52 protein-coding genes are annotated in these 55,530 nt (G+C 72.9%); 23 read left to right on the forward strand and 29 right to left on the reverse strand.

From position 1 onward, the window contains the following. The first annotated feature begins 391 nt into the window (after positions 1-391). A complete protein-coding gene (gene trpS / locus K7862_RS21345) occupies positions 392-1,390 on the forward strand; it encodes a tryptophan--tRNA ligase (RefSeq protein WP_222964914.1) in 999 nt (332 codons plus the stop codon). A 6-nt stretch (positions 1,391-1,396) separates the two neighbouring features. Here trpS and proC read toward each other — a convergent pair whose 3' ends face one another. The 3 genes from proC to K7862_RS21360 form a co-directional block, all read right to left on the reverse strand. Then, the gene (gene proC / locus K7862_RS21350; RefSeq protein ID WP_222964915.1) at positions 1,397-2,218 is read right to left on the reverse strand and encodes a pyrroline-5-carboxylate reductase; all 822 of its coding nucleotides are present in this window, start codon (positions 2,216-2,218) and stop codon (positions 1,397-1,399) included. 61 nt (positions 2,219-2,279) lie between these two features. Continuing rightward, a complete protein-coding gene (locus tag K7862_RS21355) occupies positions 2,280-3,017 on the reverse strand; it encodes an ABC transporter permease (RefSeq protein WP_222964916.1) in 738 nt (245 codons plus the stop codon). Then, complete coding sequence (locus K7862_RS21360) at positions 3,014-3,796, reverse strand: ABC transporter ATP-binding protein (protein ID WP_222964917.1); 783 nt, start codon at positions 3,794-3,796, stop codon at positions 3,014-3,016. The genes K7862_RS21355 and K7862_RS21360 overlap by 4 nt, the downstream gene beginning before the upstream one ends. A 169-nt stretch (positions 3,797-3,965) precedes the next feature. Between K7862_RS21360 and K7862_RS21365 the strand changes: the two genes are divergently transcribed. Further along, a complete protein-coding gene (locus K7862_RS21365) occupies positions 3,966-4,439 on the forward strand; it encodes a hypothetical protein (protein ID WP_222964918.1) in 474 nt (157 codons plus the stop codon). 206 nt (positions 4,440-4,645) lie between these two features. Here K7862_RS21365 and K7862_RS21370 read toward each other — a convergent pair whose 3' ends face one another. Continuing rightward, positions 4,646-5,146 (reverse strand): EamA/RhaT family transporter, encoded by a 501-nt coding sequence (locus K7862_RS21370; protein ID WP_222964919.1) that lies wholly within the window; start codon positions 5,144-5,146, stop codon positions 4,646-4,648. 300 nt (positions 5,147-5,446) lie between these two features. Here K7862_RS21370 and K7862_RS21375 point away from each other — a divergent pair, with 300 nt between their 5' ends. Beyond that, positions 5,447-6,112 carry a response regulator gene (locus tag K7862_RS21375; RefSeq protein WP_222964920.1) on the forward strand — a complete coding sequence of 222 codons (666 nt, stop codon included), beginning with the start codon at positions 5,447-5,449 and terminating at the stop codon, positions 6,110-6,112. Positions 6,113-6,573: 461 nt separating this feature from the next. Then, positions 6,574-7,446: an SGNH/GDSL hydrolase family protein gene (locus K7862_RS21380; RefSeq protein ID WP_222964921.1), complete on the forward strand. Its 873-nt coding sequence runs from the start codon at positions 6,574-6,576 to the stop codon at positions 7,444-7,446. A 76-nt stretch (positions 7,447-7,522) separates the two neighbouring features. Here the strand turns inward: K7862_RS21380 and ilvD are convergent, their stop codons facing one another. The 4 genes from ilvD to K7862_RS21400 form a co-directional block, all read right to left on the reverse strand. Next, positions 7,523-9,379 (reverse strand): dihydroxy-acid dehydratase, encoded by a 1,857-nt coding sequence (gene ilvD / locus K7862_RS21385; protein ID WP_222964923.1) that lies wholly within the window; start codon positions 9,377-9,379, stop codon positions 7,523-7,525. A 187-nt stretch (positions 9,380-9,566) separates the two neighbouring features. Next, positions 9,567-10,178 (reverse strand): TetR/AcrR family transcriptional regulator, encoded by a 612-nt coding sequence (locus K7862_RS21390; RefSeq protein ID WP_222964925.1) that lies wholly within the window; start codon positions 10,176-10,178, stop codon positions 9,567-9,569. Continuing rightward, positions 10,175-11,041 carry a sugar phosphate isomerase/epimerase family protein gene (locus K7862_RS21395; protein ID WP_372461612.1) on the reverse strand — a complete coding sequence of 289 codons (867 nt, stop codon included), beginning with the start codon at positions 11,039-11,041 and terminating at the stop codon, positions 10,175-10,177. Before K7862_RS21395 ends, K7862_RS21390 begins: the two co-directional genes overlap by 4 nt. Before the next feature lie 40 nt (positions 11,042-11,081). After that, positions 11,082-12,119: a Ppx/GppA family phosphatase gene (locus K7862_RS21400; RefSeq protein WP_222964927.1), complete on the reverse strand. Its 1,038-nt coding sequence runs from the start codon at positions 12,117-12,119 to the stop codon at positions 11,082-11,084. Between the two features lie 82 nt (positions 12,120-12,201). On the opposite strand from K7862_RS21400, the gene K7862_RS21405 reads away from it, so the two are divergent. Continuing rightward, complete coding sequence (locus K7862_RS21405; protein WP_222964929.1) at positions 12,202-12,984, forward strand: DUF3109 family protein; 783 nt, start codon at positions 12,202-12,204, stop codon at positions 12,982-12,984. An 82-nt stretch (positions 12,985-13,066) separates the two neighbouring features. On the opposite strand, the gene K7862_RS21410 is transcribed toward K7862_RS21405, so the two are convergent. Next, complete coding sequence (locus tag K7862_RS21410; protein WP_222964931.1) at positions 13,067-14,287, reverse strand: MFS transporter; 1,221 nt, start codon at positions 14,285-14,287, stop codon at positions 13,067-13,069. A 152-nt stretch (positions 14,288-14,439) separates the two neighbouring features. Continuing rightward, complete coding sequence (locus K7862_RS21415) at positions 14,440-16,116, reverse strand: BACON domain-containing protein (protein WP_262413560.1); 1,677 nt, start codon at positions 16,114-16,116, stop codon at positions 14,440-14,442. Positions 16,117-16,341: 225 nt separating this feature from the next. Between K7862_RS21415 and radA the strand changes: the two genes are divergently transcribed. Together radA and disA are read left to right on the forward strand one after the other, a co-directional pair. Further along, positions 16,342-17,736 (forward strand): DNA repair protein RadA, encoded by a 1,395-nt coding sequence (gene radA, locus K7862_RS21420; protein ID WP_222964935.1) that lies wholly within the window; start codon positions 16,342-16,344, stop codon positions 17,734-17,736. Positions 17,737-17,954: 218 nt separating this feature from the next. Then, the gene (gene disA / locus K7862_RS21425) at positions 17,955-19,013 is read left to right on the forward strand and encodes a DNA integrity scanning diadenylate cyclase DisA (RefSeq protein ID WP_222964937.1); all 1,059 of its coding nucleotides are present in this window, start codon (positions 17,955-17,957) and stop codon (positions 19,011-19,013) included. A 60-nt stretch (positions 19,014-19,073) separates the two neighbouring features. Here disA and K7862_RS21430 read toward each other — a convergent pair whose 3' ends face one another. Beyond that, positions 19,074-19,937, reverse strand: coding sequence for a hypothetical protein (locus tag K7862_RS21430; protein WP_308012107.1), 864 nt, complete (start codon positions 19,935-19,937; stop codon positions 19,074-19,076). A gap of 162 nt (positions 19,938-20,099) precedes the next feature. Between K7862_RS21430 and K7862_RS21435 the strand changes: the two genes are divergently transcribed. The 5 genes from K7862_RS21435 to K7862_RS21455 all read left to right on the forward strand — a co-directional run bounded on the left by K7862_RS21435 (position 20,100) and on the right by K7862_RS21455 (position 24,601). Continuing rightward, positions 20,100-21,176 (forward strand): iron-sulfur binding domain-containing protein, encoded by a 1,077-nt coding sequence (locus K7862_RS21435; RefSeq protein ID WP_262413562.1) that lies wholly within the window; start codon positions 20,100-20,102, stop codon positions 21,174-21,176. Between the two features lie 230 nt (positions 21,177-21,406). Beyond that, positions 21,407-21,937, forward strand: coding sequence for a SigE family RNA polymerase sigma factor (locus K7862_RS21440; RefSeq protein WP_222964941.1), 531 nt, complete (start codon positions 21,407-21,409; stop codon positions 21,935-21,937). Beyond that, the gene (locus K7862_RS21445) at positions 21,925-22,662 is read left to right on the forward strand and encodes a hypothetical protein (protein ID WP_222964943.1); all 738 of its coding nucleotides are present in this window, start codon (positions 21,925-21,927) and stop codon (positions 22,660-22,662) included. The genes K7862_RS21440 and K7862_RS21445 overlap by 13 nt, the downstream gene beginning before the upstream one ends. A 4-nt stretch (positions 22,663-22,666) precedes the next feature. Next, on the forward strand, positions 22,667-23,353 hold the full coding sequence (cseB, locus tag K7862_RS21450; protein WP_222964945.1) for a two-component system response regulator CseB: 687 nt from the start codon (positions 22,667-22,669) through the stop codon (positions 23,351-23,353). A 3-nt stretch (positions 23,354-23,356) separates the two neighbouring features. Then, the gene (locus K7862_RS21455) at positions 23,357-24,601 is read left to right on the forward strand and encodes a sensor histidine kinase (RefSeq protein WP_222964948.1); all 1,245 of its coding nucleotides are present in this window, start codon (positions 23,357-23,359) and stop codon (positions 24,599-24,601) included. A 69-nt stretch (positions 24,602-24,670) separates the two neighbouring features. Here the strand turns inward: K7862_RS21455 and K7862_RS21460 are convergent, their stop codons facing one another. Continuing rightward, on the reverse strand, positions 24,671-26,239 hold the full coding sequence (locus K7862_RS21460) for an MDR family MFS transporter (RefSeq protein ID WP_222964950.1): 1,569 nt from the start codon (positions 26,237-26,239) through the stop codon (positions 24,671-24,673). Between the two features lie 214 nt (positions 26,240-26,453). Here K7862_RS21460 and K7862_RS21465 point away from each other — a divergent pair, with 214 nt between their 5' ends. Continuing rightward, the gene (locus K7862_RS21465) at positions 26,454-27,038 is read left to right on the forward strand and encodes a TetR/AcrR family transcriptional regulator (RefSeq protein WP_222964953.1); all 585 of its coding nucleotides are present in this window, start codon (positions 26,454-26,456) and stop codon (positions 27,036-27,038) included. Positions 27,039-27,171: 133 nt separating this feature from the next. Here the strand turns inward: K7862_RS21465 and K7862_RS21470 are convergent, their stop codons facing one another. The 3 genes from K7862_RS21470 to K7862_RS21480 form a co-directional block, all read right to left on the reverse strand. Continuing rightward, on the reverse strand, positions 27,172-27,879 hold the full coding sequence (locus tag K7862_RS21470) for a M23 family metallopeptidase (RefSeq protein WP_222964955.1): 708 nt from the start codon (positions 27,877-27,879) through the stop codon (positions 27,172-27,174). Positions 27,880-28,365: 486 nt separating this feature from the next. Further along, entirely contained in the window at positions 28,366-28,914 is a 549-nt protein-coding gene (locus K7862_RS21475) for a Uma2 family endonuclease (protein WP_262413563.1), read from the reverse strand. Positions 28,915-29,060: 146 nt separating this feature from the next. Then, positions 29,061-31,583 (reverse strand): ATP-dependent Clp protease ATP-binding subunit, encoded by a 2,523-nt coding sequence (locus K7862_RS21480; RefSeq protein ID WP_222964957.1) that lies wholly within the window; start codon positions 31,581-31,583, stop codon positions 29,061-29,063. Between the two features lie 486 nt (positions 31,584-32,069). Between K7862_RS21480 and K7862_RS21485 the strand changes: the two genes are divergently transcribed. After that, positions 32,070-32,651 carry an SCO3374 family protein gene (locus K7862_RS21485; protein WP_222964959.1) on the forward strand — a complete coding sequence of 194 codons (582 nt, stop codon included), beginning with the start codon at positions 32,070-32,072 and terminating at the stop codon, positions 32,649-32,651. Here K7862_RS21485 and K7862_RS21490 read toward each other — a convergent pair. The 4 genes from K7862_RS21490 to K7862_RS21505 all read right to left on the reverse strand — a co-directional run bounded on the left by K7862_RS21490 (position 32,582) and on the right by K7862_RS21505 (position 34,309). After that, a complete protein-coding gene (locus K7862_RS21490; protein WP_222965062.1) occupies positions 32,582-32,923 on the reverse strand; it encodes a histone-like nucleoid-structuring protein Lsr2 in 342 nt (113 codons plus the stop codon). The genes K7862_RS21485 and K7862_RS21490 overlap by 70 nt on opposite strands. 121 nt (positions 32,924-33,044) lie before the next feature. Continuing rightward, positions 33,045-33,563, reverse strand: coding sequence for an amino-acid N-acetyltransferase (locus K7862_RS21495; RefSeq protein WP_222964961.1), 519 nt, complete (start codon positions 33,561-33,563; stop codon positions 33,045-33,047). Between the two features lie 9 nt (positions 33,564-33,572). Beyond that, entirely contained in the window at positions 33,573-33,968 is a 396-nt protein-coding gene (locus K7862_RS21500) for a BlaI/MecI/CopY family transcriptional regulator (RefSeq protein ID WP_222964963.1), read from the reverse strand. 167 nt (positions 33,969-34,135) lie between these two features. Further along, positions 34,136-34,309, reverse strand: a complete 174-nt coding sequence (locus K7862_RS21505; protein ID WP_222964965.1) for a hypothetical protein — start codon at positions 34,307-34,309, stop codon at positions 34,136-34,138. A 279-nt stretch (positions 34,310-34,588) separates the two neighbouring features. On the opposite strand from K7862_RS21505, the gene K7862_RS21510 reads away from it, so the two are divergent. Continuing rightward, entirely contained in the window at positions 34,589-35,410 is an 822-nt protein-coding gene (locus tag K7862_RS21510) for a hypothetical protein (RefSeq protein ID WP_222964967.1), read from the forward strand. A 389-nt stretch (positions 35,411-35,799) separates the two neighbouring features. Here the strand turns inward: K7862_RS21510 and K7862_RS21515 are convergent, their stop codons facing one another. From K7862_RS21515 to K7862_RS21545, 7 genes are all read right to left on the reverse strand, one after another. Beyond that, positions 35,800-36,483, reverse strand: coding sequence for a hypothetical protein (locus K7862_RS21515; RefSeq protein WP_262413564.1), 684 nt, complete (start codon positions 36,481-36,483; stop codon positions 35,800-35,802). A gap of 290 nt (positions 36,484-36,773) precedes the next feature. Next, positions 36,774-38,333, reverse strand: a complete 1,560-nt coding sequence (locus tag K7862_RS21520; protein WP_222964969.1) for a hypothetical protein — start codon at positions 38,331-38,333, stop codon at positions 36,774-36,776. 200 nt (positions 38,334-38,533) lie between these two features. After that, positions 38,534-39,328, reverse strand: a complete 795-nt coding sequence (locus K7862_RS21525; RefSeq protein ID WP_222964971.1) for a type III pantothenate kinase — start codon at positions 39,326-39,328, stop codon at positions 38,534-38,536. Positions 39,329-39,333: 5 nt separating this feature from the next. After that, the gene (nadC, locus tag K7862_RS21530) at positions 39,334-40,353 is read right to left on the reverse strand and encodes a carboxylating nicotinate-nucleotide diphosphorylase (protein ID WP_222964973.1); all 1,020 of its coding nucleotides are present in this window, start codon (positions 40,351-40,353) and stop codon (positions 39,334-39,336) included. Beyond that, the gene (locus tag K7862_RS21535; RefSeq protein ID WP_222964975.1) at positions 40,350-42,227 is read right to left on the reverse strand and encodes an L-aspartate oxidase; all 1,878 of its coding nucleotides are present in this window, start codon (positions 42,225-42,227) and stop codon (positions 40,350-40,352) included. The genes nadC and K7862_RS21535 overlap by 4 nt, the downstream gene beginning before the upstream one ends. Next, a complete protein-coding gene (panC, locus tag K7862_RS21540) occupies positions 42,224-43,069 on the reverse strand; it encodes a pantoate--beta-alanine ligase (protein ID WP_222964977.1) in 846 nt (281 codons plus the stop codon). Before panC ends, K7862_RS21535 begins: the two co-directional genes overlap by 4 nt. Then, complete coding sequence (locus K7862_RS21545) at positions 43,066-43,959, reverse strand: Rossmann-like and DUF2520 domain-containing protein (protein ID WP_222964980.1); 894 nt, start codon at positions 43,957-43,959, stop codon at positions 43,066-43,068. Before K7862_RS21545 ends, panC begins: the two co-directional genes overlap by 4 nt. Before the next feature lie 946 nt (positions 43,960-44,905). Between K7862_RS21545 and K7862_RS21550 the strand changes: the two genes are divergently transcribed. From K7862_RS21550 to K7862_RS21560, 3 genes are all read left to right on the forward strand, one after another. Further along, positions 44,906-46,108, forward strand: a complete 1,203-nt coding sequence (locus K7862_RS21550) for a sensor histidine kinase (protein ID WP_222965066.1) — start codon at positions 44,906-44,908, stop codon at positions 46,106-46,108. Between the two features lie 63 nt (positions 46,109-46,171). Further along, entirely contained in the window at positions 46,172-46,861 is a 690-nt protein-coding gene (locus tag K7862_RS21555) for a response regulator (RefSeq protein ID WP_222964982.1), read from the forward strand. Between the two features lie 68 nt (positions 46,862-46,929). Beyond that, complete coding sequence (locus K7862_RS21560; RefSeq protein ID WP_222964984.1) at positions 46,930-47,901, forward strand: quinone oxidoreductase family protein; 972 nt, start codon at positions 46,930-46,932, stop codon at positions 47,899-47,901. A 37-nt stretch (positions 47,902-47,938) separates the two neighbouring features. Here K7862_RS21560 and K7862_RS21565 read toward each other — a convergent pair whose 3' ends face one another. Both K7862_RS21565 and cdgB read right to left on the reverse strand, forming a co-directional pair. After that, entirely contained in the window at positions 47,939-49,108 is a 1,170-nt protein-coding gene (locus K7862_RS21565) for a threonine aldolase family protein (protein WP_372461615.1), read from the reverse strand. A 73-nt stretch (positions 49,109-49,181) separates the two neighbouring features. Continuing rightward, a complete protein-coding gene (gene cdgB, locus K7862_RS21570) occupies positions 49,182-50,840 on the reverse strand; it encodes a diguanylate cyclase CdgB (RefSeq protein WP_222964988.1) in 1,659 nt (552 codons plus the stop codon). A gap of 329 nt (positions 50,841-51,169) precedes the next feature. Between cdgB and K7862_RS21575 the strand changes: the two genes are divergently transcribed. Next, on the forward strand, positions 51,170-51,682 hold the full coding sequence (locus K7862_RS21575; protein ID WP_222964990.1) for a flavin reductase family protein: 513 nt from the start codon (positions 51,170-51,172) through the stop codon (positions 51,680-51,682). Positions 51,683-51,771: 89 nt separating this feature from the next. Here the strand turns inward: K7862_RS21575 and arfB are convergent, their stop codons facing one another. Further along, positions 51,772-52,197, reverse strand: a complete 426-nt coding sequence (gene arfB / locus K7862_RS21580) for an alternative ribosome rescue aminoacyl-tRNA hydrolase ArfB (protein ID WP_222964992.1) — start codon at positions 52,195-52,197, stop codon at positions 51,772-51,774. A gap of 138 nt (positions 52,198-52,335) precedes the next feature. Between arfB and K7862_RS21585 the strand changes: the two genes are divergently transcribed. The 4 genes from K7862_RS21585 to K7862_RS21600 all read left to right on the forward strand — a co-directional run bounded on the left by K7862_RS21585 (position 52,336) and on the right by K7862_RS21600 (position 55,289). Beyond that, complete coding sequence (locus K7862_RS21585; protein WP_222964994.1) at positions 52,336-52,911, forward strand: TerD family protein; 576 nt, start codon at positions 52,336-52,338, stop codon at positions 52,909-52,911. A 155-nt stretch (positions 52,912-53,066) separates the two neighbouring features. Beyond that, positions 53,067-53,555 (forward strand): hypothetical protein, encoded by a 489-nt coding sequence (locus K7862_RS21590; RefSeq protein ID WP_222964996.1) that lies wholly within the window; start codon positions 53,067-53,069, stop codon positions 53,553-53,555. A 209-nt stretch (positions 53,556-53,764) separates the two neighbouring features. Further along, positions 53,765-54,220 (forward strand): tellurite resistance TerB family protein, encoded by a 456-nt coding sequence (locus K7862_RS21595; RefSeq protein WP_222964998.1) that lies wholly within the window; start codon positions 53,765-53,767, stop codon positions 54,218-54,220. A 4-nt stretch (positions 54,221-54,224) separates the two neighbouring features. Beyond that, positions 54,225-55,289 carry a helix-turn-helix transcriptional regulator gene (locus K7862_RS21600; RefSeq protein ID WP_222965000.1) on the forward strand — a complete coding sequence of 355 codons (1,065 nt, stop codon included), beginning with the start codon at positions 54,225-54,227 and terminating at the stop codon, positions 55,287-55,289. Positions 55,290-55,530: the final 241 nt, after the last annotated feature.

Raw genomic sequence — 55,530 nt, forward strand, 5'->3', positions numbered from 1 at the left:
TGTTCACCGGCCGATCCAAATCGGCCGCTTTCCCTTCCGGTGCATTCCACGAACACGCATACGCATGCCACTGCCGGCCGAACTAGACCGTCATGGTGAATGCGATTACCTGCTGCGGGATGGCTGTCCGGGGACCGACCGGAGTCGGCGCTCACGTCGGACAACTCGGAGGACACTACGGAAGGGATCGGGTGATGTCAACTCTGACCCTGGAGTGCCCCCCTCGGCTAGGATGTGGTCCATGACCACGCATACGTGCAGCACCCAGTGGTGGGCCGCCTAGGGCGGCCCGGGACTCACGCATGCATCCGACGGCCGCCGCCTCAGGCGGCCGTTCTCGTTTCTCCCGGCCGTGAGCGGCGGTGGCCCCCGACAGGGAGAGAACGACGTCATGACACGCATCTTCAGCGGGATCAAGCCGACCGGCCACATGACGCTGGGCAACTACCTGGGCGCGCTGCGGCAGTGGGCGGAGAAGGACCAGCACCGCGCGGACTCCCTCTTCTGCGTGGTGGACCTGCACGCGCTGACCGTCGACCACGACCCGGCGCGCCTGCGCCGGCTCAGCCGGCAGGGCGCGACGCTGCTGCTCGCCGCGGGACTCGATCCCGAGGTCTGTTCGGTGTTCCTGCAGAGCCACGTGGACGAGCACGCGCGTCTGTCGTACGTGATGGAGTGCGTGGCCTCCGACGGCGAGATGCGGCGGATGATCCAGTACAAGGAGAAGTCCGTACGGGCGCAGGCGTCCGGGCAGAGCGTGCGGCTCTCCCTGCTGACGTACCCGGCGCTGATGGCCGCCGACATCCTCATCTACGGCGCCGACGAGGTGCCGGTGGGCGAGGATCAGGCACAGCACGTCGAGCTGACGCGTGACCTGGCCGAGCGCTTCAACCACCGGTACGGCCACACCTTCGTGGTGCCGCGGGCCGTGCTGCCGACCGTCGCCGCCCGGGTGATGGACCTTCAGGACCCCACCGCGAAGATGGGCAAGTCCCACGCGGCGACGGCCGGGATCATCTACCTGCTGGACGAGCCGGACGTGATGGCCAAGAAGATCCGGCGCGCGGTGACCGACAGCCGGGCCGACGTCACGTACGAGCCGGAGGAGCGGCCGGGCGTGGCGAACCTGCTGGAGATCCTGTCCGCCTGCACCGGCAAGGAGCCGGCGGCGCTGGCGGACGGGTACGAGGGCAGCGGTGCGCTCAAGGCCGATGTCGCGGAGGCCGTGGTCGAGCTGCTGCGGCCGCTGCAGGCCCGGCACTCGGAGCTGTGCGCCGACCCCGGGTACGTGGACGGCGTCCTGCGCGAGGGGGCGGCGAGAGCCCGGGCGATCGCCCGGCCGACCGTGGACGCGGCCTACCGGGCGATCGGCCTGCTGCCGCCGGCCTGACGGCGGTCAGGCGCCGGAGGCCAGCTCGCGGCTGCGGTCGCGGGCGGCCTCCAGCGCCGCCAGCAGCGCCGCGCGCACGCCGTGGTTCTCCAGTTCGCGGATGGCGTTGATGGTGGTGCCGGCCGGGGAGGTGACCGCCTCGCGCAGCTTGACGGGGTGCTCGCCGCTGTCCCGGAGCATGACGGCGGCGCCGATCGCGGACTGCACGATGAGGTCGTGGGCCTGAGCCCGGGGCAGTCCGAGCAGGATGCCGGCGTCGGTCATCGCTTCGACCAGGTAGTAGAAGTACGCGGGCCCCGAGCCGGACAGGGCGGTCGCCGCGTCCTGCTGCTTCTCCGGCACCCGCAGGGTCTTGCCGACGGGCTGGAAGATCGCCTCGGTGCGGACGAGGTGCGCCTCGGTGGCGTGGCGTCCAGCGGAGATGACGGACATGCCCTCGTCGACGAGGACCGGGGTGTTCGGCATGACCCGCACGACGGGCATGCCCTCGGCGAGCCGCTCCTCGAAGTAGCTCGTGGGGATGCCGGCGGCCGCGCTGATCACCAGCCGGTCGGCGGCGAGGTGCGGAGCCAGCTCGTCGAGCAGCGCGCCCATGTCCTGCGGCTTGGCGGCCAGGATCAGGGTGTCCGCGGCCTTGGCGGCCTCGGGGTTGCCGACCGCCTCGACGCCGTAGCGGTCGCGCAGTTCCCCGGCGCGTTCGGCACGGCGGGCGGTGACGAGCAGGTCGGCGGGGGCCCAGCCGGCCCGGATCATGCCGGAGAGCAAGGCCTCACCGATCTTGCCGGTGCCGAGGACGGCGACTTTCTGGCTGCGGGACAGGTCGGTCATGGCGGCGGCTCTCCTCGTCGCACCGGAGGGGCTTATTGCCGCCCATCCTTCCAGGTGGCGGTCACGCCGTGCGGCGGCGGAGCGTGGCGGCGCCGAGGGCGAGGGCGAGCAGGGCGCAGCCGGCGACGATCGCGAGGTCGCGGACGAACAGCCCGGTGACCCCGGTGTGGTGGACGACCTGGCTCATGCCGTCGACGGCGTAGGACATCGGCAGCACGTCGGACAGGCCGCCGAGCACCGGCTGCATGGCGCCGCGTGGGACGAACAGGCCGCACAGCAGCAGTTGGGGGAGCAGCACGGCGGGCATGAACTGCACGGCCTGGAACTCGCTGGCGGCGAAGGCGCTCACGAAGAGGCCGAGCGCCGTGCCGAGGAACGCGTCGGCGAGCGCGCCGACCAGCAGCAGCCAGGGCGAGCCGGTGACGTCGAGGCCGAGGAGCAGCACCGACAGGCCGGTGGCCAGCGCCGCCTGCACCACGGCCACCGCGCCGAACGCCAGCGCGTACCCGCCGAGCAGGTCGGCCTTGCCCAGCGGCATGGACATCAGGCGCTCCAGCGTGCCGGAGGTGCGTTCCCGCAGTGTGGCGATGGACGTCACGAGGAACATCGTGATCAGCGGGAAGATGCCGAGCAGGGCGGCGCCGGCGGAGTCGTACGTGCGGGGGCTCGCGTCGAAGACGTACTTGAGCAGCGTGAGCAGGACGCACGGCACGACGAGCATCAGCGCGATCGTGCGCGGGTCGTGGGCGAGCTGGCGCAGGACCCGGCGGGCGGTGGCGAGCTTGCGGGCGGCGTTCATGGCGTGGCCTTCGTACGGAGGGGGGTCACGGCGGCGCCGGCCGTCGCGCGGGCTTCGTCGACGAGGTGGAGGAAGGCGTCCTCGACGGTGGCGGTGCCGGTACGGCGGCGCAGGTCGTCGGGGGTGTCCTCGGCGAGCAGGCGGCCGTCGCGCAGGAGCAGCAGCCGGTGGCAGCGTTCGGCCTCGTCCATGACGTGCGACGAGACCAGGACGGTCACCCCGCGCTCCTCGGCGAGGCGGTGGAACAGCGCCCACAGGTCGCGGCGCAGGACGGGGTCCAGGCCGACGGTCGGCTCGTCCAGCACCAGCAGTTCGGGCTCCCCGAGCAGGGCCACGGCGAGCGAGATCCGGCCGCGCTGGCCCCCGGACAGGCTGCCGGTCAGCGCGTCGGCGTGCGACGTGAGGTCCACGTCGCGCAGCGCCTGCTCGACCGCGGCGGCGCGGGCGCGGGCCGGGGCGCCGAGGACGGCGGCGAAGTAGTCGAGGTTCTGACGTGCCGTCAGGTCGGCGTACACGGACGGCGCCTGCGTCACGTACCCCACGCGGGAGCGGAGTTCGCGGTGGCCCGCGGGGCGCCCGAGCACCGTCAGCTCCCCCGTGACGCGGGCCTGCGCACCGACGATCGCCCGCATCAGGGTGGACTTGCCGCAGCCGCTCGGCCCGAGCAGACCGGTGATGCGGCCGCGCGGCAGCGCGAAGGACAGGTCGTCCAGGACGGGGTGGCCGCCGCGGGTGACGCGCAGGCCTGCGGCCTGGACGGCGGAGGCATTATTCATCATGCGATGAATAAACACCGGCGGAGGCGTGGCGTCAAGGGTCGCGGGAGTGGGGCGGCCCGGGGTGCGACCGGGCGGGGCCCGTACCCGGATTCCACGCGGTGGCGGGTGGGGGGATCGTCAGGGTCATCCCCTATGGCCTTTCGTTCCCCCGCGACGGACCGTTGGCGGTATGAGGCGTTCATCCCGTGAAATCGCTGTGTCGGGCGCGGAGAAGCGGCAGTTGGCCGTGGCCTCGGCGACCCTCGGACCCTGGCGGCCGGCCGCCGTCGTCGGCGCGCTCGGCGGCGGGGTCTCGCTGGCCCTGCACCTGGTCACCGGGCATTTCGGGCTCGGCATCCTGAGCGGGGCGCTCTCGGTGGCCGCGCTGCTCTTCTTCTGCGTCGGCGGGGCGGGGGCGGTGCTGGGGTACTCGTCGCGTGGGCACGCGGGGCGCGACCGGCGGATTCTCCGCTGGGCGCGGGAGCATCCCTGGCGGGTCGCCGCGGTGCCGGCGGCGGGCATGTTCTTCTTCGACCTTGTCGTGCGGCAGGTGCTGACCAGTCAGGGCGTCTTCGGCTCGGTGTGGACAGGGTTGTGGCAGGGGGCGGTGGTGGCTGCGGTGGTGGGGGGCGTCGGCTCCGTTGCTGCGGGACGTCGCGGGTAGCCTCCGGCTCGGTGTCCGCCCGGGTACGCCCGGGTTCCCCGAGTGCCCTCACTTTCCGGGGTGCTCCTGGGCCGCCGTTCCCGTCCTCCGCCCGGTGGCTGTCCGCATCTCTCCCCCGCGCGACAAGCCACAGCGAACCGGAGGACGGGAACGGCGGCCCGGGGGCACCCCCGAAGCCGTACCGCATACCGGGCTGGAAGCCAGGCTCAGGGGGTGCGGCGCGCCCGGGCGGAGGGGGTGAGCTGGGCCTCGTACGCGGCGCGAGCCACCCCTTCCCCGGGCGCTTCCACCAAGCTCCGCAGGAAGTAGGCGAGCAACGCCCCGACGAACCCGACGGCGTACAGTCCGCGCGAGCTGTCCACGTCGCCGCGCGCCGCCCCCGTGAGGGACTGCCACGTCCGCTGGAACGCCAGCGCGCTGCACACCGCGAATCCGGCCACGGCCAGCACCATCACCAGGGTGTTCAGCTTGGCGTCGGCCAGCCCCTGGAAGCCGAAACGCAGGACGAACGCGCCGGCGAGCGCGGCGGCCAGCGATCCCGCGGCGACGGCGACGCGGCGCCCGCGGTACCCCGCGTCGTGCTCCACCCAGCTCGTGCCGAAGAACCTGATCGGGTCCGGCTGCGGCCCGGTGGTCCTGCGGTCGCCGCGCGGGGCGGACCCAGCGGCACGGGTGGCCTTGGCGGTGGGGGTGGTCGATTCGCTCACGCCATCGATTATGACGTAAGGCCCGGGAATGTCCTGGATCACCCGATCGCCCGTTCTGTGACGCTGATCGCAGCGCCCGGGAGCGCCACCCCTCGTCCTGTGGGTCGATGACCAGTGCGAAAACCGTGGCTACGCTCGGGTCATGTCCGCGCCGTACGCTCCGTGCCAGCGCCCCTCGCGGGTCAGGCACCAGCCGACGCACCTTCGGCCCACACCCGGCGGAGGCCCGCGCAACGGGTCCGGCAACGCTTCCGGACCGACGGCCCTGGTGGCCGGCACCCGGCGCCGCGAGCCGTCGCCGTGACGATCCGCGTCGTCCTCGCCGACGACCAGCCGCTGGTGCGAGCCGGGCTGCGTGCCCTCATCGCCGACGCACCCGGCATCGAGGTCGCCGGGGAGGCCGGTACCGGGCGCGAGGCGGTGACACTGACCCGTGAGACCCGCCCGGACGTGGTCCTGATGGATCTGCGTCTGCCCGACCTCGACGGCGTCGAGGCCACCCGCATCATCACCGGTGAACCGGGCGCCGACGGCGTGCGCGTCCTCGTGCTGAGCACGGTCGGCGACGGCCACCAGGTGTACGCGGCGCTGCGCGCGGGGGCGAGCGGCTTCGTGGTCACGAACGGGCCGGCCGACGACGTCCTGACCGCGATCCGTGTGGTCGCCGCGGGCGACGCCCTGGTCGCGCCCTCCGTCACCCGCCGCCTCGTCGCCGGCCTCGCCGTCCGCCTCGAACCGTCCCCCGCCGCCCGCGCGTCGACCGGCTCCCTCACCGAGCGGGAGCGCGCCGTCCTGATCCTCGTCGGCCACGGCCTGTCCGACGCCGAGATCGCCGCCGAGCTGAACATCAGCCTCTCCGCGACCCGGACCGAGGTGACCCGGCTGACCGTCCTGCTCGCCGCCCGCGACCGGGTCCACCTGCTGATCACCGCCCACGAAGCCGCCCTCGTCCCCCGCCCCGCCTAAGGCGTCCACACGGGCAGCCCGTTCTCTCGACCAGGTGACATCGCGAAGTCCTATGCGCTGAGGGGGACGCGCCACGACGTGCACCCGGTGGCGGCGCGGGGCCGACACACCCGGACGGGGGAGGGTCACGTTCATTCGTCGTCGTTGGCGATCTTCTGGGCGGCATGCCCACCCGACCCGCTCCCCCTTCCTCGCCTTCTCGGCCCTCACGGTCTCACCGCGCGCTCCGCCACCGTGCCAGTGGACCTCACGATCTCCTCCGCCCCCGCCCTGGGCCCCCGGGCCCGACCCCCACCACCAGTTGTCCGCCCAACGGCGGGCCCACCTGGAAGCCGACCTTCCGTGCACGACGTATTGACGACCTACTGACCGGTCAGTAAGTTCCGCGCAGCGTCGAGGCCCTCCTCCGCGCGGCATCGCGCGGACGACGCCCCCCACGTCTGACGTCAAGGGAGATTCAGATGTCGATGCGCGTTCTCGTCCGCGGTCTGGCGGCCATCGCCGCCGCCGCGGGCACCGCCGCTCTCGGGCTCACCGCGCCCCCCGCCCACGCCGCGAGTCCCGTGCCGTACGTCGCCCTCGGCGACAGCTACAGCGCGGGCTCGGGCATCCTGCCGCTGGACCCCGACGCGTCGCCGCTGTGCGCGCGTTCGACGGCCGACTACCCGCATGTGATCGCCGCGCGCACCGGCGCGCAGCTCACCGACGTCACCTGCGGCGGCGCGGAGACCAAGGACTTCACCGGTTCGCAGTACCCCGGAGTCGGGCCGCAGATCGACGCGTTGAGCGGCAGCACCAAGCTCGTGACGATGACCATCGGCGGCAACGACAACAACACCTTCATCGACGCGATCCTGGCGTGCGGTTCCGCCGGCGCCGCCACGCTCGGCCTCGGCCACCCGTGCGCGTCCCTGTACGGCAGCAGCTTCGACGACACCATCGACTCCAGCACGTACCCGGCTCTGGTCGGCGCGCTCGCCGCGGTGCGCGCCAAGGCGCCCAACGCCCGTGTGGCGATCCTCGGTTACCCGTGGATCCTGCCGGCCACCGCCGACCCGTCGTGCTTCGCGAAGATGCCGATCGCGTCCGGCGACGTGCCGTACCTGCGGGACCTGCAGACGCACCTCAACTCCGCGGTGCGCAGGGCCGCCGCGGCGACGGGCGCCACGTACGTCGACCTGTCCGCGGCCTCCGAGGGCCACGACGCGTGCCAGGCCGTCGGCACCCGGTGGATCGAACCGGTGCTGTTCGGCACCAACTTCGTGCCCGTGCACCCCAACGCGATGGGCGAGTCGCAGATGGCCGGCCGGGCGATCGCGGCGCTCGGTCTCTGACCAGAGCGACGAGGGTGCCCCGCCGTTCCCGTGGGACGGCGGGGCACCCTCGTGGAGCTCCGGGGCGTTCGCGGAGTCAGCCGCCGAGCTTGCTCACGTCGCGCACCGCGCCCTTGTCCGCGCTGGTGGCCATCGCCGCGTACGCGCGAAGCGCCGTGGAGACCTTGCGGTCGCGGGGCGCCTTCGGCGCGTAGACGCCGCCGAGCTCCTCACGGCGGGCGGCCAGTTCCTCGTCGGAGACCAGGAGGTCCATCGAGCGCGCCGGGATGTCGATGCGGATCCGGTCGCCGTCCCGCACCAGGGCGATGGTGCCGCCGGACGCCGCCTCGGGTGAGGCGTGGCCGATCGACAGGCCCGACGTGCCGCCGGAGAAGCGGCCGTCGGTGATCAGCGCGCAGGACTTCCCGAGGCCGCGGCCCTTGAGGTACGAGGTCGGGTAGAGCATCTCCTGCATACCCGGGCCGCCGCGCGGGCCCTCGTAGCGGATGACGACGACGTCGCCGGGGGTGATCTCCTTGCGGAGGATCTTCTCGACGGCCTCCTCCTGGGACTCGCAGACCACCGCCGGGCCCTCGAACGTCCAGATGGACTCGTCGACGCCCGCGGTCTTCACGACCGCGCCGTCCACCGCGAGGTTGCCGCGCAGCACCGCGAGGCCGCCGTCCTGGGAGTAGGCGTGCTCGACGTCGCGGATGCAGCCGCCCGCCGCGTCGGTGTCCAGCGTCTCCCACCGCTCGGACTGCGAGAACGCCTCGGCCGAGCGGACGCAGCCGGGGGCGGCGTGCCACAGCTCGACGGCCTCGGGCGTCGGGGTGCCGCCGCGCACGTCCCAGGTCTCCAGCCACTCCTTGATCGAGCGGGAGTGGACGGTGTGCACGTCCTCGTTGAGCAGGCCGCCGCGGTAGAGCTCACCGAGGATCGCCGGGATGCCGCCGGCCCGGTGCACGTCCTCCATGTAGTAGGTGCCGCCGGGCGCGACGTTCGGCGCGACCTTGGCCAGGCACGGCACCCGGCGCGAGACCGCGTCGATGTCGGACAGGCCGTAGTCCAGCTCGGCCTCCTGGGCTGCGGCGAGCAGGTGCAGGATCGTGTTGGTCGAGCCGCCCATGGCGATGTCGAGGGCCATGGCGTTCTCGAAGGCCGCCGGGGTGGCGATGGCGCGCGGCAGCACGGACGCGTCGTCCTGCTCGTAGTAGCGCCGGGTCAGCTCGACGACGGTCCGGCCGGCGTTCTCGTACAGCGCCTTGCGGGCGGTGTGGGTGGCCAGCACCGAGCCGTTGCCGGGCAGGGACAGGCCGATCGCCTCGGTCAGGCAGTTCATCGAGTTGGCGGTGAACATGCCGGAACACGAGCCGCAGGTCGGGCAGGCGTTCTCCTCGATGCGCAGGATGTCCTCGTCCGAGACACTCTCGTTGACCGCGTCGGAGATCGCGTTGATCAGGTCGAGCTTGCGGACGGTGCCGTCCACGAGGGTCGCCCGGCCGGCCTCCATCGGGCCGCCGGAGACGAAGACCGTGGGGATGTTCAGCCGCAGCGCGGCCATCAGCATGCCCGGGGTGATCTTGTCGCAGTTGGAGATGCAGATCAGCGCGTCCGCGCAGTGCGCCTCGACCATGTACTCGACGGAGTCGGCGATCAGGTCGCGGGAGGGCAGCGAGTAGAGCATGCCGCCGTGGCCCATGGCGATGCCGTCGTCGACCGCGATGGTGTTGAACTCGCGCGGCACGGCGCCGGCCGCCTTGATGGCCTCGGACACGATGCGGCCGACGGGCTGGAGGTGGGTGTGGCCGGGTACGAACTCGGTGAAACTGTTGGCGACCGCGACGATCGGCTTGCCGATGTCGGCGTTGGCGACGCCGGAGGCGCGCATCAGCGCGCGGGCGCCCGCCATGTTGCGGCCGTGGGTGACCGTACGTGACCTCAGCTCGGGCACGGTGTCCACTCCTTGGTTCACTCGAGCGCGTACGAGAAGGCGATGGTGCTCACGCCTGGGCTCCGAGCGTACGCCCGTCGCCCAGGATCCGGACAACCCGTCCGGATCGCGGGATCCGTGTCCCGCCGCGCGCTGCCGCGCGGCGCGAGGTGAGCGCCCGGGGGCGGCGCCGGCGGGCCGACCGCCGTCAGGGCCCGACGTCGGGATCGGTGAGGTAGCGCTGCAGCGTCGGCGCGACCATCGCCACCAGCCGCTCGGGGTCCGCCGAGGCGATCGGCTCCACCTTGACCACGTGCCGCAGCATGATGATGCCGACGAGCTGGGCCGCCGCGAGCTGCGCCCGGTACTCCGGGTCCGGCACGTCCAGCTCGCCCGCGACCCGGGCCAGCAGCGTGCGGCTGACCAGACCGCGCAGCACCGCCGCGGCCGTGTCGTTCGTCACCGCCGACCGCACGACCGCCAGCAGCGGCTCGCGGGTCGCCGGGTTCTCCCAGATCCGCAGCATGAAGCGGGCCGCCCGCTCGCCCATGCCCCCGGCGTCGCCGCCCGCCATCGCCTGCGGCATGTCCTGGGCCGGCGCGAACGAGATCTCGATCGCGGCCGCGAAGACCTGCTCCTTGGTCCCGAAGTAGTGGTGCACCAGCGCCGCGTCCACCCCGGCGGCCTTGCCGATGGACCGGACCGAGGTGCGGTCGTAGCCGCGCGCCGAGAACTCCTCGCGGGCCGCGGCCAGGATCCGCTCCCGGGTGTCGCCCGACGCCGGGCCCGCCGGACGGCCGCGGCGCCGCGTGGGCGTCACCGCCGGCCCACGCCCGCGGCCGCCGCCAGGTGCAGCCGCGTGAAGGCCAGCGCCTCGGCCAGGTCGGCCTCCCGTTCGGCCGCCGACATCGCCCGGCGGGTGTTGACCTCGATCACCACGTGACCCGAGAAACCGGTGACCGCCAGGGACTCCAGCAGTTCCGCGCACGGCTGGCCACCGCGTCCCGGCACCAGGTGCTCGTCCTTGGCCGAGCCGCTGCCGTCGGCCAGGTGCACGTGCGCCAGCCGGTCGCCCATCCGCCGCACCATGTCCATCGCGGCGACCCGCGAGGTGGCCGCGTGCGACAGGTCCACGGTGAAGTGGCGGTAGTCCTCCTTGCTGACGTCCCAGTCCGGCGCGTAGGCGAGCATCTCGCGGTCCCGGTAGCGCCACGGGTACATGTTCTCCACCGCGAACCGCACGTCGGTCTCGCCCGCCATCCGCCAGATCCCGCGGACGAAGTCACGGGCGTAGGAGCGCTGCCAGCGGAACGGCGGGTGCACCACCACGGTCGTCGCACCGAGCCGCTCGGCCGCCCGCCGGGCGCGCTGCAGCTTCGCCCAGGGGTCGGTCGACCACACCCGCTGCGTGATGAGCAGGCAGGGCGCGTGCACAGCGAGCACCGGGATGCCGTGGTACTCCGACAGCCGGCGCAGCGCGTCCACGTCCTGGCTGACCGGGTCGGTCCACACCATCACCTCGACGCCGTCGTACCCCAGGCGCGCGGCGATCTCGAAGGCGGTGGCCGTGGACTCCGGATAGACCGACGCCGTGGACAGCGCGACCCGCGCACCGGGCACCGCCACGGGCCGTCCTGCACGGCTCGCGGCGTGATGCGCCTGGGGTCCCTCGGGTTCAGCCACGGGAGCTAGCGTACGGCGACCACCGAGCGTGGCCGGAACGTCACCCGCGCCACGGCGCGAGGGTCGAGCCCGCGCCGCCGTTCCGCGCCGGGGTTCCGGGCGCCTGGACGGGGGTTCCGGGGGCGGACGTGACCGGGCCGGCGGCCGTGTCGGCGACCATCACGTCGAGCTTGCGCAGGATCACGCCCTCGCGCAGCGCCCACGGGCACATGTCCAGCTCGTCGACGCCGAACAGGTCCATCGCGCCCTCGGCGACCAGTGCGCCGGCCAGCAACTGACGGGCCCGGCCCGCCGAGACGCCCGGCAGCTCGGCCCGCTTCTGCGCGCTCATCGCGGCCAGCTTCGGCACCCACGCCTCCAGCGCGGACCTGCGCAGCGTGCGCTGCACGTACAGGCCCTCCGCGCTGCGCGCCGCCCCGGCGATCCGGGCGAGCTGCCGGAACGTCTTGGAGGTGCCCACCGCCAGGTCCGGGGTGCCCAGGCGGGCGAACTCCGCGACGGTACGGGCGATTTCGGCCCGCACCCGGCGGCGCAGGGCCCGCACGTCGTCGGCCGTCGGCGGATCGGCGCGCAGTCCGGTGCTGGTCAGCCGGCCCGCGCCCAGCGGCAGCGACACCGCCGCGTCCGGGTACTCGTCCATGCCGAAGCCGATCTCCAGCGAGCCGCCGCCGATGTCCAGCACCAGCAGCCGGCCGGCCGACCAGCCGAACCAGCGGCGCACCGCGAGGAAGGTGAGCCGCGCCTCGTCCTCACCGGACAGCACGGTCAGCCCGACCCCGGTCTCCTGCTCGACCCGGGCGAGGACCGCCTCGCCGTTGGCCGCCTCGCGGACCGCCGACGTCGCGAACGGCAGCACGTCCTCCACGCCCTTGTCCTCGGCGACGCGCATCGCGTCCGCGACGGTGGCCACCAGCCGGTCCACGCCGGCCTCGCTGATCGCGCCCTGCTCGTCCAGCAGCTCCGCGAGCCGCAGTTCCGCCTTGTGGGAGTAGGCCGGCAACGGGCGCGCGCCGGGGTGCGCGTCCACCACCAGCAGGTGGACGGTGTTGGATCCCACATCGAGCACTCCGAGTCGCATGAGGTGACGCTAGCGCCCCGGACCGCGATCGTGCGCGGGCGGGTTGCGGCATTACACGCATTACGGTCTTACGCTTGGGCGCGTGGCGAAGGTGAAGGGCCGCACGGACGGCCGAGACGAGACAGCGCTGGACTTCCCGCGGGCCTGGGTGGAGTTCGCCGACCCTGCCGACGAGGAACAGGTCTTCCGCTGCGACCTGACCTGGCTCACCTCCCGGTGGACCTGTGTCTTCGGCCACGGCTGCCAGGGGATCGTGGCAGGGCGGGCCGCCGACGGCTGCTGCTCGCTGGGCGCGCACTTCTCCGACGACGACGACGAGAAGCGGGTGGCCGGCCATGTGGCACGGCTCACCCCGGAGACCTGGCAGTTGCACTCCCTGGGCACCGGACGCGACGGCTTCTGGGCCGAGGAGAACGAGGACGGCGAACGGCAGACGCGCGTCGTGGACGGCGCGTGCATCTTCTCCAACCGTCCCGGTTTCGCCGGCGGCCAGGGCTGCGCCCTGCACGCGCTCGCCCTCCGCGAGGGCCGCGAGCCGCTGGAGACCAAGCCCGACGTGTGCTGGCAGCTCCCCATCCGCCGCACCTTCGACTGGGTCGACCGGCCCGACGACACCCGGGTCCTGGTCGTCTCCATCGGTGAGTACGACCGCCGCGGATGGGGGCCGGGCGGGCACGACCTGCACTGGTGGTGCACGTCGGCGGTGTCCGCGCACGGCGGGGGCGAGCCGGTCTACGCCTCGTACCGGGCCGAACTCACCGAACTGATGGGGGCGGCGGCCTACGAGGTGCTGGCCGGCATGTGCGAGGCCCGCCTGGCGGCGGCCCTTCCCCTGGTCGCCCCGCACCCGGCGGACCCGGCGTAGGACCTCGCTCCGGGGCGCCCGGAGGCGGAGGGGCGGGCGGGCGCGGCCCGCCCGCGTTGACGCGCTCTCGTCGACGGCGCCCTCATCGAGGGGCGGCGGCGGGGCTGGGAGTGCGGACGGGCGTGAGGAGCGCCAGGGCGGCGACGAGAAGGCAGCAGATCCCCGCGATCAGGCAGGCCCAGGCGGTGCCGTAGTGCTGGGCGGCCCAGGTGAGGACGGCCGCGCCGACCGGGGCCGCGGAGTAGTGCAGGGTCCAGTGCGCCGAGGTCACCCGCCCGAGGAGATGCTCGGGGGTCACCTCCTGGCGCAGGGACATCGAGCACGTGCCCGCGACGGCCACGCACCCGAGGAACACCGCCGCCAGCGTCGCCGTCGACGTGACGCTGCCCGCCGAACCGACGGCGGCGAGCGCCACTCCGCAGACGGCGACACCGCCGATCCACGCCACGCCGAAGCCCAGCGCGCGGCGGATCATGGCCACCGACAGCGCCCCGGCGACCGTCCCCAGGGCCCCGACGGCGAAGACCGTGCCGACCGCGCCGTCACCCTGACCCAGATCGTGCTTCACGTGGTAGACGATCAGGTCGTTCAGGCCGAGGGTCAGGAAGCTGAAGACCGACAGCAGCGCGGTCAGGGTGCGCAGCACGGGGTGCCGGCCCAGGAAAGCCGCGCCGGCCGCCAACTCCCTCCAGACGCCGGTGCGTTCCGCGCCCTTCTCCGGGCGCGTGGAGCCCCGGAACCGTACGAGGAGCATGCACGCGGCCGAGACCCCGTAGCTCGCCGCGTCCACGCCGACCGCGGCCGCCGCCCCGAACCAGGCCACGACGAAGCCCGCGCACAGCGGCCCGACCACCCCGGCCGCGGCGGCCGTCGCGTTCAGCCGGCCGTTGACCTCGGTGATGCGCTCGGCGGGAACCAGCGACCGCACGGCGGTGACATAGGTGACGGCGAACAGCATCCCGACCGCCTCCGCCAGCGGCAGGACCACGTAGAGCAGCCACAGTTGCGGGCCGACGGCCCACGCCAGGGGGATGAGCGCGTACAGCACCATGCGGACGAGGTCGCTGGCGATGAGCAGCTTCCTACGGTCCAGCCGGTCCACCACGACGCCCGCGAACACCCCGGCCAGCACGGACGCCGCCCCCGCCACAGCCGTCAACAGGCCCATCCGCGCGACGGATCCGGTCGCGTGCAGGACCAGCAGCGGCAACGCGATCAGGGCGAAGGAGTCCCCCACCACCGACAGGGTCTGCGCGACCCAGAAAGCGGCGAAGTCCCGCCCCCACCGTTCACCCTCACCCATCCCACGACACTAACCACACCGCTCATGCCCCCGCGCCCCGTTATTTCCGGCCACCAAGCACCGGCCACTGGCCGCAGACCGCGGACCGCAGCAGACCGCGGACCGCGGGCGGGAGCGGGAGCGGGAGCGGGACGGCACAGGGAGGACGAGCGCTACGACGCCCCGGACGTGCCCGAGTCCGTCGTCGACGCCCCGCCGGAGGGGGTCGCCTCCGTGGGTGAGGACGACGGCTCGCCCGACGTCGGCGGCGGCTCCGACGTCGGCGGCGCGGAGGTCGGGGGGGCCGAGGACGACGGAGGAGCCGACGTCGGGGACGAGGAGACCGGCGGCGGCACCGACCGGGTCGAGGAGCCGTGCAACCGCACCACGGCCCCACCCGGCTGGAAGGAGATCGCCGCGCTCCACGCCCCCGTGGGCTCCAGCGCCCGGTCCACGCGCACGGTGAGAGTGATCGATTCTCCAGGCCGCAGCACCCCGCCGCGTGCCGACAGCTCCAGCCAGTACGCGGACGTCGACGCCGTCCACCGCACCGGCGCGCCCCCGCTCGCGGTGAGGGTGATGTCCGTGCTGCCGGGCGCCGGGCGGGCGGTGACCAGCAGATACGAGGACCCGTCCGTGGGCGCGTTGGAGGAGACGGAGACCGTGGGGGACGCCGGATCCCCGGCGGACGCGGACGGGGAGGCGCCGGAGGCGCTGGGCGCGGGCGCCCCGCCGCGGGAGGTCGGCACGGAGCTGCCGGCCTTCTCGTAGGGGACGCCGTCGAGCCCGTCGCGTTCGCTGACCGCCGACCGCCCGCGGTTCCCGGGCGCCTCGTCGCCGAGCGGGGCGGCCCGGTAGGCGGCCCACAGCGCCAGCACGGGCGCGGCCACCACCGCGGCGACGACGGTCGTGGTGACCGCGCGGTGCCGCAACTGCGCGCGGCGGGCCGCACGGTCCTTGAGGTCGAGCGGGAAGCCGCGCCGGTCGAACCGCGGCGTGCCCTCGCGGGTCCGCCCGATCCCGGCGTCCATGGCGTGCAGCAGCGCCGCGTAGGCGGCCGAGCGCGGCGCCTCCACGAGTCCGAGGACCGCGGACGCTCCGGGCGCCGTCGCACCCGGCCACGGCTCCTGCGCCACGACGCGTTCCGCGGTGCGGCGGCAGACAGCGCACTCGTCGACATGGCGGACGAGTTCGGTGCGCAGCGCCGTGCCGAGCAGCACCCGCGTCTCACCGGCCAGTTGGGCGACCAGCGCGCAGCGCCCGGTGTCGACGACGGCCAGGGCGGTCCTGGTCCGCTCCACCTCGCAGGCCGCGCGCGCCAGCCGGGAACGCGCCGCGTCCGCGTCCAGCCCCAGCACGTGGCCGATCTCGGCGGGCGTGAGCTGGTGGCGGACGGCGAGTTCGAGGGCCTCGCGCTGCTCGGGTGTGGTGCCGGCCGCCTCGGGCCAGGCGAGGGCGGCGAGTTGGGCGCGGCGCTGCTCGGCGACGGTCTCCGAGGCGCGCGGCTGCGGCAGCGCTCCCGCGGCGAGCCTGCGCAGGCAGGCCCAGCGGGCGAGCGCGTACAGCCAGGCCCGTCGCAGCGCCGCGTCGTGCAGACGGGCCCGCTGCCGTTCGGCCAGGGCGAGGGTCTCGCCGACGGCCGCGGAGGCGGCGTCGTGCTCGCACAGGATGGACAGGCAGTACGTGAACAGGCCGTCGAGATACGGCTCGTAGTGCCCGGGCGGCTGCATCGGCAGCGTGCCCTGCGGGCGCCGCTCGCGGTCCCGTTCCGCCGTCCTGGGCCGTCCGGCCGGGGCCCGGTGCCGGCGGTGGGCGCCGGTGGTCTGGGTGGGGGTCTCCTGCCTGCTCATCACCGGCTGACGGTAGGCCCGTCAGGGGCCCGAGTTCAGCAGTCCCGCCTGACGTTAACCCTTATGGGTAATGATCCGGGCCGAATTCGGACAGAACGGTCACGCTCCCGGGTGACGGTACGTTCACGCGCTCGAACGCCGTGGCGTACGCCCTCGGGCGCGCCCCCGCGCCTCCGGAACGGCGATCGGGACCCGTTGTCGGACCCGCCCGCTACCGTGAACCGCATGGCCACCCGCAAACCCGCCGCCAAGGACCGCCCCTCGTACCGCTGCACCGAGTGCGGCTGGACGACCGTGAAGTGGCTCGGCCGCTGCGGCGAGTGCCAGGCCTGGGGCACGATCGAGGAGTACGGCGGCGCGCCCGCGGTGCGCACCACCGCGCCCGGCCGGGTCTCGGCGCCGGCCCGGCCGATCGGCCAGGTGGACGGCCGGCAGGCCACCGCGCGCTCCACGGGCGTGCCCGAGCTGGACCGCGTGCTGGGCGGCGGCCTCATCCCGGGCGCCGTCGTGCTGCTCGCGGGCGAGCCGGGCGTCGGCAAGTCCACCCTGCTGCTGGACGTCGCGGCCAAGGCGTCCAACGCCCAGGCGCCGACGCTGTACGTCACGGGCGAGGAGTCCGCGTCGCAGGTGCGGCTGCGGGCCGACCGGATCGGCGCGCTCGCCGACCACCTCTACCTGGCGGCCGAGACCGACCTGGCCGCGGTGCTCGGTCACCTCGACGACGTCAAGCCGGGGCTGCTGATCCTGGACTCGGTGCAGACGGTGGCGTCCGCGGAGATCGACGGCGCACCCGGTGGCATGGCGCAGGTGCGCGAGGTCGCCGGCGCGCTGATCCGCGCCTCCAAGGAACGCGGCATGTCCACGCTGCTGGTGGGCCACGTCACCAAGGACGGCGCGATCGCGGGCCCGCGGCTGCTGGAGCACCTGGTGGACGTGGTGCTCAGCTTCGAGGGCGACCGGCACGCGCGGCTGCGGCTGATCCGCGGGGTCAAGAACCGGTTCGGGGCCACCGACGAGGTCGGCTGCTTCGAGCTGCACGACGAGGGCATCACGGGCCTGGCCGACCCGTCGGGGCTGTTCCTGACCCGGCGTGACGAGCCGGTGCCGGGGACGTGCCTGACAGTGACGCTCGAGGGCCGCCGCCCGCTGGTCGCCGAGGTGCAGGCGCTGACCGTCGACACCCAGATCCCCTCACCGCGGCGGACCACGTCGGGCCTGGAGACGTCGCGGGTGTCGATGATGCTGGCCGTGCTGGAGCAGCGCGGCCGGATCCGCTCGATCGGCAAGCAGGACATCTACACCGCGACCGTGGGCGGGGTGAAGCTGTCGGAGCCGGCCGCGGACTTGGCGGTGGCCCTGGCGCTGGCCAGCGCGGCCATCGACACCCCGCTGCCGAAGAACCTGGTGGCGGTCGGCGAGGTGGGGCTGGCAGGGGAGGTGCGGCGGGTCACCGGTGTGCAGCGGCGCTTGTCGGAGGCGCACCGGCTGGGCTTCACGCACGCCCTCGTGCCCCCGGACCCGGGCAAGATCCCGCCGGGCATGAAGGTGATCGAAGTCGCGGACATAGGCGATGCGCTGCGTGCGCTCCCCCAGCGCAGGCCGCGTCCCACCACCGGCTGAGCGCCCTCCTCCCGGCGGCTGCCCGCCCCCTCCTGCACGGAAGACGTAAACTTTGCCCTGGTCTCGCCTCTCGCCGAGTCGGCAGTGGGCATCCGTAGCTACCGGAGGATTGCAGAGTGGCAGCCAAGGACGGAGCAGGGGGCACCGCCCCGGCCCGTAGGGCGGCAGGGGACTCTGCCGGCAGGTCCGGCGCAGGTCCTGGCGCCGACGGTGGGCTGATGCGCGCCCCGCTGAGCGCGGTCGCACCCGGAACGCAGCTGCGTGACGGCCTGGAGCGCATCGTCCGGGGCAACACCGGCGGCCTGATCGTGCTGGGCATGGACAAGACCGTCGAGTCCCTGTGCACCGGCGGTTTCGTGCTGGACGTGGAGTTCACCGCGACGCGGCTGCGCGAGCTGTGCAAGCTGGACGGCGCGATGATCCTCGACAAGGACATCACCAAGATCCTGCGGGCCGGTGTGCAGCTCGTGCCGGACCCGGCCATCCCCACCGAGGAGACCGGCACCCGGCACCGCACCGCGGACCGCGTCAGCCAGCAGGTCAACTTCCCGGTGATCTCGGTCAGCCAGTCGATGCGGGTGATCGCCCTGTACGTGGACGGGCAGCGCCGGGTCCTGGAGGACTCCGCGGCGATCCTGTCGCGTGCCAACCAGGCGCTGGCCACCCTGGAGCGGTACAAGCTGCGGCTCGACGAGGTCGCCGGCACCCTGTCCGCGCTGGAGATCGAGGACCTGGTGACGGTCCGGGACGTCACGGCCGTCGCGCAGCGGCTGGAGATGGTGCGCCGGATCGCGACCGAGATCGCCGAGTACGTCGTGGAGTTGGGCACCGACGGCCGGCTGCTGGCGCTGCAGCTCGACGAGCTGATCGCGGGCGTGGAGCCCGAACGCGAGCTGGTGGCCCGGGACTACGTGCCCGAGCCGACCGCCAAGCGCAGCCGCACGGTCACCGAGGCGATGGCCGAACTGGACGCGCTGCCGCAGAGCGAGTTGATCGAACTCGTCTCCGTGGCCCGCGCGTTGGGTTACACCGGCTCACCGGAGTCGCTGGACTCCGCGGTCTCGCCGCGCGGTTACCGCCTCCTGGCGAAGGTGCCGCGGCTGCCGAACACGGTCATCGAGCGTCTGGTGGAGCACTTCGGCGGGCTGCAGAAGCTGCTGGCCGCCAGCGTGGACGACCTGCAGCGGGTGGACGGCGTCGGCGAGGCCCGGGCGCGCTCGGTGCGCGAGGGCCTGTCGCGGCTGGCGGAGTCCTCGATCCTCGAACGCTACGTCTGATCGCCGGGGGCTTCGGCCCGTACGTCTGATCGCCGGGGGCTTCGGCCGCCCTGCGTCCGGTCAGTCGGACGAGAGCACGAACGACACCTGCTTCGACCCGTAGCCGGACATCTGCGCCGACACCAGGTACGTGGTGCCCAGCGCCGCCTGCTGCCCCTTCGGGCTCGCGCACTTCGCCGAGCTGTTCTTCTCGTTCCAGTGCACGGTGTACGTCGTCGAGCCGTGCGCCGGCACCTGCATCAGGTACGCGCCGGTCTTGGGGCAGTCGTCGCTGGCCCACACATGGCTGTTGTCGGTGGCCTTGGTGACGGTGAACACCGCCTTGGCCGGGCCGAAGTCCACCTTGCAGGTGACCTCGGAGGTGTTGGTGGCGGTCAGCCGGAACGCCGGTGTCTCACCGGGCCCGTAGGAGTTCTGCGCGCTGGCGAGCGCCAACTGCACGGAACCGGGGGCGCAGTCGGGCAGCGTGGAGCCGACGGGCAGTTCCCCGCCGCTCGTCGCGTCCGACGCGGATCCGCCGGAGCCGCCGCCGTCGCTCGTGCCGCCCGACGAGCCCGCGGTGCCGCCGCCCGTGCCGTCCGAGCCGGCGGTGCCGGAGCCCGCCGTGTCCGAGCCGGCCGAGCCGGCCGTGCCGCCGCTGCCCGCGCCGTCCGAACTGCCGCTGCCCGCACCGCCGTCGGTGGAGCCGTCACTGGGCGCGGTGTCGCGTCCGCCGGGGCGGCCGCTGATGTGGGTGCCGGTGGGCGCCGGGCCCGCGGTGATCGTGGCGACCGGTGTGTGGGAGCCGGTTGGCCCGCCGGAGCCCTTGCCACCGCCGCCGCCACCGGAGTTGACCGCCCACACCACGAGAACGACCGCCAGCGCGAGCAGGCACAGCACAACGGCCCGCCGCCGCCAGTAAATCGAGGACGGAAGAGGTCCCACGGGATTGCGCATCGAGCCCACAGACGCACTCTAGGGGAGATCAGTCGTGCGCCGTCGCCACACGCGCCGCTGGGCGCCCGCTCTTTGCGGATGATCACGTTTAACCGCCAGACCGGTCACCGAGCGTGCCCTGACGGTGGCATGTGCGAGGATCGGAGTGCCATGAGCACAGACCCCCACACTTCCCCCCGCACCGGCTCCGCGGGCTCCGGAGCCGTCACCCCGCCGTCCGCGGTGCCGGCTTCGCCGACCGCCCCCGCCGCCCTGATCACCGCGGCCGCCAACCGGCCGTCGACGGCCCGGCCGCCGTCCGTCGCCGCGGCCGTGCGGCCGACCGCCGCGTCCTCGGTGCCGCCGCACCCCCAGGCCGTGGCCGAGCTGCACGACCTGGTGATCGACTGGTTCGACGACAACGCCCGGGATCTGCCGTGGCGCCGGCCGGACGCGGGCGCGTGGTCGGTGATGGTCAGTGAGTTCATGCTGCAGCAGACGCCGGTCAGCCGGGTGCTGCCGGTGCACCAGGAGTGGCTGGCCCGCTGGCCGCGTCCGGCCGACCTCGCCGAGGAGCCGCCGGGCGAGGCGGTACGCGCCTGGGGCCGGCTCGGCTATCCGCGCCGGGCGCTGCGGCTGCACGCGGCGGCGACCGCCATAGCGCAGCGGCACGGCGGTGAAGTCCCGCACGAGCACGACGCGTTGCTGGCGCTGCCGGGCGTCGGCGAGTACACCGCGGCGGCCGTCGCCTCGTTCGCCTACGGGCGGCGGCACGTGGTGCTGGACACCAATGTGCGGCGGGTGTTCGCCCGGCTGGTGTCGGGCACGGCCTACCCGCCCAACGCGACGACGGCGGCCGAGCGCCGCACGGCCGGCGGTCTGCTGCCCGCCGACGAGGCGACCGCCGCGCGCTGGGCGGCGGCCACGATGGAGCTGGGCGCGCTGGTGTGCTCCGCCCGCTCCCCGGAGTGCGGGCGCTGCCCGGTGGCGTCGCGCTGCGCCTGGCGGCTGGCGGGTTCGCCGGCGCACGACGGACCGCCGCGCAAGGGCCAGTCCTACGCGGGCACGGACCGCCAGGTGCGCGGCCGGCTGCTGGCGGTGCTGCGGGCGTCGCGGGAACCGGTGGCGCAGTCGGCGCTGGACGCGGTCTGGCACGAGCCGGTCCAGCGCGCCCGGGCTTTGGACGGTCTGGTCGAGGACGGCCTGGTCGAGCCGCTGGCCGGCGGGACGTACCGGCTGCCTCTCTGAGCCGCTCCACCGCTTTGTCCGGTTTATCGGCTTACTTATGCGCTCTGAATAAACGGACAATACGCCACTTGTCGCGATCTGTGCCACGGTCGTTACACAACCGATGGGTTGCTGTGCGTCCGCTGTGCGCTCGTGGTCGCGAAAGCCCAACATCCGCTCCGTAGCGTCACTCTCGGTCGGCGGGAGTCCTCCCCCGGCCGGGACATCAGACAGACGGGGCGGAGGCACCAATGACGGCGGACGGCGCGGTACTGGAGTTCGAGGATTACGTTCGGACGCGACAGGACGCCCTGCTGCGCAGCGCCCGCCGGCTGGTCCCCGACCCCATCGACGCACAGGACCTCGTCCAGACCGCACTGGTGCGCACCTACCCCCGCTGGGAGGGCATCGCGGACAAGGCCCTGGCTGACGCGTACATGCGGCGTGTGATGATCAACACCCGCACGGAGTGGTGGCGCAACCGCAAACTGGAGGAAGTGCCCTCCGCCGAACTTCCCGAGGCCAGCATCGACGACGGCGCCGAGCAGCGGGCCGACCGCGAGATGCTGCGGGACGCGATGCGGGTGCTCGCGCCCAAGCAGCGCCAGGTCGTGATCATGCGCCACTACGGCCAGCTCTCCACCGAGGAGACGGCCCGCGCCCTGGGGATGTCCACGGGTACGGTGAAGAGCACCCTGCACCGCGCGCTGGCCCGCCTGCGGTACGAACTGGAGCACGGCACCTACGGCTATTCGCGAAGGGAGAGCGTGTGCGCCGCATAGCCTCCCTCGCCACGGCGGGCGCGCTGGTCTGCGTGTGCGCCGTGGTTGCCGGCTGCGGCACCTCCGTGACCGGAGTCCGCAGGGAGGGGCCCGCGCCGACCGAGACCGTCAAGCCGCGTTCCACCACCGCGCCCGCCATCGCCGGAAACCCGGCGGCGCTGGCCACCATGATCCGCAAGGACGACAGCGTCAGTGCCGACGTGCGCGAGGACCTCACCCCGTGCAAGAACGACGACTACCCGATGGACACCGACTCCGGGAACCTCACCTCCGGTGACGGACCCGACCTCGTGGTGAACATCATGACCTGCGGCGACGGCCTGGGGGTGGCCTCGTACGTGTACCGGATGGTCGGCGGCAAGTACCGATGCGTCTTCGCCGACGAGCACTCCGGCGTGTACGGGACGGTCGACAGCGGCCGGCTCCAGGTGATCCACGAGGTCTACCGCTCCGACGACCCGGTCGCCTACCCGACCGGGGAGGAGTCGTCGATCTACGTGTGGCGCGCTGACCAGTTCGTGCAGATCGCCCGCACCTACCAGGACTACGGGGCCAAGACGCCGACCGCGTCGCCCGAGCCGCTGGCCACCGACCCCGTGCCGGTGCCCGACTCCGACCCCGTCGACCCGGGGCTGCCCTCGGCCAAGGCGTCGGGCGCGCCGGCCGGCGAACCGTCGCCCCAGGCATCGGGTGGTACGGCTCGTGCGCCGTCTGGGGGACGATAGGCGCATGACGGCCACCCACGTTCTGTTCGTCGAGGACGACGACGTCATCCGCGAGGCGACCACGCTCGCCCTCGAACGCGACGGCTTCCAGGTCACCGCGGCCCCTGACGGGCTCACCGGCCTGGACGCCTTCCGCACCAAGCAGCCCGACCTCGCGCTGCTCGACGTCATGGTGCCCGGCCTGGACGGGGTGAGCCTGTGCCGCCGGATCCGGGACGAGTCCACCGTCCCGGTCATCATGGTGTCGGCGCGCGCCGACGCCATCGACGTCGTGCTCGGCCTGGAGGCCGGCGCCGACGACTATGTCACCAAGCCCTTCGACGGCGCGGTGCTGGTGGCCCGCATCCGGGCCGTACTGCGCCGCTTCCGCACCGCCTCGGCCGGGGACCCGGACGACGAGGGCGGCGCGCTGCTGGCCTTCGGCGACATCGCGATCGACCCCGAGGGCATGGAGGTCACCCGGGCCGGCGAGCGCCTCGCGCTCACCCCGACCGAGATGCGGCTGCTGCTGGAGTTCGCCCAGGCGCCCGGCACCGTGCTGTCCCGGGACCGCCTGCTGGAGCGGGTGTGGGACTACGAGTGGGGCGGCGACACCCGCGTGGTCGACGTCCACGTCCAGCGGCTGCGCGCCAAGATCGGCCAGGACCGGATCGACACGGTGCGCGGCTTCGGCTACAAGCTGCGGGCCTGAGCCGTGCGCACGTTCTTCCGCAGCGGTCTGCGCTGGAAGCTGAGCGCGGCCATCGCCGTGGTCTCGGCGCTGGTCGCCGTCGCGCTGAGCGTGTGGGTGCACAACGCCGCCCGGGTCAGCATGATCAACAGCACCCGGGACGTGCAGGACGAGAAGGTGCAGTCCGCGCTGCGGATCTACGAGCTCACCGGACATCCGGCGTTCTTCGCCAAGATCGACGACCCGGCCCTGCCGCAGCCGCTGAAGGACTACGCCGCCAAGAACCAGCGGGCCACGTTCGTCCAGGAGAACAAGCACGGCGCCCCCACGGTGTGGGCGGAGACGCCGCTGAGCGACGGCCGGGTGCTGTCGCTCAAGGGCGCGTTCACCGACCGCTACTCGGTGCTGGTGGACCTCGACCAGGCGCTGGTGGTCGGCTCGATCGCGGTGGTCGGCGGCGGCACCGCGATCGGCGTGCTGATCGGCGGCCGCATGTCGCGGCGGCTGCGCAAGGCGGCGACCGCGGCCCGCCGGGTCGCCGACGGCGACAACCAGGTGCGGGTCCGCGAGGCGATCGGCGGCCGCCGGGTCCGGGACGAGACCGACGAGCTGGCCAGAGCCGTCGACGCCATGGCCGACGCCCTGCAGCTGCGGCTGGAGGCCGAACGGCGGGTGACCGCCGACATCGCGCACGAGCTGCGCACCCCGGTCACCGGCCTGGTCACCGCGACCGAGCTGCTGCCGCCCGGACGTCCGTCCGAGCTGGTCAGGGACCGGGTGCACGCCCTGCGCACGCTGGTCGAGGACGTCCTGGAGGTGGCCCGGCTGGACGGCGCGGCCGAGCAGGCCGACCTGGCGGAGGTGCCGCTCGGCGAGTTCGTCAAACGCCGCGTCCCGGTGCTGGCGCCCGAAGCGGAGGTCCGCATCGACGAGGACGCGGTGGTGCAGACCGACCCGCGCCGTCTGGAGCGGATCCTCGGCAACCTGCTGGCCAACGCGGCCCGCCACGGCCGTCCGCTCATCGAGGTGGTCGTCGACGGCCCCTTCCTGCGGGTGCGCGACCACGGCCCGGGCTTCCCCGAGGACCTGCTGCGGGAGGGGCCGAGCCGGTTCCGCACCGGCAGCAGCGACCGGTCCGGCAGCGGGCACGGCCTCGGCCTGACCATCGCCACCGGTCAGGCCCGGGTGTTGGGGGCCCGTCTCACCTTCCGCAACGCCCCTCCCGAGGACGGCGGCGGCGCGGTCGCCCAGTTGCTGCTGCCGCGCTGACGCCCGGGGGCGGCAGCGCGGCTGGCGGCGGGACGGGGCCGCCGGCGCGGGCCCCTGACGGCGGTCGGCTCAGAGAGCGTCGGCCAGGACCGGCTGGTCCTCGGCGGCCGGGGCCGCCTTGGCGGCGGCGCCGCGCAGCGGGGTCTCCACCAGGAACCAGGCGGCGATGAAGCCCGCGATGCTGACCAGCGCACCCCACAGGAACACCGTGTGCGTGCCCGAGGCCACCGCGTGGAAGTAGGCGTCCTTCATGGCGGGCGGGAACTTGGCGATGGTCGCCGGGTCGAGCTGGGCGCCGCTCTTGGTCGCCGCGGCGCCCTGACCGCCGGCGCCGCTCTGCATGGCGTGCTGCACCTTGTGGGTGAAGAGCGCGCCGAAGAGCGAGACGCCGAAGGAGCCGCCGATCGTCCGGAACAGGGTGGCCGACGAGGAGCCGACGCCGATGTCCTTCAGGTCCACGCTGTTCTGGGCGATCAGCATGGTGATCTGCATGATGAAGCCCATGCCCGCGCCCAGGACGGCCATGAACAGCCCGGAGGTCAGGCGGGTGGTGTGCACGCCCATCGTGGACAGCAGGTAGAGGCCGACGATGATCAGCGCGCCGCCGGTGACCGGGAAGATCTTGTACTTGCCGGTGGAGGTGGTGACCCGGCCGGCGACCATCGACACGGCCATCATCGACAGCAGCATCGGCAGCAGGAGCAGGCCGGAGTTGGTGGCCGACGCGCCCTGCACGGTCTGCTGGAACAGCGGCAGGAACGTCATCGAGCCGAACATCGTGAAGCCGACCAGGAAGCCGATCAGCGAGATCAGCGTGAAGTTCCCGCTGCGGAAGATGCGCAGCGGCAGGATCGGTTCCGCGGCCCGGGTCTCGGCGTAGAGGAAGCCGGCCAGTGCGGCCAGGCCCAGCACCAGCAGGCCGATGATCATGCCGGAGCCCCAGGCGTACTGCGTGCCGCCCCAGGTGGTGAGCAGCACCAGGGAGGTGATGGCCACGGTGAGCAGGACGGCGCCGAGGTAGTCGATGCGGCTCTGCGTGCGCTTCTTCGGCAGGTGCAGCACGATCGTGATCATCGCCAGTGCGGCCGCGCCGATCGGCAGGTTGATGTAGAAGCTCCAGCGCCATCCCCAGTTGTCGGTGATGGAGCCGCCGACCAGCGGGCCGCCGATCATGGCGATCGCCATGACACCGGCCGTCATGCCCTGGTACTTGCCGCGCTCACGGGGCGGGATGAGCTCGCCGATGATCGACATCACGCCGACGATCAGACCGCCGGCGCCCAGGCCCTGCAGGGCGCGGAAGGTGATCAGCTGGTCCATGGACTGCGAGGCGCCGGACAGCGCCGAACCGGCCAGGAACATCACGATCGAGGTCAGGAAGATGTTCTTGCGGCCGTACATGTCGCCGAGCTTGCCCCAGATGGGCGTCGAGGTGGCGGTGGCCAGGGTGTAGGCGGTGACCACCCAGGACAGGTGGTTGAGGCCGCCGAGTTCGCCGACGATCGTCGGCATCGCGGTACCGATGATCATGTTGTCGAGCATCGCGAGCAGCATCGCGATCATCAGGCCGCCCATGACCACGCGCACACTGCGCTGACGTGGCTCCTTGGCGACGGCGGGCTGTTCGGTCCGGGACATGACCGTGCGTCCTCCCCCGTGCGAGGGCGGTCTCTTCAGTGGTACTTACTTGCCGCCCGGCTAGTCTGTTGTCGACAGCAAGTTACGACCTCTACTAGCCGGGCGTCAAGTAAGTGCGTAGTCTCGCGGTGAGGCCCTACCGTGGGGGGTCATCGGGCCCGTCACGGCCGACCGACACGGCGTGACGCGTAGTGCAGCAGGAGAGCGACAGCCAATGGCCACACCGCACCATCCGCGCAGGGGCGACACTCGCCGCCGGATCCAGCAGGTCGCCCTGCAGTTGTTCGCCGAGCACGGCTACGAGAAGACCTCGCTGCGGGAGATCGCCGAGCGGCTGGAGGTCACCAAGGCCGCGCTGTACTACCACTTCAAGACCAAGGAGGACATCCTCAGCAGCATCGCCGAGGACCTCACGCGGCCCATCCACGAGCTGATCGACTGGGCCGAGAGCCAGCCGCGCACCCTGGAGGTCAAGCAGGAGGTGCTGCGCCGCTACAGCGACATCCTGTGGAACTCCGCGGACCTCTTCCGCTTCATCCAGGAGAACCAGGCCACCGTCCGCGACCTCACCGTCGGTGAGACCTTCCGCAACTCCATGATGGCGCTGGGCAACCTGCTGAAGGACCCGGAGGCGCCGATGGCCGCGCAGGTACGCAGCGTCACGGCGCTGTTCGCGATGCACGCCGGGATGTTCGTGACGCAGAACGTCGAGGGCGACCCGGAGGAGAAGCGCGCGGCCATCCTCGAGGTCGCCCTCGATCTCGTCGCCCAGGCGGAGACGAACGTCGCCGCAGGCTGACACACCGGAAGGCCCGAGCGGAATCCGCTCAGGCCTTCTCTCAGGTGTCACACGCAGGTGTCACGCGCAGGGGTCACCGGCGGTGTCACGCAACCGGTTCTGCCGGGTCACCCCGAAGCGCCGGTTCCTGGGATCAGGCGTTGACGCCGTGGACCTTCAGGAAGTGCAGCGGCTCGACCGAGGAGCCGTAGTACGGCGTGGTCCGGACCTCGAAGTGCAGGTGCGGGCCGGTCGAGTTGCCGGTGGAGCCGGACTTGCCGATCTCCTCGCCGGTGGTGACCTTCTCGCCCAGGTGGACCTCGATCTTCGAGAGGTGGCCGTACTGGGTGTACAGGTGCGAGCCGTGCTTGATCACGATGTTGTTGCCGTAGGCGCCGCCCCAGCCGGCGGTGACGACGGTGCCGGTGTGGGCGGCACGCACGGTGCTGCCGCTCGGCACGACGAAGTCCTGACCGGAGTGCTTGTGGATCCAGTGCGGGCCCGCCTGCGCGTAGCCCGCGCCCAGCACGTAGTGCGTGGTCGGGGTCACCCAGCCGTTGACCCGGGCCTTCGCCTCGGCGGCCTTCTTCGCCTCGTTGGCCTTCTTGGCCTCGGCGGCAGCCTTGGCGTCGGCGGCCTTCTTCACCGCGGCGGCCTTCTGGTCCGCGGCCTGCTTCTGCACGGCCTGGACGGCGCTGCTCGCCACCGGGGCGGTCGCGCCCTCGTGGTGCGCGGGGGCCGCGGCCATGGCTGCGGTCGAACCCAGCGCGATCGCCGCGACCAGTCCGCCGGTCACCACGGCGACCCGGCCGCCGGTGACGGACTTCAGGGTGCGGTTCTTCATCGTCGAGATCTTGCGCATGGAGAAATAACCTCACTGAATCGGGAGAGCAGCAGATTCCGTCTGCGGCCCGCTGCGAATCATTGGTAACCCGGCATTCAGCGAGGGGGCAAGGGCCCCCATTACTACCCGAAGTCGTAGAAAAGGCCCCGCTCGTATCCCTGACTCACCGGGTGGTTTTGCTCCGTTTGCGCCCGAATTGCCCGGTCGCCCGCCGTGCGGGCCTTCGGCTGCCCTGTCCCCACCCTGTGGACGGACCGCCCCGCCCCGGCCCCCGACTATTTCCCTTAGTAAGTGGCGTGCCTCACGTGCGGCACATCACCCGGGACCCCCATTTCCCCCGAATTCACCCCTCATCTCCCGTGTGGCCCGGACCACAATTCCACCCCCGAATTCCCCCCGCAGCGTGGCCGCGCTCACGCCCTCTCCCCCGCATTCGCCCACGAAAAAGGCCCTGGCCCCGGACCGGGGTGATGGTCCGGGGCCGGGGGCCTCCCGCGCGGCTCCCTACGTCGACTTCGACGGGAAGGTGCCGGTGTCCACGGTGAACGCCTCCCCGGTACTCAGCCGTACATCGAAGGACTCCCCGTAGCGGACCTCCGTCCGTTCTCCGTACCCGGTGCCCTGAGGCTGCTCGAACACCGTGCAGATCCGCGTGAAGGGGTCGGCGACGACGTACACCCCTACTCCGTAGCGCCCGTACTTCTCGACCTTCAGCACGTAGTCGTTCGGGTCGCCCGGGCGGGAGACGACCTCGAAGGCGGCTAGCAGGTCCACGCAGGTGAAGCGGTTCTGGGTCCGGTGCGCACCGTTGTCGAGGATCGCCACGTCCGGGGCGGACGACGTCTCATCGGGAAAGTCGATGGCGACGTCGCTCACCAGTCGCTCCCGGGTGAGGCCGGTCCGTCGGGCGGCCGACTTGATCTCGTCGATCGTCCAGTCCTGCTCCGGGGTCCGTGGGGTCATCACGACCTTCCCGTCGAGAATCTCGATCTTGAAACCCTCGGTGCTCATGGTGGCGTCGATCTCCCGCCACAGCTCGTCGAGAACGGTCATCGGCCAACCCCCTCACTGGCGGCGCACGCGGCGCACACAGGTGCTTCCCGTGCCTGTGGAGCCAAAAATAAGGCCCCGGCCCCGGACCAGGGTGATGGTCCGGGGCCGGGGCCCGTGGGAAGGGTGGCGCTACCGCGCCGGAGGCGTCACGCCTCCTTGGAGAGGTTCGGCGGACCGCTCGCCGTCTCGACGGGCGGAGCGTCGGCCACGGTGACCTTCTCCTCGCCGCGGAAGGTGAACTTCGCAGTCTCGCCCTCGCCCTCGACGTCCACGACGACGATGTGGCCGGGGCGCAGCTCGCCGAAGAGGATCTTCTCGGACAGCGAGTCCTCGATCTCCCGCTGGATCGTGCGGCGCAGCGGCCGGGCGCCGAGCACCGGGTCGTAGCCCCGCTTGGACAGCAGGACCTTGGCCTCGGTGGACAGCTCGATGCCCATGTCGCGGTCGCGCAGCCGCTCGTCCACCCGGCCGATCATCAGGTCGACGATCTGCAGGATGTCGTCCTGGCTGAGCTGCGGGAAGACGATCACGTCGTCCACACGGTTCAGGAACTCCGGCCGGAAGTGCTGCTTCAGCTCGTCGCTGACCTTCGCCTTCATCCGGTCGTACCCGGACTTCGTGTCGCCCTGGGCGGCGAAGCCCAGGTTGAAGCCCTTGGAGATGTCCCGGGTGCCGAGGTTGGTCGTCATGATGATGACCGTGTTCTTGAAGTCCACGACCCGGCCCTGGGAGTCGGTCAGGCGACCGTCCTCCAGGATCTGCAGCAGGCTGTTGAAGATGTCCGGGTGGGCCTTCTCGACCTCGTCGAAGAGGACGACGGAGAACGGCTTGCGGCGCACCTTCTCGGTGAGCTGGCCGCCCTCCTCGTACCCGACGTAGCCGGGAGGCGAGCCGAACAGCCGCGAGACGGTGTGCTTCTCGCTGAACTCCGACATGTCCAGGGAGATCAGGGCGTCCTCGTCGCCGAAGAGGAACTCGGCGAGCGCCTTGGACAGCTCGGTCTTACCCACGCCGGACGGGCCGGCGAAGATGAACGAGCCACCGGGGCGCTTCGGGTCCTTCAGACCGGCGCGGGTACGGCGGATCGCCTTGGACAGGGCCTGGACGGCGTCCTTCTGGCCGATGACGCGCTTGTGGAGCTCGTCCTCCATGCGCAGCAGCCGGGAGGACTCCTCCTCGGTGAGCTTGAAGACCGGGATGCCGGTGGCGGTGGCGAGGACCTCGGCGATCAGCTCGCCGTCGACCTCGGCGACGACGTCCATGTCGCCGGCCTTCCACTCCTTCTCCCGCTTGGCCTTCGCGGCGAGGAGCTGCTTCTCGTTGTCCCGCAGGGCGGCGGCCTTCTCGAAGTCCTGCGAGTCGATCGCGGACTCCTTCTCCCGGCGCACGTCGGCGATCTTCTCGTCGAACTCGCGCAGGTCCGGCGGCGCGGTCATCCGGCGGATCCGCATCCGGGAGCCGGCCTCGTCGATCAGGTCGATCGCCTTGTCCGGCAGGAAGCGGTCCGAGATGTAGCGGTCGGCCAGGGTGGCCGCCTGCACCAGGGCCTCGTCCGTGATGGATACCCGGTGGTGCGCCTCGTAGCGGTCGCGCAGACCCTTGAGGATCTCGATGGTGTGCGGGAGCGACGGCTCCGCGACCTGGATGGGCTGGAAGCGGCGCTCCAGGGCCGCGTCCTTCTCCAGGTACTTGCGGTACTCGTCCAGGGTGGTGGCGCCGATGGTCTGCAGCTCGCCGCGGGCCAGCATCGGCTTCAGGATCGAGGCCGCGTCGATCGCGCCCTCGGCCGCGCCGGCGCCGACCAGGGTGTGCAGCTCGTCGATGAACAGGATGATGTCGCCGCGGGTGCGGATCTCCTTGAGCACCTTCTTCAGGCGCTCCTCGAAGTCACCGCGGTAACGGGAGCCCGCCACCAGAGCGCCCAGGTCCAGCGTGTAGAGCTGCTTGTCCTTGAGCGTCTCGGGCACCTCGCCCTTGACGATCGCCTGGGCCAGGCCCTCGACGACGGCGGTCTTGCCGACGCCGGGCTCGCCGATCAGGACGGGGTTGTTCTTGGTACGGCGGGACAGCACCTGCATGACCCGCTCGATCTCCTTCTCGCGCCCGATCACCGGGTCGAGCTTGGTCTCACGAGCGGCCTGGGTCAGGTTGCGGCCGAACTGGTCCAGCACGAGCGAGGTCGAGGGGGTGCCCTCGGCCGGCCCGCCGGCCGTGGCCGACTCCTTCCCGCCGGAGTAGCCGGACAGCAGCTGGATGACCTGCTGCCGCACCCGGTTGAGGTCGGCGCCCAGCTTCACCAGGACCTGGGCGGCGACGCCCTCGCCCTCGCGAATCAGGCCGAGCAGGATGTGCTCGGTGCCGATGTAGTTGTGACCGAGCTGAAGGGCCTCGCGGAGCGACAGCTCCAGGACCTTCTTCGCCCGGGGCGTGAAGGGGATGTGCCCGGACGGGGCCTGCTGGCCCTGGCCGATGATCTCCTCCACCTGCTGGCGGACCGCCTCGAGCGAAATCCCGAGGCTCTCCAGGGCCTTAGCGGCGACACCCTCACCCTCATGGATCAGGCCCAGAAGGATGTGCTCGGTGCCGATGTAGTTGTGGTTGAGCATCCGGGCTTCTTCCTGAGCCAGGACGACAACCCGCCGCGCGCGGTCGGTGAACCTCTCGAACATCGTTAATCGCTCCTCAGAGCGGTCGGGCAGTGAGGGGTCGGTCCCCTCCCTGTCCTTCCGCATGCTAGTCCCGCACAGCGGCGCCGCTCACGTATCACCCCCGCATCCCACAGGGAAACACAGGGCAAGCCGCGCTACCGGCTGACGTCACTCCCACAACCTCGATGGTGCGAGACGATGTTCCCGCAGGCCAGGCGAATACCCCGTTATCAAGTACGCCCGTGGCGAACGCCCGTCCCGCCTGCTCGAACACCAGCCCTTCTCACTAGGTACTTCTTACCCTCCGCTGCCGGTAATCCACACGGCGCGGCCGTTTCGAGTGCGCTACGGGCGAACACGGTCGCGGGGCCCAGAGGGGTTTCCGGCGCCTGCGGGCGCCGGCGGGCGATCCCCCGGGCCACTGCCGGGCGTCCAGCAGGGAATCACCGCCCGCATCCGGGCGAAGACGATGCGTAACTCCCGCTCCGGGGGGCAGTTGCTCTCGGTATGGGCTGGTACGAGCACGAGCTGGGGTGGCCGGTGGCCGGGACGCCGCCCGGTCTGGTCACGGGCGAGCGGTTCGACGCGCTGGACGTGCCGGCCGAGGCGGGCTTCGCCATGCTGAGCCGCTTCTCGCGGCCCGAGCAACTGGGGCCCGTCGCGCTCGACGGGCACCGGATCCGGCTGCTGGTGGCCGCGGGATCGGCCGAGGAGCTGCCGGGGCTCCTGGAGTGGCTGGAGTGGGGCGGCGTCGCCCTGGACCTGGCCGCCCTGGGGTCAGGCCGGCTGATGCGCGCGCCGGCCCATCCCGAGTGGGTCCGCCGGGAGGCCGCGTACGACCGGTCGGCACCGGTGTGGCTGCGGCCTCCTCGGCCGGGGATCGACGTGGAATCCGCCGTGCCCACGCTGCGTGTCTGCGACCGCGCCGATGGATCGGGGGTGCCCATCGGGCTGACGGCCCTGGTGGCCGCGCTGGCGACCGCCTGTCACCGGATCACGCTGCGGACCCGCGTCCGGGATCAGCTGTGGGCCGTCTCGTACGCCTCGCGGATGGCCGCGGGGACGCGCCCGCGGTCGTTGACCTCGTAGCCCTTCTCCTTCGCCCAGGCGCGGATCTTGGCGGTGTCGGGACCGGACGCGCCACCACCGCTGCGAGCCGCCTTGGTGCGCCCCCGCCCGGCCCGTCCACCGGTACGGCGGCCACGGTCCGTGTACGGGTTCAGCAGACCGCGCAACTTGTCGGCATTCTCAGTGGTGAGGTCGATCTCGTACGTCACACCGTCGAGAGCGAACGTGACTGTCTCGTCCGCCTCTCCTCCGTCGAGGTCGTCAACAAGAAGGACCTGAACCTTCTGTGCCACCGGCTTCCCTTTCATCGAAAACGGATTAACGGTAAAAGCAAAGCGCCTTTCCGCGGAAAACTCAAACCCCTTGCGCGAAGAGGTTCGCCCGAGGTAGCGCGATCCGGACAAACCGGGTCCCTCACAGTTGCAGCAGCATGCGACTGTTGCCCAAGGTGTTCGGTTTCACTCGCTCCAGGTCCAGGAACTCCGCGACACCCTCGTCATTGGAACGGAGCAGCTCGCCGAAGACATCGCCGTCCACCGGGGTCTCGCCGATCTCCACGAAGCCGTGCTTGGCGAAGAAGTCCACTTCGAAGGTCAGGCAGAAAATGCGCCGGACTCCCAGCCACCGGGCGGTGTCCAGCAACTTGGCCAGCACGTGGTGGCCGACGCCCTTGCCGCGCAGGTCCGTGTGCACGGCCAGCGTCCTGACCTCGGCCAGGTCCTCCCACATCACGTGCAGCGCGCCGCACGCCACGACCGAGGCGTCCTCGTCCCGTTCGGCCACCCAGAACTCCTGGATGTCCTCATAAAGGGTCACGGTGGCCTTGTCGAGCAGGATGCCGTCACGGACATAGGAGTCCAGCAGGCCGCGTACGGCCGGGACATCGGCGGTGCGGGCACGGCGGATCGTGACGTCATTCGACATGAGGGCCATGGACGGACGCTATCGTCCTTCGTGATCGGCCGGGCCGGAGGGGTCGCCGGACTCGATGATGCGCATTGCGTCCCGCAACGCCTCGCGCTGTTCCGGCGACATCATGCCGAAGAAGTGGACCAGTGCGGCCGCCGGGTTGTCACTCGCCGCCCACGCTTCGTTCATCAGTGCGGCCGAGTATGCCGCTCTCGTCGAAACCGCCTCATAGCGATAAGCGCGGCCTTCCTGGGTGCGGCGCAGCCACCCCTTCTGGCGCAGGTTGTCCATTACGGTCATCACCGTTGTGTAGGCGATGGAACGGTCCCGCGTCAGGTCTTCGAGTACCTCACGAACCGTGACCGGGCGGTTCCACTCCCACACCCTGGTCATCACGGTGTCTTCGAGCTCTCCCAGCGGACGGGGCACACTCGGAATCCTACGGGCCGATAACCGGACATGCCCGAATTGCTACTCCGGCGCGGGCCGGCCGGGCGCCCGGGGGGCGGCTTCCAGGCGGCCGGGAGGAACGCGCGGCCCCACGGGCCGCGACGACGCCGGACGACGCTGCGCGCGCCGTGCTCCCGTGCGGCGCCCTACTCGGCGTCGCCGGTGCGCTGGGCGGCCTCGGCCCGGGCGAACGCGGCGTCGACCGCGGCGTCCTCCTTGGCCTTGTTGGCACCGCCCTGGTTCTTGATGATCGTCACGACCAGCACGGTGAAGAACACGGCCATCACCAGGGGCGGCACGATCGCGGAGAGGTAGTCCATGCCCTCAAGCGTAGCCACGCCCCCCGGGCCGCCCCGCCCCGCCCTCCGTCCCCGGCGAGTGGCGGGTCCGCGGGCGGCCCCGCGCCGGCGCGAACGGCCGCTCGGCGGGCTCGTGATGTCCCCCTTCTGCGAACGGCGCCGGACTCCTCTAGAAAGGGGGCACGGGACTTCCCGCCAGGGACCGGCGGGGGCCGGCCGGGAACGGCCTCCCGGGCGCCTGAGGAGCGGCGGCGCGGCGGCGGCACAGCGGTGACGGAGCGGCGGAAGGGCAGCGCGACGGTGGCAGAGTCAGAGGGCGACCCGCCGATCGGGGTGTTCCTGGACGGGCTGTCGCCGTCCGAGCGCCGCACGCTCGCCGCGGCCGGGTTCGACATGACGCGGCTGCGCGAGCTGGCCGCCACCGAGGCCGGCGCCCGGCAGGTCCGGCACATCGTCAACGAGTTCGCCCTCGCCCCCGTCGACGAGCCCGCGGCGCGCCGCTTCGCGCACGCCGATCCGCCCGGGCTCGCCGACCCACCGGGCCGGGTCGGCGCCTTCTGGGCGCTGTACCTGGGCGGCTCGGCGGCCGTGCTGGTGCTCCTGGGGGTCTGCGTGGTGATGGTCGCGCAGCTCCTGGGGCTGGTGGTGGGCATCGTCGCCTTCACCGGGCTGTTCCTGGTGGGCACGACCGTGCCGCGCTCGCCGTGGAGCCGTCCCGCGTACCTGGCCTCGGTGCCGGCGATGGTCGTCCTGCTGGCCACCACCCTGCTCTACTCCCCCGACTGGTACCTGGCGAGCCGCGGGAGGGACACCGTCGCGACCGTCGAGACCCCGTCCTACCAGTGGGAGCACGGCGCCCGCGTGGCCACCTGCCGGGTGCGGCTGCCGGACGGCTCGGTGCACAGCGTCCGCGGCGGCGGCTCCTGCGCGGACGCGGTGGGACGGCGGCGCCCGGTGGTCTACGACCCGCACGGCCTGGTGGGGCCGGCGTTCGGGCGACGCACCACGCTGGGGTCGAAGAGCCGTGCCGTGGCGGCCGTGGCGGCGGGCATCGCGGCACTGGCTGGTGCGGCGGGGCTGGCGGACGCGGCCCGCCTCCGCGGCGCGCGACGCAGGCGCTGAGGGCCGCGGGGGACGGGGGCCGCCGGAGCCAGGCGGTGGCGCGGCGGGCGCCAGGGCCAGGCGGAGGCGCGGGGACGCCAGAGCCGGGCGCAAGCGCGGGGGACGACGCGGGGGCGCCAGGGCCAGGCGGAGGCGCGGGGGACGACGCGGGGGCGCCAGGGCCGGGCGGTGGCGCGGAGGGCGCGTGGCGGGCCGCTCACGGACGTCCCAGGGGGCGCGGGGCGTCCCCGCCCCGGCGGCTCACGGCGGCCCCTTCATGTCTCCGCGAATTCACGCCTCAGGGGACGGCCCCACAGGACGAAGGGGCCGGGACGGCCGCCGCGGGTGCGGTGGCCGTCCCGGCCCCTCGGAGGCGGCGCCTCGGCGCCGTCCGGGCCCTCGGCGGGGCGTCAGGCGCTGCGGGCCGTCTGGTCGGGTTTGCCGGTGCGGCGGTGCGGGGGCCAGATCTCCGCGGGCGTGGGAGTGCGCGGCTTGTCCGGCGCGGCCGGCTTCGGCTTCTCCTCCGGGGCATGCGCGGGCGCGGGCCCCGGCTTGGGGGCGGGCTTGGGCGCCGGTTCGTCGGCGAGCCCGGGCAGGGTGAGCAGTCGGCGCGGGGCGTGCATATGGGCCTCCAGACGCAGTCGGACATCGTTCTCCGCGAGGGTTTCGCAGCGCCGCAGCAGTGCGGTCCGCCGCCGGCTCTCGGCGGGACCGCAGGGCAGGGCGCGCAGCCGCCGCAGGGCGGCCAGATCGTCGGCGCCGGGCACGTAGCCGGCCGCGAGCGCGGTGATCAGGCGGTCGAGGTAACCGCCGGCGCTGCCCGGGAGTGCCTGCCGGTAGCGGAACAGCTCGTCCAGCAGGAAGGCACGCAGGCGTCCTGACTCGTGCACCGCCTCGTCGAGGGCCTCGGCGAGCCGCAGGCAGTCCTGGACGTACTCGGCCGGGCTGGGGACGGCGGCGGGGGCCGGGGCGGGGGCCGCCGGCGCCGCCGCCCTGCGGCTGGGGTGCAGCACCTCCGCCAGCGCGCGCCGCAGCACGCGCAGTTCGTCCGCGCTGAACGCCATTCCGCCTCGGGTTCCGTGTGGCGTGGGCATGAATGGACTTTAAGTGCTAAGAGGACAAACTTCGCGCAATACGGTATACGCGGTGCGTCGCCGGGATGGGTGTGCCGGAGCGGCGGCCCACCCGGCCCGGCGAGCGCTTGCTTCCGAGGTGAGAGGCCGGTTTCCCCGGCTCCGGCGCCCCTGGTCCCGCGCCGTCCGGCGGCCGGATCCGCGGCCGGCCGAGGCCCGTTCCCGCGCCGGCGGCTGCCCGGTGCCGCACCGGCCGGCGTCCTGTTCGGACACCGGCCGGTGAGCGGGCCGCGGGCCGTACTCGCCCCCGTTCACGCCGAGCGGCGCCGCCGCATCACGAGAGTGCTCCCGGCCACGAGGGCGATGACGGCGCCGCTGGTGATCAGCGCGATCCCGGCCGTCCCGGTCGCGGCGAGCCCGCCGTGCTCCGGCGTGCCGCCGGTGCTCCCCGAGGTGCCGGACGTGCCCGAGGCGCCGCCGGACGAGCTCCCGCCGGAGCTGCCGCCGGAAGAGGACGTACCGCCGGAAGCGGTGGCGCTTCCGGACGACCCGCCGGCGGTCGTCCCGCCGGACGTGCCGGTGCCGGTTCCGGTGACCACCAGGGTGACGACGGCCGTGTTGTCGGCGGGGTTGTCGTCCACCCCGGCGGGCGGCACGACCTCGATGGTGCCGGACGCGCCGGGCACCTTCCTGTCGATGTGCACGCGCAGGATCTGGCCGAAGCCGTCGGGGCCGAACGGGCAGGTCACGGTCCGCCCGGACGTCGGGGCGCAGTACAGCGCCTCGCTCTCCTCGTCCGGTCCCGGCACGAGGGCGTGGGTGCCCTCCGGCAGCGTCACGATCTGCGGGTCCTTGACCGTCACCGGCCCGTTGTCCCGGTTGTCCGTCGGGTAGGGCACCTGGACGTCGAGGGTCTGGCCGACCGCGCCCCTGATGGTGAACGGCGTGGCCGCGTAGTCGGTCTTGTCGCCGCCCGGCGCGGTGTACTGCGCGGTGTAGTCGGTGCCCGCGGTGAGCGCGCTCTCGTCGGTGGGCTTGAGGGCCAGCGGCCCGGCGGTGCCGTGGGGCGCGTCGGCCGGCAGTTCGGTGGCCCACTCGGGCGGGTTGCCGGTGGGCCACACGTCGTAGCCCACGGTCAGTCCGGTGGCGCCGGACGGCGCGGTGAACGTGAACTGCCCGTCGGTGGTGAACGCCTGGCCGGGCCGCAGCGTCACCGTGAAGTCGCACTCCGCCGCGGTGGGCTGATCCGCCTTGTTGTAGCGGCAGTTGCTGAACTCGCGCGTGGTGGGCGCCGATCCGTGGACCCACACGGTCATGCCCTGGGCGACGGCGACGTCACCGCGGTTGCCGAACGCCGGCGCCACACCGGCCGATCCGCCGGTCAGCGGCCCCGAGGCGCCCGGCAGGACGCTGAACCCCGGCCGGCCCACGATCACCTGCGTGCTGCGCGTGACCGTGGCCGCGTTGCCGGCGGTGACCGTCATGGTGAGCGCCCCCGCGTCGCCGACCGGCGTCCCGGCCCGGGCGGTCAGGGTGACCGGCGCCAGTTCGGTGCGCTGGTAGAAGTCGCCCAGCGGGCAGGTGACCACCAGGTCCTTCAGCGCGCAGCTCCCGGCGCCGGAGGCGAGGGACACGTCCACGCCCTTCAGCGCCGACAGGTCGAAGGCGGCCGTGGCGCCCTTGATGTCCAGCTCGTCACCCGTGCTGTCGGTGCTCCCCGACGCGAGGGCCACCCCGAACGCCGGGGTGTGGCCGGTGTCGCCGTCGCTCGGCACGAAGTACGTCTGCGGGTCCGCCATGACCCGGATCGTCACCTGGCCCGCGCCGTCCGCCCAGGCGCCCCCGGCGGTCCCGAGGGCGACGAGCCCCATCGCGGCGGCCACCGCCGCGGCCCTGCCCGAAAACCCGCTGCGGGAAAGGCTCTTGAGACCCCCGCCGGGGATCCCTCTGCCGGAAAAACCCATCGCCCCCACTCCTGCTGTCGTCCGTCTGCCGGACAAGACACGGACGCGGGGGCTTTGGTTGTACGCCCGCGGGCACCCCGAACGGGGCGTCCGGCGCCGCCACGGGTTCAGGTGGTGGACACGTTCCGTTCGTAGACCAGGCGCAGGCCGATCAGCGTGAGCCACGGCTCGTGCGCGTCGATGATCGACGCCTCGCCGAGCACCAGCGGCGCCAGCCCGCCGGTGGCGATGACCGTCACGTCGTCGGGGTCGTCGGCGAGTTCGCGGGCCATCCGCTCGGCGATCCCGTCGGCCTGCCCGGCGAAGCCGTAGAGGATGCCGGACTGCATGGCCTCGATGGTGTTCTTGCCGATGACGCTGCGCGGCCGGGCGAGTTCGATCTTCCGCAGCTGCGCGCCGCGCATCCCCAGCGCGTCCACCGAGATCTCGATGCCGGGGGCGATCGCGCCGCCCACGTACTCCCCGCGCGCGGACACCGCGTCGAACGTGGTGGCCGTGCCGAAGTCGACGACGATGCACGGGCCGCCGTAGAGGTGCACGGCGGCCAGCGAGTTGATGATCCGGTCGGAGCCGACCTCCTTGGGGTGGTCGACCAGGATCGGCACCCCGGTCTTGATGCCCGGCTCGACCAGGATCGACGGGACGTCGCCGTAGTAGCGGCGGGTCACCTCGCGCAGCTCGTGCAGCACCGACGGCACGGTCGAGCAGATCGCGATGCCGTCGATGCCGTCCCCGAGGTCGCCGAGCAGCGGGTGCATGCCCATCAACCCCTGCAGCAGGACCGCGAGTTCGTCCGCGGTCCGCCGTGAGTCGGTGGAGATCCGCCAGTGCTCGACGATCTCCTCGCCGTCGAACAGCCCCAGGACGGTGTGCGTGTTGCCGACGTCGATGGTGAGCAGCATCCGCCTTACGCTTCCGCTCGCAGGTCCAGGCCGATGTCCAGGATCGGGGAGGAGTGCGTGAGCGCGCCCACCGCGAGGAAGTTGACGCCGGTGTCCGCGTAGGCGCGGGCGTTGTCCAGCGTCAGCCGACCGGAGGACTCCAGGAACGCCTGGCCGCCGACGATCGCGACGGCCTCGGCGGTCTCCGCGGGCGTGAAGTTGTCCAGCAGGATCAGGTCGGCGCCGGCGTCCAGCACCTCCCGCACCTGGTGCAGGGTGTCCACCTCGACCTCGATGGCGACGCCCGGGAACTCCTCGCGGACCAGCTTGAACGCCGCGGCGACGCCGCCCGCCGCGACCACGTGGTTGTCCTTGACCAGGGCCGCGTCCGACAGCGACATGCGGTGGTTGACCCCGCCGCCGCAGCGCACCGCGTACTTCTCCAGGGCCCGCAGCCCCGGCGTGGTCTTGCGGGTGTCGCGCACCTGCGTCGTGGTGCCCTCCAGCGCGTCCACCCAGCGGGCGGTGGTGGTGGCGATCCCGGACAGCCGGCACAGCAGGTTCAGCGCGCTGCGCTCGGCGGTGAGCAGGTCGCGGGTGCGGGTGCGCACGGTCAGCAGCTTCTGCCCGGCCTCGACGCGGTCGCCGTCCTCGACGTGCCGCTCGACCTCGAACTCGTCGGTGCACACCACCGACAGCACGGCCTCGGCGATGTGCAGCCCGGCGACCGTGCCGGCCTCACGGGCGGTGAAGTCGCCGGCCGACCGGGAGTCCTCGGCGACGGTCGCCACCGTGGTGATGTCCACGCCCTGGTCGAGGTCCTCCTCGATCGCCATGTGCGCGATGTCCTCGACCTGGACGGGGTCGAGCCCGGCCTCGGCGAGGAGCTGCGCCAGGTCCGGGTCCAGGCCGCACTCCAGCGGGTCGAGGTCGAAGTCCTCGCCGGCGCCGCAGCCGCAGCCGTCGCCGCAGCCGCCGGCCTCCGCCGGGGGGCCGAGGGTCGGCAGCGGGAGCGAGACGGGCTGGGGACGGTCGGGGGTGCTCACGAGAACTCCTTCGGTGCGGCATGCGGCCGGGCGGGTGCCTGGGCCGGGCCTGAGGTCGGTGCCGGCGCGACCGCGGTTCCCGGCGCCGGGTGCGGGGCGGCCGCCCCATCATCCCCGATCCCGGGAGGGCGTGTGCCCTCGAAGTCGGGGCCCGCGGTGGTCCGCACCTCCAGTGTGCGGTGCGGGGTCAGCCGGATCACCAGATGCCGGCTCCACCGGTCGTCGTCGCGCTCGGGGCGGTCCTCCCGCCAGTGGCAGCCGCGGGTCTCCTCGCGGCGCCGGGCGGCGGCGACAAGCACCCGCGCCACCAGGCTCAGGTTCGTCGCCTCCCAGGTCTCCACGCACGGCTCGGCCGTCTTGCCGTCCCGGTCGTACGCCTCCACGGCGGCGGTCTGCAGGCGCTCCAGCGCGCCCGCGGCCACCGTCAGGCTCTCGGCGCTCCGCAGCACCCCGGCGCCCGCGCTCATGATCCGCTGGACCTCGAACCGCGCCTCGGACGCGAGCAGCGGGTCGCCGTGGACGCCCTGGGTGCCCTGGGCGCCGCCGGACGTCCCCGGCACCACCGGGTCCCCGGCGGCGGCCGGGTGGGCGGCGATGTCGGCGGCGATCCGCTCGGCGAACACCAGGCCCTCCAACAGCGAGTTCGACGCCAGCCGGTTCGCGCCGTGCACGCCGGTGCAGGCGACCTCACCGCACGCGTACAGGCCCGGCACCGTGGTGCGGCCCCGCAGGTCGGTGCGCACCCCGCCGGAGGCGTAGTGCGCGGCGGGCGCCACCGGGATGGGCTGCGTGACCGGGTCGATGCCGTGCGCCCGGCAGGCGGCCAGGATCGTCGGGAAGCGCTGCTCCCACATCGCGGCGCCGAAGTGCCGGGCGTCGAGGAACATGTGCTCGGCGCCGGTCTCCTGCATCCGGCGCATGATGCCCTTGGCGACGATGTCACGCGGCGCCAGCTCGGCCAGCTCGTGCTGCCCGACCATGAAGCGCACGCCCTCGGCGTCCACCAGGTGCGCGCCCTCGCCGCGGACCGCCTCCGAGACCAGCGGCTGCTGGCCCTCGGCGTCCGGCCCCAGCCACAGCACCGTCGGGTGGAACTGCACGAACTCCAGGTCGCTGACCTCGGCGCCCGCGCGCAGCGCCAGCGCCACCCCGTCGCCGGTGGACACCGCCGGGTTGGTGGTGGCGGAGAAGACCTGGCCCATGCCGCCGGTCGCCAGCACCACCGCGGGCGCGCGCACCGCGCCCACGCCGTCGCGGGCGCCGGCGCCCATGACGTGCAGGGTCACACCGGCGGTCCGGCCCTCGGCATCGGTGAGCAGGTCCAGGACCAGGGCGTTCTCGACGAACTCGATGCCGGCGTCGCGGACGGCGGCGATCAGCGCGCGGGAGACCTCGGCGCCGGTGGCGTCACCGCCGGCGTGCGTGATGCGGCGCCTGCGGTGGCCGCCCTCGCGGGTCAGCAGCAGTTCGCCGCTCCCCGTGTCGGTGTCGAAGTGCGCGCCGGTGGCGATCAGCCGGCGCACCGCGTCCGGGCCCTCGGTCACCAGGGTCCGCACCGCCGGCTCGTCGCACAGGCCGGCGCCGGCCACCAGGGTGTCCTCCAGGTGCTGGTCCGGGGTGTCGCCGTCGCCCAGCGCGGCCGCGATGCCGCCCTGCGCCCAGCGGGTCGAACCGTCGTCGAGGTGGGCCTTGGTCACCACGGTCACCTTGGCGCCCGAGGCGGCGCACCGCAGCGCCACCGTGAGCCCGGCGACGCCGGAGCCGACCACGACCACGTCCGCATCGACGGACCAGCCGGGCGGCGGGGCGGTCAGGCGTATGCCGGTGCTGCTGCCGGCGCCCTCGGGGCGTCCGGAGGTCCAGGTGGCGGTCATTCGGGGGCTCCGAACTCCAGGGGGATGTTGTCGATCAGCCGCGTCGTGCCGACCCTCGCGGCGACGGCGAGCACCGCCGGTCCGGTGTGGCCGGGCGCGGCGTCGGTGAAGTCGGCGGGGTCGACGAGCGCGGCGTAGTCCAGCCGGACCGGCGGCTCCATCGACGCGGCGTGCTCCAGCACCGCCCGCGCCGCGCCCAGGGCCGCGACCGGGCCCTGGGGCGACGCCTCCAGGCCGGCGAACAGCGCCCGGGACAGCTCGCGGGCCGAGACCCGCTCGGCCTCGGACAGGTAGCGGTTGCGGCTGGACAGCGCGACGCCGTCGGGCTCGCGGACGGTCGGGACGCCGACGACGTCCACGGGGAAGTTCAGGTCGGTGACCATCCGGCGGATCAGCGCGAGCTGCTGGGCGTCCTTCTGGCCGAAGAACGCGGCCTGCGGACGGGTCAGGTGCAGCAGCTTGGCGACGACGGTGAGCATGCCGTCGAAGTGGCCGGGCCGGGAGGCGCCCTCGAACCGCTCACCCATCGGGCCGGCCGAGATCCGCACCTGCGGCTCGCCGCCCGGGTACACCTCGTCGGCGTCCGGGGCGAAGACCACGTCCGCGCCGGCCTGCTCGGCCAGCTTCACGTCCGCATCCAGGGTGCGCGGATAGCGGTCGAGGTCCTCGTTCGGCCCGAACTGCAGCGGGTTGACGAACACGCTGACCGTCACCGGGCCGTCACCCGCCCGGGCGCGCGCCGCCCGGATCAGCGAGGCGTGCCCCTCGTGGAGGGCGCCCATCGTCATGACCACGGCGGCGGCCGGAGCGAGGTCGGCGGCGTGGTGCACCAGTGCGGTCATCGGGTCCCCTCGTCGGCGAGGGCGCCGAGCAGCGCCTCCGCGTACTCCGCTTTCAGCATGCCGTTGGCGAGCGCGCGGTCCGCGGTCGCGCGGGCCATCGCGACGTACGAGGCGACGGTCTCCGGCGCGTGCTGCCGCAACTGCTCCAGGTGGGCGACGACGGTGCCGGCGTCGCCGCGGGCGACCGGGCCGGTCAGGGCCGCGTCCCCGGAGCGCAGGGCGTTGTCCAGGGCCGCGCCGAGCAGCGGGCCGAGCATCCGGCCCGGCTCCTGAACGCCGGCCGTGCGCAGCAGGTCCATCGACTGGGCGATGAGCGTGACCATGTGGTTCGCGCCGATCGCCAGCGCCGCGTGGTAGAGCGGCCGGGCGGACTCCTCGATCCACTCCGGCTCGCCGCCCATCTCGATGACCAGCGCCTCCGCGGCCAGCCGCAGCTCACCCGGGGCCGTCACCCCGAACGTGCAGCCGTTCAGCCGCTGGACGTCCACGCGCGAGCCGGTGAACGTCATCACCGGGTGCAGGGCCATCGGCAGGGCGCCGGCCCGCAGCGCCGGATCGAGGACGGCGGCGCCGTACCGGCCGGAGGTGTGCACCAGGAGCTGGCCCGGGCGGATCGCGCCGGTCTCGGCCAGGCCCCCCACCAGGTCGGGCAGCGCGTCGTCCGGCACGGTCAGCAGGACGAGGTCGGCGTTCTCCAGCACGGCGGCGGGTTCCACCAGGGGCACGCCCGGCAGGATGGCCTCGGCGCGGCGGCGCGAGGCGTCGGACACTCCGGAGGCGGCCACCGGGCGGTGGCCCGCCAGGCCCAGCGCGGCGGTGAGGGTGGCGCCCACGCGCCCGACCCCCACGACCCCCACGGCCAGCCTCGCCGGCTTCTCCTCGACGACCACGTTGCCTCCCGGCTGTCCTTCTCGTCAATCCTACGCGAAGGCGCTCGGCGCTGAGCCTTCCCCTCCTGCGTCCCCCCTCACACTTCCCCGGCACTCCGCCCGGGCCCCTTCCGGCTCGGGGTGCCCCCTGGGGTGCGTTCCCGTCCTCCGCCCGGTGGTGGGTTGCCCGCGCAGTTCCCCGCGCCCCTTCGGGGCCCGTCCTGCCCCTTGCGGGTGCGTTGCCGACTGCTGCGCCGTCGTGGCTTGTCGCGTTGGGGGCACCTCCCGGACGAAGTCTGGGGGACCCCGCGCCCCTGTTTCACGTGCCGTTCGTCCGCACGTTGGGGCAGTCCGGAAGCGTCTCCTCGGACTCGTGCGTGCACCGTTCTCACGAAGGGGCTGGGCGGGTGGGTGCACAAGTCCTTGCGGGGAGCGCTTCCTCCCCACCCCCCAGCAGTCCATGGGGCCGCCGGGGCAGTACAGGGGTACCCCGGTAACACCCCCTGCGGCACTCGTCGCTGCCAGGGGTGGGGAGGAAGCGCTCCCCGCAGGAATGTGCATCCGCCCGACCAGCCGAAAGGAAGTACCCGTCATGCACAGTCCGAGGAGACGCTTCCGGACTGCCCCCAACAAGTGAACGAACGGCAAGCGATAACAGGGGCGCGGGGTCCCCCAGACTTCGTCCGGGAGGTGCCCCCAACGCGACAAGCCCACCACCGGGCAGAGGACGGGAACGCACCGCAAGGGGCAGGACGAGCCCCGATAGGGGCGCGGGGAACGGCGCGACAAGCCAGAGCCGGGGGGGCAGCCGGCAGACAAGGCCGGGGGCAACCCGGGAGCCGGGAAGGGGTCCGGGGGAACCCGGAGTGGGGGAAGCGCGCCGCAGGCGAAGGTCCACCTTGGGGCGTAGACCAGATCGCTCTGCGGGGTGACCCCGTCACGGGTTCCCATGCCTACGCTGGGTTATGTGCAGCGCGTCTACGACTACTTCCGACGGCACCCGACAGGGGTCGACACCTTCTGGGCTGTCGTCCTGCTGGCGGCCTGCGCCGCCTGGATCGTCGCCGACCCGAAACCCTCCCTGGCCGCGAAAGCCGCCGCGATCCCCCTCTCCTTCGCGCTGGCCGCCGTCGTGGCCCTGCGCCGCCGCGCGCCGGAGCACATGCTGTTCGTGGCCATCGCCACCGGCCTCGCCCAGCTCGCGCTGAACGTCGAGACCAACCCGGGCGACGCCGCGTTCCTGGTGATCATCTACACGTGTGCCTCGACGGGCGAACGCTGGTCCTCCCGGCTCGCCCTGGTCGCGGGCCTGGCCGCGGCCCCGCTGTCGATGCTGCGCTGGCCGCCGCACGAGCGGGGCTCCACGATCTGGACGACCCTGTTCCAGACGCTGCTGCTGACCGTGATCTTCGCCTGCGCCTGGGTCGTCGGCGACCGGCTGAGAACGCGTCGCGCCTACTACGCGGAGCTGGAGGAACGGGCGGCGCGCCTGCACCGGGAGCGCGAGGCGCAGTCCAAGGCCGCGGTCGCCGCGGAACGGGCGCGGATCGCCCGGGAGCTGCACGACGTCGTGGCGCACAACGTCTCGGTGATGGTCGTCCAGGCGGACGGCGCCGCCTATGTGCTGGACGCCGCGCCGGACCAGGCCAAGCAGGCGCTGGAGACCATCTCGACGACCGGCCGCCAGGCGCTGGCCGAGATGCGCCGGCTGCTGGGCCTGCTGCGGGCCGGGGACGACGCCGGCGGCGAGTACGTGCCGCAGCCCGGGGTGGACCAGCTCGCCGACCTCATCGACCAGGTCCGCGGCGCCGGCCTGCCCGTGCGGTTCGAGGTCGCCGGCGAGGCCCGTCCGCTGTCCAGCGGCGTCGAGCTGACCGCGTACCGCATCGTGCAGGAGGCGCTGACCAACGTCCGCAAGCACGGCGGCGACGGCGCCAGCGCCAACGTGATGCTGGACTTCGGGGACGCCGCCCTGGACCTGCTGATCGAGGACGACGGCCTGGGCGCGGGCCAGGAGACGCTCGCCCAGGGCGGCCGGGACGGCCTGGGCCAGGGCCTGATCGGCATGCGCGAACGCATCGGCATGATCGGCGGGACCCTGGACGCCGGACCCCGTCCCGGCGGCGGTTTCCGGATCAGCGCGGTGCTGCCGCTGAAGACCGGCCGCTGACCCCGGGGCCGCGCCGGCCCCACCGACCCCGACCGACCGACCACACCGAAGGGACCCCACTCCATGGCGATCCGCGTCATGCTCGTCGACGACCAGGTGCTGCTCCGCACCGGCTTCCGGATGGTGCTGGCCGCCCAGCCGGACATGGAGGTGGTCGCCGAGGCGGGGGACGGCGCGGAGGCACTGGAGGTGCTGCGGCACACCAAGGTCGACGTCGTGCTGATGGACGTGCGCATGCCGCGGCTGGACGGCGTGGAGGCGACCCGCCGGATCTGCGGCGGCGACCGGGTGCCCGGCGAGGGCTCCCCGCGCGTCCTGATCCTGACCACGTTCGACCTGGACGAGTACGCGTTCGCCGCGCTCAAGGCGGGCGCGAGCGGCTTCATGCTCAAGGACGTGCCGCCGGACGAGCTGCTGGGCGCGATCCGCGCGGTGCACAGCGGGGACGCGGTGGTCGCCCCGAGCACCACCCGCCGCCTGCTCGACCGTTTCACGCCGATGCTCCCCGGCACCGGCGGCGAGCAGCGCCACCCGGAGATCGACAAGCTCACCGAGCGCGAACGCGAGGTGCTGCTGCTCGTAGCGCAGGGCCTGTCCAACGGCGAGGTGGCGCAGAAGCTGGTGCTCTCGGAGGCCACTGTGAAGACGCACGTGGGCCGCATCCTGACCAAGCTCGGCCTGCGCGACCGGGTCCAGGCCGTGGTCCTGGCGTACGAGTCCGGCCTGGTTCGGGCGGGCGGCGGGAATTTCTGAGACGGCGCACGCGTCTTGACGGTTCGACAGATGCTGGAGTGAAACGGAACCACACACGGGGAGAACCGATGCGCGCCATCGTCATCGAGGAGTTCGGGGGACCCGAGGTCCTCAGGGTCGCCGACATACCCGAACCGGAGCCGGGGCCGGGCGAGGTCACCATCGACGTCGCCTACGCCGGGGTCAACTTCGCCGACGTGAAGGCGCGTTCCCAGGGCTACCGGGTGGAGTCGCTGCCCTTCCGCCCGGGCCTGGAGGTGTCCGGGACGGTCCGCGCGGTCGGTGCGGGCGTCACCGGGTTCGCCCCGGGCCAGGAGGTCGGCGCGTTCCTCGACGGCGGCGGCTACGCCGAGGTCGTGGCGGCGCCCGCGGCGACGGTGTTCGCGGCGCCCGAGGGCCTGTCGCTGCGGACCTTCGCCACCCTGCCCAGCGTGCTCCCCACCGCCTACGGCCTGCTGCACGAGGTCGGGCGGCTGCGCGAGGGCGACACCGTGCTGGTCCAGGGCGCGGCCGGCGGCGTCGGCACCGTCGCGGGCCAACTGGCCAGGATGGGCGGCGCGTCGGCGGTCTACGGCGTGGTGTCCTCGCTGGACAAGGCCGAGCACGCCCTGAAGTCCGGCTACGACCAGGTGTTCACGACGGACAGCTTCGACACGGACGTGCTCGCGGCGACCGGCGGCCGGGGCGTCGACATCGCGCTCGACCCGGTGGGCGGCGAGACCTTCCGCCGCACCCTCGCGGTCGTCGGCCGGTTCGGCCGCCTGGTGTCGTTCGGCAACGCCGGCTCCGACGAACCGTGGTCGATCGGCCCGGCCGAGACGTACCCGCTGGCGATCTCCGTGGCCGGCTTCTCGATCCTCAGCATGGCCGCGGCCGACCCGCGGCGGCTGCGCGAGATCGCCGCGGCGGCCTTCCGCACGGTCACCGAGGGCGGGGTGGAGCTGCCGGTGAGCGCGGAGTTCGCGCTGGAGGACGCGGCGGAGGCGCACCGGCTGGTGGAGTCCCGGACCAGCACCGGCAAGCTGCTGCTGCGGATCTGAGGCCGCCGCACCCCGGTCGGGCGCGGCGGCCCGCCGATCAGGCGCCGGCGGCCTGCGTACTGCCGGCGGCCTCGGTCACGCAGTGGGCGAAGTCGGCGGCCGCCGCCCGCACGTCGTCCTCGGTCCACTCCAGCGCCGAGGCCGCCACGGTGATCTCGGTCGTGGACAGGCCCGGCAGGCCCGGCTCGTGGAACTGCCCGGTGCCGAGGAGGCTCTGTCCGGTCTGCTCGGCCTGCCGGATCGACGCCTCGTTCAGCACGTCCGCCGGGCAGGGCAGCCACAGCTGGAACTGGTGGGTGTGCGGCACCTCCGGATGGACCCGGGGCACCGGCACGCCGGCCGCCGCCAGGCCCTCCCGCAGCGCCCGCGCGACGGGCTTGGCGTGCGCCACGTACGTGGGCAGGCGCGGCAGTTCGGTGTCCAGCCCGGCGTGCGCGGCCAGGACCACGGGGAACTGCTCGAACAGCATGCCGCCGTAGCGGTGCCGCCACGCCTTGGCCTCCGCGACCAGCTCGGCCGAGGCGGCGAGCATCGCGCCGGACAGGCCCTCCAGCGACTTGTAGAAGCTGACGTACACGCTGTCGGCGAGGCCGGCGATCTCCGGGAGGGTCCGGCCGAAGTGCGGGGTGCACTCCCACAGCCGGGCGCCGTCGAGGTGCACGACCGCGTCGGCCTCCCGCGCCGCCGCCACGGTCGCGGTCAGCTCGTCCCAGGTGGGCAGCACGAAACCGGCGTCCCGCAGCGGCAGTTCGATCATCAGCGTGCCGAACGGCTCCTCCATGTCCCGCACCTCGTCGGCCGAGGGCAGGCGGGGGCTCGTGGTGGGGTGCACGGTGCGCAGGCCGGTGACGGTCTGCAGGGCGCCGCGCTCGTGCACCTCGGGGTGCGCGAGCGGGTGCAGGGCGACCACCGGGTTGCCGGTACGGCCGGCCCAGGCGCGCAGGGCGACCTGCTGGGCCATCGTCCCGGTCGGGAAGAACGCGGCGTCGGGCATGCCGAGGAGTTCCGCGACGCGCAGCTCCAGCTCCCGCACGACGCCGTCGCCGTAGTGGTCGGCCTGACCGTCGCCGGCCGCCGCCGCGAGCTGCCGCAGCTTGTCCCGCATCCCCGGCCGCACCGGCCGGCTCAGCACCCGCCGGCACGACGCGACCGCGGCCGTCCGCCGCGCCCTGACCTCACCCTTGTCCATCCCCCGATCCTCCCCCATCCCGGATGCCGCCCACCCGCAGGGGCCCCGGGGAACCACCCCGCCCGGGCAGGACGGGCCCCGGGCCTGGGCGCTAGCCCGCCCGGCGGTGGTTCGGCCGGGACGACCGGCTCCGCTTCTCCACGTACATCCGCTGGTCCGCGGAGTGCAGGACCTCTTCGGTGGTCATGCCGCAGCCCGCCCAGCCGATGCCGAAGCTCGCCCCGACCCGCACCGCGCGTCCGTCCACCCGGATCGGCGGGATGATCGCGTTGCGCAGCCGCACCGCGAGGTCCGCCGCGTCGGCGGGGGCCAGCCCGTCGGCGAGCACCACGAACTCGTCGCCGCCCAGGCGCGCGACCGTGTCGCCGTCCCGCACCGCGCCGGTGAGCCGCCGCGCCACCTCGATGAGGACCGCGTCCCCGGTGTGGTGCCCGAACCGGTCGTTGATGGACTTGAAGCCGTCGAGGTCGCAGAAGAGCACCGCGAGGCCCTTGTGGGCGGACTCCTCGTCGTTCTCGTCCGGCGGGACCGCGTGGGTGTGGGAGTCCAGCGCACCGAGCGGCGCGGCCAGTTCGTCGGGCCCGTAGCCGTACGAGAACGCGAACTCGTCCAGCCCCTCGATGTCGCCGCCGAGCGCGACGGCCTCGCGGGCGTCGCGGTCCTGGGGCCGTGAGCAGAGCCGCGCGGACAGCCGGGCCCGCAGCTCGGCGCTGTTGGGCAGGCCGGTCAGCGAGTCGTGGCTGGCGCGGTGGGCGAGCTGCAGCTCGCGGCTCTTGCGCTCCTCGATGTCCTCGACGTGGGTGAGCAGGAACCGGGGTCCGTCCGCGGTGTCGGCCACCACGGAGTTGCGCAGCGACACCCACACATAGGTGCCGTCGCGGCGGGCGAGCCGCAGTTCGGCGCGGCCCCCCTCCGCGGAGGTCCGCAGCAGCAGCCCGACGTCCTCGGGGTGCACCAGGTCGGAGAAGGAGTACCGCCGCATGGTGGACGCGGAGCGCCCCAGCAGGCGGCACAGCGCGTCGTTGGCCCGCAGCAGCTTGCCGTGCTGGTCGCCGCCCATCTCGGCTATGGCCATGCCGCTCGGCGCGTACTCGAAGGCCTGGCGGAAGCTCTCCTCGCTGGCCCGCAGCGCCTGCTGGTCGCGTTCCAGCCGGACCAGCGCGCGCTGCATGTTCGCCCGCAGCCGGGCGTTGCTGATCGCGATGCCGGACTGGAACGCGTACATCTGCAGCGCCTCGCAGCCCCAGGGGCCCGGGTGCCGGCCGGTGCTCGGCTGGTCGACCGATATGACGCCGATCAGCTCGCCGCCGACGGCCGAGGACGAGTACATCGGCGCGTAGAGGCGGTCGCCGGGGTGCCATTCGTCGGCGAACCGGGGCAGCGGCCCCTCGGTGTGCCACTGCGGCACGTCGTCGTCGATGAGCACCCAGCCCTCGGTGTGCGGGATGAACCGCAGCGTGCCCCAGCGCTCGCCCATGGACAGCCGCCGCTCCCAGGACGCGCGGGAGCCGACCCGCCCGGCCAGCAGCGCCTCGCCCGCCGCGCTGCCGGCGAACGCGGCCACGACCAGATCGCCGTCCGGGCGCACCAGATTGACCGCGGCGAGTTCGTAGCCGAGGCCGCGCACCACCCCGTCGGCGACGGCCTGCAACGTGTCGGCGAGACTGCGCGCGGTGTTGAGGTCCGCGACGACCTGGTGCAGCTGGCGCAGGGTCGCGAGGCGGACATACGGCTCCGAATCGGTGTCCATGCCCCTCTCCACGCCCTCGTCGGCGGCTCCCGTGATGACTTCCGGTCCTCGCTCTTCCAGGTCTTTGCGGCTAAACGCATGCGCACTCATCCGATTACATCGCCACTGAATCACAGCGAGCTGTACGGCCGGTACAGAGGGTCAACAATTCCTCCCCCTTGTGACTCAAGTCACATCATCGGGTAAGCAGTTGAACACACAACGTAGAGCTTTGGTCCTAGGACCTGCCATCCGGGTTCGGGACCACGGTCCGATGCGGGGCCGTTCTACCGACCCGTAACGTGAGGAGCGTGCTTCCCACTTCTCCAGGACGGCATTCTGGGACCACCATGGGTCCCACCGCCAGCATCGACGACTTCCGCGCCGCCATGACCCGCCTCGCCGCGGGCGTGGTGCTCATCACGGCCCACGACGCCGATGACCCTCCGCGGGGCGAGGACGTCGGCATGACCGCGACCGCCTTCATGTCGGTGTCCCTGGAGCCGCCCCTGGTACTGGTGAGCGTACGCGTCGGCTCGCGGATGGACGAGCTGCTGGAACGCCAGCCGCGGTGGGCGGTGTCGGTGCTCAGCGAGAGCCAGCGGCACATCGCCGGACGGTTCGCGATGCGCGGCCGGATCAGCGACCGCCTGCTCTTCGAGGACATCGCCTACTACCGTGGCGAGGAGTCGGGCGCGCCCATCCTGGGCGGGGCGCTGGCGATACTCGAGTGCGAGACCGAACAGCGGGTCGTCGCCGGGGACCACACACTGCTGATCGGCCGGGTCATGACCGCCCGCACCCCCAGCGCGGACGGCGGCCCGCTCACCTACTTCCGCGGCCGCTACCGCTACTTGACGTAGGCGCCCGCAAGCCCCCGCAAGCCCCTGCAAGCCCCCGCCGCCGGTCGCTCCCGACGGCCAGGGATTTACGGGGCCCCTGCCCCGGCCGGCTACTCCCAGCCGCCGCGGCGGCCCCGCTTGGTCTCGCCGCGCTGCTTCTTCACCCGCAGCCGGCGCTCGTTGATCCCCCGCGGAATCCTCGTGGGGCGGCGGGCCTTCGGCGGCGGGGCGGTGGCCTGGGCGAGCAGCGCGGCCAGCCGGGCCGCCGCCGCCTCGCGGTTGCGCCACTGCGAGCGGTGCTCCGACGCCCGCACCGTCAGCACCCCGCCGGCCAGCCGGCCGGCGAGGCGCTCCAGCGCCCGCTCCTTCCACACCGGCGGCAGCGCTTCCGTCGCGCCGAGGTCGAACCGCAACTCCACCTGCGTGTCGCTGGTGTTGACGTGCTGCCCGCCCGGTCCCGAGGACCGCGAGAAACGCCACAGGAGCTCGGCCTCCGGCACGGAGACCGAACCGCGGATGACGAGTGGCCCGGACATGCCTCCATGATCCCGCCCCCGCGCTCACTCGTCACGGGGATTTCGCCCGGCTGTGGAACCTGCGGGCGCGCCCCCGCGTATGGAAGGAATGACGGTACTTTCGTCCGGAACACCTACGACCACAAAAGGGGACTTCCCATGGCGGTAAGCCTGACCAAGGGCGGCAACGTCTCGCTGACGAAGGAGGCGCCGGGTCTGACGGCTGTGACGGTCGGCCTGGGCTGGGACGTCCGCACCACCACCGGCACCGACTTCGACCTCGACGCCAGTGCCATCGCCGTCAACGCGACCGGCAAGGTCTACTCGGACGGGCACTTCGTCTTCTTCAACAACAAGCAGAGCCCCGACCAGACCATCGTCCACACCGGCGACAACCGCACCGGCGAGGGCGAGGGCGACGACGAGCAGATCAACGTCAACCTGGCCGGGCTCCCCGCGGACGTCGACAAGATCGTCTTCCCGGTCTCCATCTACGACGCCGAGTCCCGCAGCCAGAACTTCGGGCAGGTCCGCAACGCCTACATCCGCATCATCAACCAGGCCGGCGGCGCCGAGATCGCCCGCTACGACCTGAGCGAGGACGCCGCGACCGAGACCGCCATGGTCTTCGGCGAGCTGTACCGCAACGGCGCCGAGTGGAAGTTCCGCGCGGTCGGCCAGGGCTACGCCTCCGGTCTCGCGGGCATCGCCGGCGACTTCGGCGTCAACCTCTGACGAACGGCCCCCGGCGGACAGCCGCCGGCGAACGGCGGCCCGCCACGGCCTCCGAGCGTCGGTGCCGCACCGGCCCCCGCGTCCCCCTGCCCCGTGCGGGGCGGGTACGGGGGCCGGTCCGCGTCCGGAGCGCCGGCGTCTGACACGATGCGCCGGTGATCGACCTCGGATACGCCCTGTCCCGCCGCTTCCCCGACCCGCCGCAGACCGACTACCGGACCGCGGACGTCCGCGCGCTGCGGCACGACCTGTTCTGCGGGGACGTCTATCTGGCCGAGGGCGAGCGGGAGCTGTCCACCCGCTGGGGCTGGGTGCCGGTGCTGGACTTCGCCTGGGCGCTGTGCGCCATCGTGGAGGAGCTGGACCGCGACCCGCTCGGCAGCCGGGCCGCCCGGCCGCAGTACGCCGAGTTCGACTTCACCGAGTCCACCGACCGGCTGCGCTTCGTCCGCCGCTTCGGGCACGTGGACGTGACCGCGGACTGGGCCGAGGACGAACCGCCGCTGATCCTGCACCACGCCGAGCTGCGCCGCGAGGCACGGGACTTCCTGCACGACCTGGTCGCCGACCTCACCGACATGCACGACGGGCTGGACGCCAACCCCGCCGTGTGGGGGCTGCTCGCGCGGTATCCCCGCGTCTGACCCGGCCTGTTCGCTCAGAGCGAACAGCATCCGCAGGTGTCCGCCGCCCCCTGCGTCTGCCCCGAAAACCGGGCCCCGGGCGTGGATCACCACCGGGACTTGGGAACTTCTTTACGCTGTCCGGTAGTTGTTCAGAGCGCATACCCGGCCGCATGAAACACCCATGAACCCGTACACATCGACCCCGAGCACGCGTAGGAGAGACCGCCATGGCCCTGTGGGACCGCTTCAAGGAATCCGCCCAGACCATGCAGACCCAGCTCACCGCGAAGAAGAACGACCTCAAGAGCGGGGCCTTCCGTGACGCCAGCATGGCGATGTGCGCCCTGGTCTCGGCGGCGGACGGCTCCGTCGACCCCTCCGAGCGGCAGCGCGTGGCCGCGCTGATCGCCGGCAACGACGTCCTGCAGAACTTCCCCGCGATGGACCTGCAGCGCCGTTTCGACGACTACCTGAACAAGCTCGCCGCCGACTTCGACTTCGGCAAGGTGGCGATCCTGCAGGAGATCGCCAAGGTGCAGAAGAAGCCCACCGAGGCCCGTGCGGTCATCCAGATCGGTATCGTCATCGGCGGCGCGGACGGCGTCTTCGACAAGAGTGAGCAGGCCGTGGTCCGCGAGGCGTGCTTCGCGGTGGGGCTCAACCCCGCGGAGTTCGACCTGTGAGTCGATGACGGGGCTGTCGCTGGATTCGGAGGGCCGTTCGATGCCGGGCGACGAGGAGGTGGCGCTTGCGATCTACCAGGCGCTCCGGGCGCAGGGCGGCATCTCCTCCGAAGAGGAGCTGTGCAAGGCCGCGGGGGTGGACGCGGACCAGGCCAGGCGGGGACGCGGGCGGCTGCACGAACTGGGCCTGGTCCAGGTCGTCGACGGGGTCCTGGAGCCGGTCGAGCCCGACACCGCCCTGGTGCGGACCATGGACGCCTACCACGCCAACGCGGCCGAGCAGGTCCGCAACGCCACGGCCCTCCAGCAGCTGACCCAGTCCCTGATGACGCTCTACCGGCCGGCGGTCGCCCGGGACGCCTCGCAGGTCGAGGTGGAGTACATCATCGACCGCCGGCGCAAGGACCGCACCATCGTCGCGCTGGAGACCACCACCCAGCGCTCGGTCGACGCGATGCACCCCGGCCCGATGCCGACCGCCCAGGTGCTGGAGACGTCCCTTGAGCGGGACGTGGAGACGATGGAGCGTGGCGTGCGGCTGCGCGCCATCTACCCGCTGGCCCTGCTCCAGAGCCCGCGCTACTCCGGTTACCTGCAGGAGCTGCACGACGCGGGCGTGGAGGTGCGGCTGCTGGACCACGCGCCGCTGGACATGATCATCCACGACCAGGCCGCGGTGTGCCTGCCCGCGGATCCGGACCACCCGGGCACGGCGATGCTGGTGGTCCGCGGGGTCGCCCTCATCCGCGCCTACAGCGCCTTCTACGACGACTTCTGGCTGCGCGCCGTCCCGTACACCACGGCGCAGAACGGCTCGGGCGCCAGCGGGCTGACCCTTCAGGAGCGGGCGGTGATCCGGCTGATGGCCGGCGGCCTGAGCGACGACCAGATCGCCCGCAAGATGGGGGTGCACCGCCGTACCGTGCAGCGCGCGGTGGCCAAACTGATGGAACGGCTCGACGCCTCCAGCCGGTTCGAGGCCGGCCTGAAACTCGGCCAGGACCCGGAGCTGGTCAAGGCGCTGCGCCCGGCGTCCGCCGGTGGGCCGTCCGTTCCCGCCCCCCCATAGGTCCGGGAACGAACGGCACCGGCGAGGTGGGAGCCAACGGGCCTGGTCGGCCCCCACCGTTGTCGGACAGCGCCCCCCCCGGGGAAAAACCGGGCGAGCGTGCCGGTTGTGTGCCGCCGTCCGACCCCTGGCCGCGGCGACTCGGGGGAGCCGCGACCAGGTGGCACCTGTCGGTGCTGCGGACTCTCGGTAGGCGGGAAGTTACGCCGTGAGGGGCCGCCTCTGATTGGTACCCGACGAC

The organism is Actinacidiphila acidipaludis (assembly GCF_019890725.1).
Taxonomy (GTDB): domain Bacteria; phylum Actinomycetota; class Actinomycetes; order Streptomycetales; family Streptomycetaceae; genus Actinacidiphila; species Actinacidiphila acidipaludis.

What these genes read in the sequence shown, in the direction of transcription:
- K7862_RS21520 (WP_222964969.1), bottom strand. Translation starts at nt 38,333, where the DNA reads ATGGGGCTCGTCGCCCTCGGGACCGCCGGGGGCGCCTGGGCGGACGGC.
- radA (WP_222964935.1), top strand. Translation starts at nt 16,342, where the DNA reads ATGGCCACCCGCAAACCCGCCGCCAAGGACCGCCCCTCGTACCGCTGC.
- K7862_RS21415 (WP_262413560.1), bottom strand. Translation starts at nt 16,116, where the DNA reads ATGAGCAGGCAGGAGACCCCCACCCAGACCACCGGCGCCCACCGCCGG.
- K7862_RS21380 (WP_222964921.1), top strand. Translation starts at nt 6,574, where the DNA reads ATGTCGATGCGCGTTCTCGTCCGCGGTCTGGCGGCCATCGCCGCCGCC.
- proC (WP_222964915.1), bottom strand. Translation starts at nt 2,218, where the DNA reads ATGACCGACCTGTCCCGCAGCCAGAAAGTCGCCGTCCTCGGCACCGGC.
- K7862_RS21495 (WP_222964961.1), bottom strand. Translation starts at nt 33,563, where the DNA reads ATGGCCCTCATGTCGAATGACGTCACGATCCGCCGTGCCCGCACCGCC.
- arfB (WP_222964992.1), bottom strand. Translation starts at nt 52,197, where the DNA reads ATGTCCGGGCCACTCGTCATCCGCGGTTCGGTCTCCGTGCCGGAGGCC.
- K7862_RS21365 (WP_222964918.1), top strand. Translation starts at nt 3,966, where the DNA reads ATGAGGCGTTCATCCCGTGAAATCGCTGTGTCGGGCGCGGAGAAGCGG.
- K7862_RS21440 (WP_222964941.1), top strand. Translation starts at nt 21,407, where the DNA reads ATGACGGCGGACGGCGCGGTACTGGAGTTCGAGGATTACGTTCGGACG.
- K7862_RS21560 (WP_222964984.1), top strand. Translation starts at nt 46,930, where the DNA reads ATGCGCGCCATCGTCATCGAGGAGTTCGGGGGACCCGAGGTCCTCAGG.
- K7862_RS21400 (WP_222964927.1), bottom strand. Translation starts at nt 12,119, where the DNA reads ATGCGACTCGGAGTGCTCGATGTGGGATCCAACACCGTCCACCTGCTG.
- K7862_RS21515 (WP_262413564.1), bottom strand. Translation starts at nt 36,483, where the DNA reads ATGCCCACGCCACACGGAACCCGAGGCGGAATGGCGTTCAGCGCGGAC.
- K7862_RS21585 (WP_222964994.1), top strand. Translation starts at nt 52,336, where the DNA reads ATGGCGGTAAGCCTGACCAAGGGCGGCAACGTCTCGCTGACGAAGGAG.
- K7862_RS21575 (WP_222964990.1), top strand. Translation starts at nt 51,170, where the DNA reads ATGGGTCCCACCGCCAGCATCGACGACTTCCGCGCCGCCATGACCCGC.
- K7862_RS21475 (WP_262413563.1), bottom strand. Translation starts at nt 28,914, where the DNA reads ATGACCGTTCTCGACGAGCTGTGGCGGGAGATCGACGCCACCATGAGC.
- K7862_RS21410 (WP_222964931.1), bottom strand. Translation starts at nt 14,287, where the DNA reads ATGGGTGAGGGTGAACGGTGGGGGCGGGACTTCGCCGCTTTCTGGGTC.
- cdgB (WP_222964988.1), bottom strand. Translation starts at nt 50,840, where the DNA reads ATGGACACCGATTCGGAGCCGTATGTCCGCCTCGCGACCCTGCGCCAG.
- K7862_RS21555 (WP_222964982.1), top strand. Translation starts at nt 46,172, where the DNA reads ATGGCGATCCGCGTCATGCTCGTCGACGACCAGGTGCTGCTCCGCACC.
- K7862_RS21535 (WP_222964975.1), bottom strand. Translation starts at nt 42,227, where the DNA reads ATGACCGCCACCTGGACCTCCGGACGCCCCGAGGGCGCCGGCAGCAGC.
- K7862_RS21360 (WP_222964917.1), bottom strand. Translation starts at nt 3,796, where the DNA reads ATGATGAATAATGCCTCCGCCGTCCAGGCCGCAGGCCTGCGCGTCACC.
- K7862_RS21470 (WP_222964955.1), bottom strand. Translation starts at nt 27,879, where the DNA reads ATGCGCAAGATCTCGACGATGAAGAACCGCACCCTGAAGTCCGTCACC.
- K7862_RS21460 (WP_222964950.1), bottom strand. Translation starts at nt 26,239, where the DNA reads ATGTCCCGGACCGAACAGCCCGCCGTCGCCAAGGAGCCACGTCAGCGC.
- K7862_RS21465 (WP_222964953.1), top strand. Translation starts at nt 26,454, where the DNA reads ATGGCCACACCGCACCATCCGCGCAGGGGCGACACTCGCCGCCGGATC.
- K7862_RS21525 (WP_222964971.1), bottom strand. Translation starts at nt 39,328, where the DNA reads ATGCTGCTCACCATCGACGTCGGCAACACGCACACCGTCCTGGGGCTG.
- K7862_RS21435 (WP_262413562.1), top strand. Translation starts at nt 20,100, where the DNA reads ATGAGCACAGACCCCCACACTTCCCCCCGCACCGGCTCCGCGGGCTCC.
- K7862_RS21505 (WP_222964965.1), bottom strand. Translation starts at nt 34,309, where the DNA reads ATGGACTACCTCTCCGCGATCGTGCCGCCCCTGGTGATGGCCGTGTTC.
- disA (WP_222964937.1), top strand. Translation starts at nt 17,955, where the DNA reads ATGCGCGCCCCGCTGAGCGCGGTCGCACCCGGAACGCAGCTGCGTGAC.
- K7862_RS21600 (WP_222965000.1), top strand. Translation starts at nt 54,225, where the DNA reads ATGACGGGGCTGTCGCTGGATTCGGAGGGCCGTTCGATGCCGGGCGAC.
- trpS (WP_222964914.1), top strand. Translation starts at nt 392, where the DNA reads ATGACACGCATCTTCAGCGGGATCAAGCCGACCGGCCACATGACGCTG.
- K7862_RS21355 (WP_222964916.1), bottom strand. Translation starts at nt 3,017, where the DNA reads ATGAACGCCGCCCGCAAGCTCGCCACCGCCCGCCGGGTCCTGCGCCAG.
- K7862_RS21595 (WP_222964998.1), top strand. Translation starts at nt 53,765, where the DNA reads ATGGCCCTGTGGGACCGCTTCAAGGAATCCGCCCAGACCATGCAGACC.
- K7862_RS21480 (WP_222964957.1), bottom strand. Translation starts at nt 31,583, where the DNA reads ATGTTCGAGAGGTTCACCGACCGCGCGCGGCGGGTTGTCGTCCTGGCT.
- panC (WP_222964977.1), bottom strand. Translation starts at nt 43,069, where the DNA reads ATGACCGCACTGGTGCACCACGCCGCCGACCTCGCTCCGGCCGCCGCC.
- cseB (WP_222964945.1), top strand. Translation starts at nt 22,667, where the DNA reads ATGACGGCCACCCACGTTCTGTTCGTCGAGGACGACGACGTCATCCGC.
- K7862_RS21565 (WP_372461615.1), bottom strand. Translation starts at nt 49,108, where the DNA reads ATGGGGGAGGATCGGGGGATGGACAAGGGTGAGGTCAGGGCGCGGCGG.
- K7862_RS21485 (WP_222964959.1), top strand. Translation starts at nt 32,070, where the DNA reads ATGGGCTGGTACGAGCACGAGCTGGGGTGGCCGGTGGCCGGGACGCCG.